Annotated in this window: 51 protein-coding genes, 1 other RNA gene and 1 pseudogene (1 of these 53 running past the window's edge); 25 read left to right on the plus strand and 28 right to left on the minus strand. The window is 60.3% G+C overall.

Features of this window, described 5'->3' with window-relative positions; genetic code table 11:
* Positions 1-149 precede the first annotated feature (149 nt).
* Positions 150-1,610, minus strand: a complete 1,461-nt coding sequence (gene dacB / locus Q7C20_RS09790; RefSeq protein ID WP_375066985.1) for a D-alanyl-D-alanine carboxypeptidase/D-alanyl-D-alanine-endopeptidase — start codon at positions 1,608-1,610, stop codon at positions 150-152.
* A 237-nt stretch (positions 1,611-1,847) separates the two neighbouring features.
* On the opposite strand from dacB, the gene Q7C20_RS09795 reads away from it, so the two are divergent.
* Complete coding sequence (locus Q7C20_RS09795; protein ID WP_348058389.1) at positions 1,848-2,192, plus strand: YggL family protein; 345 nt, start codon at positions 1,848-1,850, stop codon at positions 2,190-2,192.
* A gap of 37 nt (positions 2,193-2,229) precedes the next feature.
* Here the strand turns inward: Q7C20_RS09795 and Q7C20_RS09800 are convergent, their stop codons facing one another.
* Positions 2,230-3,420 (minus strand): benzoate/H(+) symporter BenE family transporter, encoded by a 1,191-nt coding sequence (locus Q7C20_RS09800; RefSeq protein WP_348058391.1) that lies wholly within the window; start codon positions 3,418-3,420, stop codon positions 2,230-2,232.
* Between the two features lie 226 nt (positions 3,421-3,646).
* Between Q7C20_RS09800 and Q7C20_RS09805 the strand changes: the two genes are divergently transcribed.
* On the plus strand, positions 3,647-4,411 hold the full coding sequence (locus Q7C20_RS09805) for a GntR family transcriptional regulator (RefSeq protein WP_348058393.1): 765 nt from the start codon (positions 3,647-3,649) through the stop codon (positions 4,409-4,411).
* 156 nt (positions 4,412-4,567) lie between these two features.
* Here Q7C20_RS09805 and guaD read toward each other — a convergent pair whose 3' ends face one another.
* The 4 genes from guaD to xdhA all read right to left on the minus strand — a co-directional run bounded on the left by guaD (position 4,568) and on the right by xdhA (position 10,734).
* Positions 4,568-5,872, minus strand: a complete 1,305-nt coding sequence (gene guaD, locus Q7C20_RS09810; RefSeq protein ID WP_375066987.1) for a guanine deaminase — start codon at positions 5,870-5,872, stop codon at positions 4,568-4,570.
* A 12-nt stretch (positions 5,873-5,884) separates the two neighbouring features.
* The gene (gene xdhC, locus Q7C20_RS09815; RefSeq protein ID WP_375066988.1) at positions 5,885-6,724 is read right to left on the minus strand and encodes a xanthine dehydrogenase accessory protein XdhC; all 840 of its coding nucleotides are present in this window, start codon (positions 6,722-6,724) and stop codon (positions 5,885-5,887) included.
* Between the two features lie 169 nt (positions 6,725-6,893).
* Positions 6,894-9,293, minus strand: a complete 2,400-nt coding sequence (gene xdhB, locus Q7C20_RS09820; RefSeq protein WP_375066990.1) for a xanthine dehydrogenase molybdopterin binding subunit — start codon at positions 9,291-9,293, stop codon at positions 6,894-6,896.
* Positions 9,286-10,734 carry a xanthine dehydrogenase small subunit gene (xdhA, locus tag Q7C20_RS09825; RefSeq protein ID WP_375066991.1) on the minus strand — a complete coding sequence of 483 codons (1,449 nt, stop codon included), beginning with the start codon at positions 10,732-10,734 and terminating at the stop codon, positions 9,286-9,288. Before xdhA ends, xdhB begins: the two co-directional genes overlap by 8 nt.
* 280 nt (positions 10,735-11,014) lie before the next feature.
* Here xdhA and Q7C20_RS09830 point away from each other — a divergent pair, with 280 nt between their 5' ends.
* The 9 genes from Q7C20_RS09830 (at position 11,015) to Q7C20_RS09870 (ending at position 23,312) form a co-directional block, all read left to right on the plus strand.
* On the plus strand, positions 11,015-11,674 hold the full coding sequence (locus Q7C20_RS09830; RefSeq protein WP_348058400.1) for a GntR family transcriptional regulator: 660 nt from the start codon (positions 11,015-11,017) through the stop codon (positions 11,672-11,674).
* Positions 11,675-11,676: 2 nt separating this feature from the next.
* Positions 11,677-15,165 (plus strand): chromosome segregation protein SMC, encoded by a 3,489-nt coding sequence (gene smc, locus Q7C20_RS09835; RefSeq protein WP_375066992.1) that lies wholly within the window; start codon positions 11,677-11,679, stop codon positions 15,163-15,165.
* A 259-nt stretch (positions 15,166-15,424) separates the two neighbouring features.
* Positions 15,425-16,288, plus strand: coding sequence for a cell division protein ZipA (gene zipA, locus Q7C20_RS09840; protein ID WP_348058403.1), 864 nt, complete (start codon positions 15,425-15,427; stop codon positions 16,286-16,288).
* Positions 16,289-16,374: 86 nt separating this feature from the next.
* Complete coding sequence (gene ligA, locus Q7C20_RS09845; RefSeq protein WP_375066994.1) at positions 16,375-18,723, plus strand: NAD-dependent DNA ligase LigA; 2,349 nt, start codon at positions 16,375-16,377, stop codon at positions 18,721-18,723.
* Positions 18,724-18,839: 116 nt separating this feature from the next.
* Positions 18,840-20,006 carry a putative zinc-binding metallopeptidase gene (locus Q7C20_RS09850; protein ID WP_375066996.1) on the plus strand — a complete coding sequence of 389 codons (1,167 nt, stop codon included), beginning with the start codon at positions 18,840-18,842 and terminating at the stop codon, positions 20,004-20,006.
* A 225-nt stretch (positions 20,007-20,231) separates the two neighbouring features.
* An RNA gene (gene ffs / locus Q7C20_RS09855) (signal recognition particle sRNA small type) lies at positions 20,232-20,328 on the plus strand.
* 201 nt (positions 20,329-20,529) lie between these two features.
* Entirely contained in the window at positions 20,530-21,480 is a 951-nt protein-coding gene (locus Q7C20_RS09860; RefSeq protein WP_375066998.1) for an N-acetylmuramidase family protein, read from the plus strand.
* Positions 21,481-21,667: 187 nt separating this feature from the next.
* Positions 21,668-22,714 carry an N-acetylmuramidase family protein gene (locus Q7C20_RS09865; RefSeq protein ID WP_375067000.1) on the plus strand — a complete coding sequence of 349 codons (1,047 nt, stop codon included), beginning with the start codon at positions 21,668-21,670 and terminating at the stop codon, positions 22,712-22,714.
* 1 nt (position 22,715) lies between these two features.
* Positions 22,716-23,312, plus strand: coding sequence for a hypothetical protein (locus tag Q7C20_RS09870; RefSeq protein WP_375067001.1), 597 nt, complete (start codon positions 22,716-22,718; stop codon positions 23,310-23,312).
* Between the two features lie 56 nt (positions 23,313-23,368).
* On the opposite strand, the gene Q7C20_RS09875 is transcribed toward Q7C20_RS09870, so the two are convergent.
* Both Q7C20_RS09875 and Q7C20_RS09880 read right to left on the minus strand, forming a co-directional pair.
* Positions 23,369-24,277, minus strand: coding sequence for a DUF2167 domain-containing protein (locus tag Q7C20_RS09875; RefSeq protein WP_375067003.1), 909 nt, complete (start codon positions 24,275-24,277; stop codon positions 23,369-23,371).
* A gap of 61 nt (positions 24,278-24,338) precedes the next feature.
* Entirely contained in the window at positions 24,339-25,202 is an 864-nt protein-coding gene (locus tag Q7C20_RS09880) for a LysR family transcriptional regulator (protein ID WP_375067005.1), read from the minus strand.
* 102 nt (positions 25,203-25,304) lie between these two features.
* Here Q7C20_RS09880 and Q7C20_RS09885 point away from each other — a divergent pair, with 102 nt between their 5' ends.
* From Q7C20_RS09885 to recR, 5 genes are all read left to right on the plus strand, one after another.
* Positions 25,305-26,240 carry a DMT family transporter gene (locus Q7C20_RS09885; protein ID WP_375067007.1) on the plus strand — a complete coding sequence of 312 codons (936 nt, stop codon included), beginning with the start codon at positions 25,305-25,307 and terminating at the stop codon, positions 26,238-26,240.
* A gap of 147 nt (positions 26,241-26,387) precedes the next feature.
* Positions 26,388-28,466: a DNA polymerase III subunit gamma/tau gene (dnaX, locus tag Q7C20_RS09890; protein WP_375067009.1), complete on the plus strand. Its 2,079-nt coding sequence runs from the start codon at positions 26,388-26,390 to the stop codon at positions 28,464-28,466.
* Between the two features lie 44 nt (positions 28,467-28,510).
* Positions 28,511-28,849: a YbaB/EbfC family nucleoid-associated protein gene (locus tag Q7C20_RS09895; RefSeq protein WP_078738519.1), complete on the plus strand. Its 339-nt coding sequence runs from the start codon at positions 28,511-28,513 to the stop codon at positions 28,847-28,849.
* 133 nt (positions 28,850-28,982) lie between these two features.
* Positions 28,983-30,017, plus strand: coding sequence for an NADP-dependent oxidoreductase (locus Q7C20_RS09900; protein WP_375067011.1), 1,035 nt, complete (start codon positions 28,983-28,985; stop codon positions 30,015-30,017).
* Between the two features lie 65 nt (positions 30,018-30,082).
* On the plus strand, positions 30,083-30,685 hold the full coding sequence (gene recR, locus Q7C20_RS09905) for a recombination mediator RecR (protein WP_348059925.1): 603 nt from the start codon (positions 30,083-30,085) through the stop codon (positions 30,683-30,685).
* A 161-nt stretch (positions 30,686-30,846) separates the two neighbouring features.
* Here the strand turns inward: recR and Q7C20_RS09910 are convergent, their stop codons facing one another.
* Both Q7C20_RS09910 and fnr read right to left on the minus strand, forming a co-directional pair.
* On the minus strand, positions 30,847-31,395 hold the full coding sequence (locus Q7C20_RS09910; RefSeq protein WP_348059927.1) for an adenine phosphoribosyltransferase: 549 nt from the start codon (positions 31,393-31,395) through the stop codon (positions 30,847-30,849).
* 80 nt (positions 31,396-31,475) lie between these two features.
* A complete protein-coding gene (gene fnr / locus Q7C20_RS09915) occupies positions 31,476-32,210 on the minus strand; it encodes a fumarate/nitrate reduction transcriptional regulator Fnr (protein WP_348059929.1) in 735 nt (244 codons plus the stop codon).
* A gap of 153 nt (positions 32,211-32,363) precedes the next feature.
* On the opposite strand from fnr, the gene Q7C20_RS09920 reads away from it, so the two are divergent.
* Positions 32,364-32,834 carry a hypothetical protein gene (locus tag Q7C20_RS09920; protein WP_375067013.1) on the plus strand — a complete coding sequence of 157 codons (471 nt, stop codon included), beginning with the start codon at positions 32,364-32,366 and terminating at the stop codon, positions 32,832-32,834.
* Positions 32,835-32,841: 7 nt separating this feature from the next.
* On the opposite strand, the gene hemN is transcribed toward Q7C20_RS09920, so the two are convergent.
* The 16 genes from hemN to ccoN (Q7C20_RS10000) all read right to left on the minus strand — a co-directional run bounded on the left by hemN (position 32,842) and on the right by ccoN (Q7C20_RS10000) (position 47,657).
* On the minus strand, positions 32,842-34,224 hold the full coding sequence (gene hemN, locus Q7C20_RS09925; protein ID WP_375067015.1) for an oxygen-independent coproporphyrinogen III oxidase: 1,383 nt from the start codon (positions 34,222-34,224) through the stop codon (positions 32,842-32,844).
* A 120-nt stretch (positions 34,225-34,344) separates the two neighbouring features.
* On the minus strand, positions 34,345-35,028 hold the full coding sequence (locus Q7C20_RS09930; RefSeq protein ID WP_375067017.1) for a sulfite exporter TauE/SafE family protein: 684 nt from the start codon (positions 35,026-35,028) through the stop codon (positions 34,345-34,347).
* Positions 35,021-35,233, minus strand: a complete 213-nt coding sequence (gene ccoS / locus Q7C20_RS09935; RefSeq protein ID WP_375067018.1) for a cbb3-type cytochrome oxidase assembly protein CcoS — start codon at positions 35,231-35,233, stop codon at positions 35,021-35,023. Before ccoS ends, Q7C20_RS09930 begins: the two co-directional genes overlap by 8 nt.
* 22 nt (positions 35,234-35,255) lie before the next feature.
* The gene (locus Q7C20_RS09940; RefSeq protein WP_375067020.1) at positions 35,256-37,700 is read right to left on the minus strand and encodes a heavy metal translocating P-type ATPase; all 2,445 of its coding nucleotides are present in this window, start codon (positions 37,698-37,700) and stop codon (positions 35,256-35,258) included.
* 117 nt (positions 37,701-37,817) lie between these two features.
* Entirely contained in the window at positions 37,818-38,357 is a 540-nt protein-coding gene (locus tag Q7C20_RS09945; RefSeq protein ID WP_348059940.1) for a FixH family protein, read from the minus strand.
* A 32-nt stretch (positions 38,358-38,389) separates the two neighbouring features.
* The gene (gene ccoG, locus Q7C20_RS09950; RefSeq protein ID WP_375067022.1) at positions 38,390-39,793 is read right to left on the minus strand and encodes a cytochrome c oxidase accessory protein CcoG; all 1,404 of its coding nucleotides are present in this window, start codon (positions 39,791-39,793) and stop codon (positions 38,390-38,392) included.
* Between the two features lie 174 nt (positions 39,794-39,967).
* Positions 39,968-40,378, minus strand: a complete 411-nt coding sequence (locus tag Q7C20_RS09955) for a type II toxin-antitoxin system VapC family toxin (protein WP_375067024.1) — start codon at positions 40,376-40,378, stop codon at positions 39,968-39,970.
* A complete protein-coding gene (locus tag Q7C20_RS09960) occupies positions 40,378-40,632 on the minus strand; it encodes a type II toxin-antitoxin system Phd/YefM family antitoxin (protein WP_375067026.1) in 255 nt (84 codons plus the stop codon). The genes Q7C20_RS09955 and Q7C20_RS09960 overlap by 1 nt, the downstream gene beginning before the upstream one ends.
* Before the next feature lie 167 nt (positions 40,633-40,799).
* A complete protein-coding gene (gene ccoP, locus Q7C20_RS09965; RefSeq protein WP_375067028.1) occupies positions 40,800-41,780 on the minus strand; it encodes a cytochrome-c oxidase, cbb3-type subunit III in 981 nt (326 codons plus the stop codon).
* Positions 41,777-41,962: a cbb3-type cytochrome c oxidase subunit 3 gene (locus tag Q7C20_RS09970; protein ID WP_348059946.1), complete on the minus strand. Its 186-nt coding sequence runs from the start codon at positions 41,960-41,962 to the stop codon at positions 41,777-41,779. Before Q7C20_RS09970 ends, ccoP (Q7C20_RS09965) begins: the two co-directional genes overlap by 4 nt.
* A 5-nt stretch (positions 41,963-41,967) precedes the next feature.
* Positions 41,968-42,576: a cytochrome-c oxidase, cbb3-type subunit II gene (gene ccoO, locus Q7C20_RS09975; RefSeq protein WP_348059948.1), complete on the minus strand. Its 609-nt coding sequence runs from the start codon at positions 42,574-42,576 to the stop codon at positions 41,968-41,970.
* Positions 42,576-44,018 carry a cytochrome-c oxidase, cbb3-type subunit I gene (gene ccoN, locus Q7C20_RS09980; RefSeq protein ID WP_375067030.1) on the minus strand — a complete coding sequence of 481 codons (1,443 nt, stop codon included), beginning with the start codon at positions 44,016-44,018 and terminating at the stop codon, positions 42,576-42,578. Before ccoN (Q7C20_RS09980) ends, ccoO (Q7C20_RS09975) begins: the two co-directional genes overlap by 1 nt.
* Before the next feature lie 447 nt (positions 44,019-44,465).
* The gene (gene ccoP / locus Q7C20_RS09985) at positions 44,466-45,413 is read right to left on the minus strand and encodes a cytochrome-c oxidase, cbb3-type subunit III (protein WP_375067032.1); all 948 of its coding nucleotides are present in this window, start codon (positions 45,411-45,413) and stop codon (positions 44,466-44,468) included.
* Complete coding sequence (locus tag Q7C20_RS09990; RefSeq protein WP_375067034.1) at positions 45,410-45,610, minus strand: cbb3-type cytochrome oxidase subunit 3; 201 nt, start codon at positions 45,608-45,610, stop codon at positions 45,410-45,412. The genes ccoP (Q7C20_RS09985) and Q7C20_RS09990 overlap by 4 nt, the downstream gene beginning before the upstream one ends.
* Before the next feature lie 3 nt (positions 45,611-45,613).
* Positions 45,614-46,222 (minus strand): cytochrome-c oxidase, cbb3-type subunit II, encoded by a 609-nt coding sequence (ccoO, locus tag Q7C20_RS09995; RefSeq protein ID WP_348059956.1) that lies wholly within the window; start codon positions 46,220-46,222, stop codon positions 45,614-45,616.
* 10 nt (positions 46,223-46,232) lie between these two features.
* A complete protein-coding gene (ccoN, locus tag Q7C20_RS10000; RefSeq protein ID WP_375067036.1) occupies positions 46,233-47,657 on the minus strand; it encodes a cytochrome-c oxidase, cbb3-type subunit I in 1,425 nt (474 codons plus the stop codon).
* A gap of 79 nt (positions 47,658-47,736) precedes the next feature.
* Here ccoN (Q7C20_RS10000) and Q7C20_RS10005 point away from each other — a divergent pair, with 79 nt between their 5' ends.
* A complete protein-coding gene (locus Q7C20_RS10005; protein ID WP_375067038.1) occupies positions 47,737-48,429 on the plus strand; it encodes an alpha/beta family hydrolase in 693 nt (230 codons plus the stop codon).
* A 107-nt stretch (positions 48,430-48,536) separates the two neighbouring features.
* Here Q7C20_RS10005 and Q7C20_RS10010 read toward each other — a convergent pair whose 3' ends face one another.
* Together Q7C20_RS10010 and Q7C20_RS10015 are read right to left on the minus strand one after the other, a co-directional pair.
* Positions 48,537-50,102, minus strand: a complete 1,566-nt coding sequence (locus Q7C20_RS10010; RefSeq protein ID WP_348058123.1) for a PAS domain-containing methyl-accepting chemotaxis protein — start codon at positions 50,100-50,102, stop codon at positions 48,537-48,539.
* Positions 50,103-50,176: 74 nt separating this feature from the next.
* The gene (locus Q7C20_RS10015; protein WP_375067040.1) at positions 50,177-50,968 is read right to left on the minus strand and encodes a type II CAAX prenyl endopeptidase Rce1 family protein; all 792 of its coding nucleotides are present in this window, start codon (positions 50,966-50,968) and stop codon (positions 50,177-50,179) included.
* Positions 50,969-51,703: 735 nt separating this feature from the next.
* On the opposite strand from Q7C20_RS10015, the gene Q7C20_RS10020 reads away from it, so the two are divergent.
* From Q7C20_RS10020 to Q7C20_RS10050, 7 genes and pseudogenes are all read left to right on the plus strand, one after another.
* The gene (locus Q7C20_RS10020; protein WP_375067177.1) at positions 51,704-52,603 is read left to right on the plus strand and encodes a glycosyltransferase family 2 protein; all 900 of its coding nucleotides are present in this window, start codon (positions 51,704-51,706) and stop codon (positions 52,601-52,603) included.
* 37 nt (positions 52,604-52,640) lie between these two features.
* Positions 52,641-52,922, plus strand: a pseudogene (locus tag Q7C20_RS10025) (GDP-mannose 4,6-dehydratase); the annotation flags it as partial.
* Entirely contained in the window at positions 52,919-53,815 is an 897-nt protein-coding gene (rfbD, locus tag Q7C20_RS10030) for a dTDP-4-dehydrorhamnose reductase (RefSeq protein ID WP_375067041.1), read from the plus strand. The pseudogene Q7C20_RS10025 and the gene rfbD, both read left to right, overlap by 4 nt.
* Before the next feature lie 2 nt (positions 53,816-53,817).
* Positions 53,818-54,702 (plus strand): glucose-1-phosphate thymidylyltransferase RfbA, encoded by an 885-nt coding sequence (gene rfbA / locus Q7C20_RS10035; RefSeq protein WP_348058131.1) that lies wholly within the window; start codon positions 53,818-53,820, stop codon positions 54,700-54,702.
* A 103-nt stretch (positions 54,703-54,805) separates the two neighbouring features.
* Positions 54,806-55,351, plus strand: coding sequence for a dTDP-4-dehydrorhamnose 3,5-epimerase (gene rfbC, locus Q7C20_RS10040; protein WP_375067043.1), 546 nt, complete (start codon positions 54,806-54,808; stop codon positions 55,349-55,351).
* Positions 55,351-56,178: an ABC transporter permease gene (locus tag Q7C20_RS10045; protein WP_375067045.1), complete on the plus strand. Its 828-nt coding sequence runs from the start codon at positions 55,351-55,353 to the stop codon at positions 56,176-56,178. Before rfbC ends, Q7C20_RS10045 begins: the two co-directional genes overlap by 1 nt.
* Positions 56,168-56,279, plus strand: partial view of an ABC transporter ATP-binding protein gene (locus tag Q7C20_RS10050; RefSeq protein ID WP_375067047.1) — the 5' portion only. It continues 1,253 nt past the right edge of the window; 112 of the gene's 1,365 nt are visible here — the first part of the coding sequence; its start codon is at positions 56,168-56,170; the stop codon falls past the right edge of the window. Before Q7C20_RS10045 ends, Q7C20_RS10050 begins: the two co-directional genes overlap by 11 nt.

Here is a 56,279-nt window from a genome sequence, read left to right on the forward strand (position 1 = left end):
GTGCCGAGTGGTGGGGCGGAGCGTTTTTGGTTACTTTTTGCGCTCTTCAAAAAGTGACCCGCTGTAAGAGCGGAACCGATTTCAGCCATTACCGCAGCAACGGATATGTACCCCGACAGCCAGCCATCGCAGACAAACCACACACTCACCTAAAGCACCGGTTCCGCCACCCCCAGCTTCGGCTGGCGATACAGATCCAGCAACACCTGATCCAGCACCGACGAAGCCCCCCACGGCTTCGAATCGTTAAGAATCGCCACCACCACCCAGGTATTGCCATTGTTATCACGACTAAACCCGGCAATCGCTCGAACCGTGTTCAAGGTGCCTGTCTTAACGTGAGCCTCACCGCGCATCGCCGTAGTCTTCAGGCGTTTACGCATGGTGCCGTCAGTCCCGGCAATCGGCAGCGAGCTGATGTACTCAGCGGCATACGGACCCTTCCACGCAGCTTGCAGCATGGCCGCCATCTCACGGGCGCTGACCCGTTCAGCACGCGACAAGCCTGAGCCGTTCTCCATCACCAGGTGTGGCGCGGTGATGCCTTTTTTAGCCAACCATTGACGCACTACACGTTGCGCGGCCTTGGCATCGTCGCCATCGGCGTCGTTGCGAAACTGCGCGCCCAGGCTCAGGAACAGCTGCTGAGCCATGGTGTTGTTACTGAATTTATTGATGTCGCGGATGATTTCCGCCAGGTCCGGCGAAAACGCCCGGGCCAGCACCTTGGCGTTTTTCGGAACCGGCGCCTGGATGTCACGGCCCTGGATGGTGCCACCCAACTCCTGCCAGATCGCGCGCACGGCGCCGGCGGTGTAGGTGGCGTGGTCGAGCAGCGACAGGTAAGTCTGTGAGCTGCAGCCATCGGCCAACTGACCGCTGACGGTCACGGTGACGCTGCCGTCGGCGGCTGTCATGGGGCTGTAGCGCACATCGCCGGTGCATTGCTTGGCGTTGGACACTTTCACCTGATTGTCGATACGGATGCTCGCTATTGGCGGCTCGGCCGACACGATCACCCGGCCGGAATCGTTGCGGGTCACGAAGCGCAGGGCTTTGAGGTTGACCAGCAGCGCATCCGGCTTGACCAGGAACGGCTTGTTCTCGTCGTTGCCGTCGTCATTGAATTCGGGCAATTGCGGTGGGTTGAAGAAGCTGCGGTCCAGCACCAGGTCGCCGGTGACTTGCTTCACGCCGTTGGCGCGCAGGTCGCGCATCAGCAGCCAGAGTTTTTCCATGTTCAGCTTGGGGTCGCCGCCGCCCTTGAGGTACAGGTTGCCGTGCAACACGCCACCGCTGAGCGTGCCGTCGGTGTAGAACTCGGTCTTCCACTGGTGGTTGGGGCCGAGCATTTCCAGGGCTGCGTAGGTGGTGACCAGCTTCATGGTAGAGGCCGGGTTAACCGACACGTCGGCGTTGAACACGGTCGGGGTGCCGGGGCCGGTTAACGGCAGCATCACCAGGGACAGCGAGGTATTGGGTATTTTGGCTTTCTGCAGGGCCTGCTGAACATTGGGCGGCAGGGTGGTATTGATCGGGGCGGCGGTGACGGAAAAGGCCAGTGGCAAAAGAACGCTGGCAAGCAAAAATGGACGCAAAGATTTGATCATAAAGAATAAAACCCTACTGCTGAGAAGGGTGAAAAAGGCGAGGGGTGTGTAAGAAAATCCCTCATTAGTCACGAAAGTGTCGGCATTATGCCCCAAGGTGGATCCAGTTGTAGCTGAACGATAGCTGCTAATGGGCGTTTTTTTTGCCTGCATTGTGCCGCCCGTCCCAGAGAGTCGGGCAATCGTCGCCTTAAACTGCTAAAGTGCCGCCCGTTATTACTTATGAGGATTGTTCCAATGGCGACTAACCGTTCCCAGCGTCTGCGCAAAAAACTGTGCGTTGATGAATTTCAAGAGCTGGGTTTCGAACTGAACCTGGACTTCAAAGAAGGCCTGAGTGAAGAAGCTACCGATGCTTTCCTCGAAGCATTCATCAAAGAAGCCATGGAAGCCAATGAACTGGGCTATGTCGGCGGCGATGACTTCGGTCTGGTTTGCCTGCAGAAGCGTGGCTCGGTCAACGAAGAACAGCGCGCAGCTGTTGAAAGCTGGCTCAAAGGCCGCAGCGAACTGAAAAGCGCTGAAGTCAGCCCACTGCTGGACGTGTGGTATCCGGAAAAGCCGATCAACGCGGCTAAGTGATACTAAAAAAAACGGCGACCTGAGGGTCGCCGTTTTTTTATGCCTTGCGCCAATTCAGAATCAGCAACGTCAACACCCCCGCCACAATCCCCCAAAACGCCGACCCGATGGAAAACAACGTCAAGCCTGACGCAGTGACCATAAAGGTGATCAGCGCCGCTTCCCGTTCCTTCGGCTCATTCATGGCGATGCTCAGGCCATTGATGATTGAGCCAAACAGCGCCAACGCCGCAATCGACAGCACCAGCTCCTTTGGCAGCGCTGCGAACAAGGCCGCCAATGTCGCGCCGAATACTCCGGCAATCCCGTAGAACACCCCGCACCACACCGCAGCGGTGTAGCGCTTGTTGCGGTCTTCATGGGCATGGGGCCCGGTACAGATCGCCGCGCTGATCGCCGCCAGGTTGATGCCGTGGGAGCCAAACGGCGCCAGCACCAGTGAGGCCAGGCCGGTGGTGGTGATCAGCGGCGAGGCCGGCACCGTGTAGCCGTCGCCGCGCAGTACTGCGACGCCGGGCATGTTCTGCGAGGTCATCGCCACCACGAACAGCGGGATGCCGATGCTGATGGTCGCGGCCAGCGAGAAGTGCGGCGTGGTCCAGACCGGCGTCGCGACTTCCAGGTGGAAGCCGCTGAAGTCCAGCAGGCCCATCAGCCCGGAAAGCACGGTGCCGATCACCAGCGCGGCCAACACGGCATAGCGGGGCGACACGCGCTTGATGATCAGGTAGGTGAAAAACATCCCCAATACCAGGCCGATGCGATGCTGCGCAGCGACGAAAATCTCGCTGCCGATCTTGAACAGAATCCCCGCCAGCAATGCGGCTGCCAGTGACGCCGGAATGCGTTTGACCAGTTTTTCAAAGCTGCCGGTCAGGCCGCACAGCGTGACCAGCACCGCGCACGTGATGTAGGCGCCGATGGCCTCGCCGTAACTCACGCCGCCAAGGCTGGTGATGAGCAAGGCCGCGCCGGGTGTCGACCAGGCAATGGTGATCGGCGTGCGATAGCGCAGGGACAAGCCGATGCTGCACACGGCCATGCCGATGGAGATCGCCCAGATCCATGAAGAAATCTGCGCCGTGCTCAAGCCGGCGGCCTGGCCGGCCTGGAACATCAGGACCAGGGAACTGGTGTAGCCGGTCATCATGGCGATAAAGCCGGCGACGACGGCCGACGCAGAAGTGTCGGCCAGTGGGCGCAAAGGCGCTTGAGTGGCGTCGGTCATGGAGAGGTGTTCCTTTTACCTGGGTGTTTGCCGGTGAAGGCGCAGATTCAAGCCTAAACTCAAACGTAACGACTCATTGCAATACAGCCGGGGCCGCAAACAGCCGTACAGTGTGTTGGCGTATGCGGTTGTGTACAATGTGCCCTGTTTTTAGGTGATACTTGCCAGCAACCGTTTGTTGCCGTATTACCGTTAATTCGCCGCCGTTCTCCCGACCCGAGTGCCCATGAACGAACAGTTGCAACCTCTCAAGAAACAACCGCGAGCCGGCAAGGCCGGACGCAGCGGAACCCAGGACGATATCGTCTATGCGCATATCTTCGAGGCAATCCTCGAACAACGCCTGGCACCCGGTACCAAATTGAGTGAAGAGGCACTGGGCGAAATCTTCGGCGTCAGCCGCACCATCATTCGCCGCGCGCTGTCGCGCCTGGCCCATGAAGGCGTGGTGTTGCTGCGGCCCAATCGTGGCGCGGTGGTGGCGAGCCCCAGTGTCGAAGATGCGCGCCAGGTGTTCCTGGCCCGCCGTTTGGTCGAGCGGGCGATCACGGAGTTGGCGGTGCAGCACGCGACAGCCGAACAACTGGCTGAATTGCGTCAGATGGTCAACGACGAGCGTGACAGCTTTTCGCGCGGCGATCGCGGTGCGGGCATCCGCCTCTCCGGCGAGTTCCACCTGAAGCTGGCCGAAGCGGCGAAGAACGCCCCGCTGATCAGCTTCCAGCGCAGCCTGGTGTCGCAGACATCGTTGATCATCGCGCAGTACGAAAGCGGCAACCGCTCGCACTGCTCCTACGATGAACACACGCAGTTGATCGACGCGATCGAGGCACGGGACGCGACGCTGGCGGTGAATTTGATGATGCATCACATGGATCACATCGACAGCAAGCTCAACCTCGATGAGGAAAGCGCGTCGGATGATTTGCATGCGGTGTTTTCGCATTTGTTGCAGACCAAGAAGCCAGGGCGCTCTTCGGTCAAACTCTGATCCCAATCAACAATGTGGGAGCTGGCTTTTGTGGGAGCTGGCTTGCCTGCGATAGCATCCCCTCGGTCTAACTGAAAGACCGAGGTGACTGCATCGCAGGCAAGCCAGCTCCCACAAAAAGCCGCTCCCACATTTGGTTTTGTATGGCGACTGATATTAGCGCTGATGCACCAAATGCCCCGCCGCATACGTCTGCAACACCGTCCGGTCATCCCCCAGCGTCATCAACACAAACAACGTCTCGGCAATGTTGTTCGACTGCTTCAAGCGATAGCTCAACAGCGGCGTGGCGTTGTAATCCAGTACCAAAAAGTCCGCATCCGTACCCGGTTGCAACGTACCAATCTTGTCTTCCAGACGCAGTGCCCGCGCGCCGCCCAGGGTGGCCAGGTACAGCGACTTGAACGGGCTCAAACGCGCACCCTGCAACTGCATCACTTTGTACGCTTCGTTCAAGGTTTGCAGCAGCGAGAAGCTGGTGCCGCCGCCCACATCCGTGCCCAGGCCCACATTCAACTTGTGCTTCTCGGCCATCGGCAGGTTGAACAAACCGCTGCCGAGGAAGAGGTTCGAGGTCGGGCAAAACGCGACCGCCGAACCGGTCTCGGCCAGCCGTGCGCATTCGTCGTCACACAGGTGCACGCCGTGGGCAAACACCGAGCGCTCGCCCAGCAGTTTGTAGTGGTCGTACACGTCCAGGTAGCCTTTGCGTTCCGGGTACAGCTCCTTCACCCACTCGACTTCCTGCTTGTTCTCACTGATGTGAGTCTGCATGTAGAGGTCCGGGTATTCGCCCAGCAGTTGCCCGGCGAGTTCCAGTTGCTGCGGCGTGCTGGTCGGCGCGAAACGCGGCGTGACCGCATAGTGCAGGCGGCCCTTGCCGTGCCAGCGTTCGATCAGCGCCTTGCTTTCCTGGTAGCCGGTTTCGGCGGTGTCGGTGAGGTAGTCCGGCGCGTTGCGGTCCATCATCACTTTGCCGGCGATCATGCGCAGGTCGAGCTTCTCGGCGGCTTCAAAGAACGAATTCACCGACTGCGGGTGCACGCTGCCGAAGACCAGCGCGGTGGTGGTGCCGTTGCGCAGCAGTTCCTTGATGAAAATATCCGCGACTTCTTCGGCATGGGCCTTGTCGGCGAACTGGCTTTCGCAGGGGAAGGTGTAGGTGTTCAGCCAGTCCAGCAACTGTTCGCCATAGGCGCCGACCATGCCGGTTTGCGGCAAGTGGATATGGGTGTCGATCAGGCCGGGAGTGATCAGCGCGTCCTGGTAATGGATGACTTCGATGTCGGCGGGCAGGGTCGGCAGCAAGTCACCGGCATGGCCAACAGCGCTGATCTGGCCGTTCTCGATCACCAGCAGGCCGTCTTCGAAGTATTCGTACGAGGCTTCGATGCCCACTTCAGCGGGGTCGGCGATGCTGTGCAGAATGGCGGCACGGTAGGCTTTGCGAGTCAAAGGCATGGTCGTCTCAATTCAAATGGCTTGGCTGCGGCGCGAAGCCACCAGCAGTTTGGCAATGGGTTCGGCGCTCGCGGTGTGCTGACCGAAATTCGCGTTATAGGTGGCGATGATTTCGCCGGCGATGGAGATAGCAATCTCCACCGGTAATTTGCCCTTCACCTCGGTGAGGCCCATGGGGCAGCGCATGCGTTGCAACTGCGCGGCGTCGAAGCCGCGATCACGCAGGCGGTGTTCGAACTTGACCCGTTTGGTCTTCGAACCGATCAGGCCGAAGTAGGTGAAGTCATCTCGCTTGAGCAGCGCGGCGGTCAGTTCCAGGTCCAGCGCGTGATTGTGGGTCATGACGATGCAGTAACTGCCCACCGGCAGGTCGGCAATTTCGTCGACCGGCTCTTCGCTGACGATTTTACGCACGCCCTGGGGGATGTGCTCCGGGAACTCCTGATCGCGCGAATCAATCCAGCGCACCCGGCACGGCAGGCTGGCCAGCAACGGCACCAGCGCGCGACCAACGTGGCCGGCACCAAACACCGCGATCTGCGCCTGCACCTGGCCCATCGGTTCGAACAGCAGCACTGTCACGCCGCCGCAGCACTGACCCAGGCTGGCGCCGAGGCTGAAGCGCTCCAGATGGGTGTTCTGCTGGCCGCGCACAAGCATGTCCCGGGCGATCTGCATCGCCTTGTATTCCAGGTGCCCGCCGCCGATGGTGTCGAAGGTGTGCGCAGCGCTGATGACCATCTTCGAACCGGCGTTGCGCGGCGTGGAGCCGAGCTCTTCGATGATGGTCACCAGTACGCAGGGTTCGCCGCGGTTTTGCAGGTCGGCGAGGGCGCTGATCCAGTTGTGCATAGTCACCTCAACATTTCTGCTGTCAGTTCGGCCGTCATCGGGAGCAAGCCCCCTCCCACATTAGAATGTATTCACACATCAAAAATTGTGGGAGCTGAACTCCCCACACTTGGTCTGCAAACCCGATCAAATGTGGGAGGGGGCTTGCTCCCGATGGTAGCGGCGCGGTCTAGAGCGACGCCAACGCTGTTTCAGCCTCGACGGCCTTCGCAGTGATCAACTGCCGCATCTGCTCGCACCCCCACAACACCCGCTCCGGCGTTGCCGGCGCATCAATTTTCGGCTGATGGCGATAGTCACCGAGGCTCGCCACGGCATCCTTGATCGCACACCACGACGCAATCCCGAGCATGAACGGCGGCTCGCCCACGGCCTTGGAATGGAACACCGTGTCTTCCGGGTTCTTGCGGTTCTCCACCAGCTTCACGCGCAAATCCAGGGGCATGTCGGCCACGGCCGGGATCTTGTAACTGGCCGGGCCGTTGGTCATCAGCTTGCCCTTGTTGTTCCACACCAGCTCTTCCATGGTCAGCCAGCCCATGCCCTGGATAAAGCCGCCTTCCACCTGGCCAATGTCGATGGCCGGGTTCAGCGAGGCGCCGACGTCGTGAAGAATGTCGGTGCGCAGCATCTTGTATTCGCCGGTCAGGGTGTCGACGATCACTTCGCAACAGGCCGCGCCGAATGCGAAGTAGTAGAACGGCCGACCGCGCGACTGGCTGCGGTCGTAGAAGATTTTTGGAGTCTTATAGAACCCCGTACTCGACAGCGACACCTGGGCGAAATACGCCTGCTGGATCAGCGCTTCAAACGTCAAAATCTGCTCGCGCACGCGCACATGGCCGTTGTGGAATTCCACATCGGCTTCGCTCACGTCGTACTTGCGCGCAGCGAATTCCACCAGCCGTTGCTTGATGATTTCTGCTGCGTTCTGTGCGGCTTTGCCGTTCAGGTCGGCGCCGCTGGACGCAGCGGTCGGCGAGGTGTTGGGCACCTTGTCGGTGTTGGTCGCAGTAATCTGCACGCGGTCGATGTCGACCTGGAAAATCTGCGCCACCACCTGCGCCACCTTGGTGTTCAACCCCTGGCCCATCTCGGTGCCGCCGTGGTTCAGGTGGATGCTGCCGTCGGTGTAAATGTGGATGAGCGCACCGGCCTGGTTAAGGAAGCTGGCGGTAAATGAAATACCGAATTTCACTGGCGTCAGCGCCAGGCCTTTTTTCAGGATCGGGCTGTGGGCGTTGTACAAACGGATCGCTTCGCGGCGCTCGGCGTATTGGCTGCTGGCCTCAAGCTCGGCTGTCATTTCTTCGAGCATGTTGTGCTCGACGGTCTGGTAGTAGTGGGTGACGTTGCGCTCGGTCTTGCCGTAGTAATTGACCTTGCGCACCGCCAGCGGGTCAAGGGCCAGATGCCGGGCGATAGCGTCCATCACCTCCTCGATTGCGACCATGCCCTGCGGGCCGCCGAAGCCGCGATAGGCGGTGTTGGACGCAGTGTTGGTCTTGCAGCGATGGCCGTTCACCGTGGCATCGCCCAGGTAATACGCGTTGTCGGAGTGGAACATCGCGCGGTCGACAATCGAGTTCGACAGGTCCGGCGAGCAGCCGCAGTTGCCCGCCAGTTCCAGGTTGATCCCGTGCAGTCGGCCGGTGTCGTCAAAGCCCACGTCGTATTCGATATAGAAGGGGTGGCGCTTGCCGGTCATCAGCATGTCTTCGACGCGCGGCAGGCGCATCTTGGTCGGCTGGCCTGTGAGGCGCGCAACCACTGCGCACAGGCACGCCGGGCTTGCGGCCTGGGTTTCCTTGCCGCCGAAACCACCGCCCATGCGGCGCATATCGACGACGATTTTGTTCATCGACACGTCCAGCACTTCGGCCACCAGTTTCTGCACTTCGGTGGGGTTCTGCGTGGAGCAATAGACGATCATGCCGCCGTCTTCGGTGGGCATCACTGAGGAGATTTGCGTCTCCAGATAGAAGTGTTCCTGGCCGCCAATGTGCAGCGTGCCCTGGATACGGTTTTTCGCCGAGGCCAATGCGCCCGCCGAATCGCCGCGCTGGTGGGTATGGCTGTCGAGTACGAAGTGTTTATTGCGCAAGGCTTCGACCACGTCGAGCACCGGTTCGAGGTCTTCGTATTCGATCACCGCAGCCATGGCGGCTTTGCGCGCGGTTTCGAGGTCGCGGGCCGCTACTGCCAGCACCACTTGACCGACGAACTGCACGGTGTCGATGGCCAGTAACGGGTCGCCGGGCATCAACGGGCCGATGTCTTTCAGGCCCGGCACGTCTTCGTGGGTGATGGCGATACGCACGCCTTCAAAGGCGTAGCAGGGCGCAGTGTCGATACTGATGATGCGTGCATGGGCACGGTCAGACATGCGCGCATACAGGTGCAACTGGTTCGGGAATTCCAGGCGGTCATCGATGTACTGTGCTTCGCCGGACACATGCTTGGCGGCGCTGTCATGCTTGACGCTGCGGCCGACGCCGGAGGTCAGGTCCTGGGAGAACAGCTCGGCAAGTTCGGCCTGGGTTTTTACATCGGCGTGATGGTTAGACATAAGCGGTCACCCGAGTCTCGATGTGCGGCGTTTGCAGTTCGATGAAGTATTTGCGCAGCAGGTTCTGCGCGCTGAGCAGGCGGTATTCCTTGCTGGCGCGGAAGTCCGAGAGCGGGGTGAAATCTTCGGCCAGGGCGGCGCAGGCTTTTTCCACCGTAGCGGAGTTCCAGGTGGCGCCGACCAGCACGGTTTCGCAGCTTTTCGCGCGTTTTGGCGTGGCGGCCATGCCGCCGAAGGCGACGCGGGCTTGGCTGATCACACCGTTTTCAATCGTCAGGTTGAAGGCGGCGCACACCGCGGAAATATCATCGTCGAGGCGTTTGGACACCTTATAGGCTCGGAACAGCGCGTGGCCCTTGGGCACGATGATCTTCTCGATGAACTCGCTGTCCTGGCGCGCAGTCACGCGGTAGTCGATGAAGTAGTCTTCCAGCGCCAGGGTGCGGCGGGTGTTGCCTTTGCACAGCACAATCTGCGCGCCGAGGGCGATCAGCAGGGGCGGTGAATCGCCGATCGGCGAGGCGTTGCCGATGTTGCCGCCCAGGGTGCCCTGGTTGCGAATTTGCAGCGAGGCGAAGCGGTGCAGCAGTTCGCCGAAGTCCGGGTATTCATGGTGCAGCGCGGTGTAGCAGTCGGAGAGGGCTGTGGCGGCGCCGATTTCCAGGCGGTCGTCGAAGTCTTCGATGCGCTTCATTTCTTCAATGTTGCCGACGTAGATCATCACCGGCAGGGTGCGGTGGAACTGCGTGACTTCCAGCGCCAGGTCGGTGCCGCCAGCCAGTAGACGCGCTTGCGGGTAGGCGTCGTAGAGGTCGGCCAGATCGGCGACGGTCAGCGGCACCAGGCAGCGTTTGTCGCCGCTGTTCAGCTCGCCGGTTTGGGTTGGTGCGATGGCCTTGAGGCGGGCGATGGTTTCGGCCTGGCGGCTGTCAAACTGATCCTGCGGTTTGTTGCAGCAGGCCTGTTCGGCGGCGGCGAGAATCGGGCGATAGCCGGTGCAGCGGCACAGGTTGCCGGCCAGCGCTTCGTGGGCTTTTTGGCTGTCGGGAGCGTCGCTGTTCTTTTGCAGCGCAAACAACGACATCACAAAACCCGGTGTGCAAAAGCCGCATTGCGAGCCGTGGCACTCGACCATGGCTTGTTGCACGCTGTGCAGCTGGCCCTGGTGTTTGAGGTCTTCGACGCTGATCAGTTGTTTGCCGTGCAGGGACGAGACAAAGGTCAGGCAGGAATTGAGGCTGCGATAACGAATCTGTTGCGCACCGTGTGCATCGGTGTGCAATTCGCCGACCACCACGGTACACGCACCGCAATCGCCGCTGGCGCAGCCTTCCTTGGTACCGGATTTGCCCACGTGCTCACGCAAATAGTTGAGCACGGTCAGGTTGGGGTCCAGGGCGTGCTCGCTACGGAGTTCCTGGTTTAGTAAAAACTGGATCACGGAAGGCCTCGCAGACTCATTATTGTTGTTAAGCGCTTTGCGCCGAATCTAGTCATGTCTGACTTTTCGGTCAATTGTTTTCTGACTTAAGGGTCAAGAAAGCGCGATCGCAACACATTTAATTAGGGGCCAGTCTTTTGGAACCGACGTTTTTGCAGGCCTTTACCTGCGATACGTTGCTTATTTCATGCCAAATTCGCCGCCGTGGGCGTAGCGCCATCAGCGGGCCAATGCGCTACACTGCCGCGCTTGTACCGATAGCAGATTTCGAAGGGAAAACATGACGTTCAAGGCGCCGGACAGTCTCGCCGAGCAAATCGCTCACCACCTCGCCGAACGTATCATTCGCGGCGATCTCAAGCCTGGGGAGCGGATCCAGGAACAGAAAGTCACGCTGGCGCTCAATGTCAGCCGTGGTTCCGTGCGCGAAGCCCTGCTGATCCTTGAACGCCGCCACCTGATCGCGATCCTGCCGCGCCGTGGCGCCCACGTCACCGAACTCACCGCACACAAGGTGCAGAGCCTGTGCACGTTGATGGGCGAGCTGTACATCCTGCTCGGTAATGCGGTTGCCGAGGGCTGGCAGACCCAGGCCGACATGGCGCCCTTCGTGCAAATCCAGCAGCGCCTGATCGCCAGTTTCGAACGCCAGGACATTCGCGCCTTCGTCGAAGAAAGCTTCAACGTGATGCGCGCTGCGTACCCGTTCGCCAACAACCCGTATTTGCAGGAAACCGTCGAGAACCTGCAGCCGGCGATGAACCGCGCCTATTACCTGGCGCTGGATCAACGCAAGGCGTCCATGAGCGAGTACCTGGTGCTGTTCGAGCAGTTGCTCGCCGCCGTGCTCGCCCGTGACTTGCCGCAGATTCGCCAGGTGTTGTCGGCCTACGGCGAGCGCAGTTGCTCGCTGGTTATCGCTGCGTTGGCGGACGCCTAAGCGTGCGGCTCAAGTGCATCAAACTGGCGGGGTTCAAGTCCTTCGTCGACCCGACCACGGTGAACTTCCCCAGTAACATGGCGGCGGTGGTCGGGCCCAATGGTTGCGGCAAGTCGAACATTATCGACGCCGTCCGCTGGGTGATGGGCGAGAGCTCGGCCAAAAACCTGCGTGGCGAGTCGATGACCGACGTCATCTTCAACGGCTCCACCAGCCGCAAGCCGGTGAGCCAGGCCAGCATTGAGCTGGTGTTCGACAACTCGGATGGCACCCTCGTCGGCGAATACGCCGCCTACGCGGAAATCTCGATTCGCCGCAAAGTGACCCGCGACAGCCAGAACAGCTACTTCCTCAACGGCACCAAGTGCCGTCGTCGCGACATTACCGACATCTTCCTCGGTACAGGCCTGGGCCCGCGCAGCTACTCGATCATCGAGCAGGGCATGATCTCCAAGCTGATCGAAGCCAAGCCTGAAGACCTGCGTAACTTTATCGAAGAAGCCGCGGGCATCTCCAAGTACAAGGAGCGCCGCCGCGAGACCGAAAACCGCATTCGCCGCACCCATGAAAACCTCGCCCGCCTGACTGACCTGCGCGATGAGCTGGAGCGCCAGTTGGAGCGCCTGCACCGCCAGGCCCAGGCTGCCGAGAAGTATCAGGAATACAAGGGCGAGGAGCGTCAGCTCAAAGCGCAACTGTCGGCCCTGCGCTGGCAGGCGTTGAATGAGCAGGTCGGCCAGCGCGAAGCGATTATCGGCACCCAGGAAATCAGCTTTGAAGCGCTGGTGGCCGAACAGCGCAATGCCGATGCCAGCATCGAGCGCCTGCGCGACGGTCACCATGAGCTGTCTGAACGCTTCAATCTGGTGCAAGGGCGTTTCTACTCGGTGGGCGGCGATATCGCCCGGGTCGAGCAGAGCATCCAGCACGGCCAGCAACGCCTGCGCCAGTTGCAGGATGACCTCAAAGAGGCCGAACGCGCGCGCCTGGAGACTGAATCTCACCTGGGCCACGACCGCACGTTGCTGCTGACCCTCGGTGAAGAGCTGGACATGCTCACGCCCGAGCAAGAAATCACCAGCGCTGCCGCCGAAGAAGCCGCCGCCGCGTTGGAAGAATCCGAAACCACCATGCAGGGCTGGCAGGAGCAGTGGGACACGTTCAACCTGCAATCCGCCGAGCCGCGCCGCCAGGCCGAAGTGCAGCAGTCGCGCATTCAGCAGCTGGAAACCAGCATGGAACGCTTGGCTGAACGCCAACGCCGGATGCAGGAAGAGCGCGCGTTGCTCTCGGCTGACCCGGAAGACGCGGCGATCATGGAACTCAGCGAGCAGCTCGCCGAAAGCGAAATGACGCTGGAAGACCTCGAAGCCAGCGAAGAGCAGCAAGTGGAGCGCCTGGAGCAACTGCGTCAGCAGCTGCAACAGGCGACCCAGGCCCAGCAGCAGGCCCAGGGCGATTTACAGCGGCTCAACGGCCGGCTGGCGTCGCTGGAAGCCTTGCAGCAGGCGGCGTTGGACCCCGGCACTGGCACGGCTGAATGGCTGCGCGACCAACATTTGGCCGAGCGCCCGCGCCTGGCCGAGGGTTTGAAAGTAGAAGCCGGTTGGGAGCTGGCGGTGGAAACCGTGCTCGGCGCCGACCTGCAAGCGGTGCTGGTCGATGATTTTGGCGGCTTTGACCTTGCCGGTTTCACCCAAGGCGATCTGCGTTTGCTCAGCCCCGCCGCCGACGGCACGCGAGTGCCGGGCAGCTTGCTGGACAAGGTCGAGGCGGCGATTGATCTGTCGCCCTGGCTGGGGCAAGTCAAACCGGTGGACTCGCTGGAACACGCCTTGGCCCAGCGTGGCCAACTGGGCGCCGGCGAAAGCCTGATCAGCCGGGACGGCTTTTGGGTCGGTCGGCACTTTTTGCGCGTGCGCCGAGCCAGTGAAGCCGAAAGCGGTGTTCTGGCCCGTGGCCAGGAAATCGTCAGCCTGAGCGCCGAACGTGAAGAGCGCGAAGCCACCCTGGAAAGCCTGGAAACCGAACTGCAAACCCTGCGCGCCACCCAGCGCCAGCAAGAGACTGGCCGCGAACACCTGCGCCGTCTGCTTCAGGACGAAGCGCGCCAGCAAGGCGAACTCAAGGCCCAGCTCTCAGCGAGCAAAGCCAAGGCCGAACAATTGACCCTGCGCCGTACTCGCCTCGACGAAGAAGTCGCCGAGATGGGCGAGCAGCGCGCCCTTGAACACGAACAGATCGGTGAGGCGCGCCTGCAGTTGCAGGAAGCTCTCGACAGCATGGCGCTGGACACCGAGCAGCGTGAACTGCTGCTGGCCCAGCGCGACAGCCTGCGCGAACGTCTGGATCGTGTGCGTCAGGAAGCCCGCCAGCACAAAGACCACGCGCACCAATTGGCGGTGCGCCTCGGCTCCTTGCAGGCCCAGCATAAGTCCACCGCCCAGGCCCTTGAACGCCTGGAGATGCAATCCGAACGCCTCACCGAAAAGCGTGAGCAACTGAGCCTCAACCTGGAGGAGGGCGAAGCGCCTCTGGAAGAGTTGCGGCTCAAACTGGAAGAGTTGCTCGACAAGCGCATGAGCGTCGACGAAGAACTCAAGACCGCGCAAATCGCCCTGGAAGACGCCGACCGCGAACTGCGCGATGCAGAAAAACGCCGGACCCAGGCCGAGCAGCAATCCCAGCTGATTCGCGGCCAACTCGAACAACAGCGGATGGAATGGCAAGCCCTGACCGTGCGCCGCAAGACCCTGCAAGACCAGTTGCTGGAAGACGGCTACGACTTGCACGGCGTGCTTAACACGCTAACCGCACAGGCCAACGAGAAAGACGCCGAAGAAGAACTTGAGCGCATTGCCGCGCGCATTCAACGACTGGGCGCGATCAACCTCGCGGCCATCGATGAGTATCAGCAGCAGTCCGAGCGCAAACGTTACCTGGACGCCCAGAACGCCGACCTGGTGGAAGCCCTGGACACCCTGGAAAACGTGATCCGCAAGATCGACAAGGAAACCCGTAATCGCTTCAAAGATACCTTTGATCAGATTAATAGCGGTTTACAGGCGTTATTCCCGAAAGTTTTCGGTGGTGGCAGCGCTTACTTGGAACTGACGGGCGAAGATCTACTCGATACAGGGGTAACGATCATGGCGCGGCCTCCGGGCAAGAAGAACAGCACCATCCATTTGTTGTCCGGTGGCGAGAAGGCACTCACCGCGTTGGCCCTGGTATTTGCGATCTTCAAATTGAACCCGGCGCCGTTCTGCATGCTTGATGAAGTTGATGCCCCGCTGGATGACGCTAACGTTGGACGCTATGCGCGACTGGTTAAAGAGATGTCCCAGACCGTGCAGTTCATCTACATCACCCACAACAAGATCGCCATGGAAATGGCCGATCAACTGATGGGCGTGACCATGCACGAGCCTGGCTGTTCGCGTTTGGTGGCGGTGGATGTCGAAGAAGCGATGGCGATGGTGGAATCCTGAGGCGGGCGTTGAAAGAGAATTTTCAGCAGGCGGTAAGGTGATGGACCCGGTTGTGAAATATGGCAAATGGACATATTTGTTCAAGGCATTTTGACAGACGGTGTAAAGTTATCTTTGGTCGTGCTAGTTTAATGTCAATTTTGCGTATGCGTGGGCAAAACGTCAGTCAGAACATAGAGTTGGCGCCACGTTTTAAAGCGGTTTGCACGGTGCTAAACCCCTTATTTTTCAGCATTTTTTATTAGAGGCACGGGATTACATGGAAATCGGTCTGCGCGAGTGGCTGATCGTCATCGGCATTATTGTCATTGCCGGTATTCTTTTTGATGGCTGGCGCCGTATGCGCGGCGGCAAAGGCAAGCTTAAATTCCGTCTGGACCGCAACCTGTCCAACTTGCCTGACGACGACGGCAGCGCCGAGCTGCTGGGGCCGCCACGCGTGCTCGACAACCATAAAGAACCCCAACTGGACGAGCATGACTTGCCGTCGATGAGCGCGCCGGTGCGTGAAGCCCGTGAGCCTTCCAAGCGTGGCAAACGTGGCAATGCCGGCGCGGCTGAGCCGCATCAGGGCGACCTTAACCTGGACGTCGATGACGGCCCGAGCTTCAGCAGCCGCGATGACGATTTCCCCGACGAGACGCCAGCCAAAAGCAGCGCCCCGCGCCAATCGGTCAACGATCAGCCGGCCGCTGAAGAAGTCTTGGTGATCAGCGTGATCTGCCGTGACGCCGGCGGTTTCAAAGGCCCGGCGCTGTTGCAGAACATTCTGGAAAGCGGCCTGCGTTTTGGCGAGATGGATATCTTCCACCGTCACGAAAGCATGGCGGGTAACGGCGAAGTGCTGTTCTCCATGGCCAACGCGGTCAAGCCGGGTACCTTTGATCTGGACGATATCGACCTGTTCAGCACCCCGGCGGTGAGCTTCTTCCTCGGCTTGCCTGGCCCGCGTCACCCGAAACAAGCGTTCGACGTGATGGTGGCCGCAGCCCGCAAGCTGTCCCAGGAACTCAACGGCGAGCTCAAGGACGATCAACGCAGCGTCCTGACTGCCCAGACCATCGAACACTACCGTCAGCGCATCGTCGAGTTTGAGCGTCGCGCCCTGACACAAAAACGCTGAGGATTGGTTTCCAGCGTTGTCAGTAGAATAAGCGCACTACCATTTGAGCAGCTTCGGCTGCTCTTTTGCTTTCTGAGAGAACACCCATGACCGCCGCCCACACCCGCATCCTTGAATTGCGCGCTGAACTGGATCAGCACAACTACCGTTATCACGTCCTCGACGAGCCGAGCATTCCGGACGCCGAGTACGACCGGTTGTTTCACGAGCTCAAGGCCCTTGAGGCCGAGCATCCGGACCTGGTGACGCGTGATTCGCCGACGCAGCGGGTGGGCAGTGCGGCGTTGTCGGCATTTACTCAGGTCAGTCATGAGATTCCGATGCTCAGCCTGGGCAACGCCTTTGATGAAACCACGATGCTGGAATTTGACCGCCGGGTAACCGAGGGGCTGGATCTACCGGCGGGTAATCTCTTTGGGAGTGTCGAGTACAGCTGCGAGCCGAAGCTCGATGGCCTGGCGGTCAGCCTGCTGTATCAGGACGGCGAACTGGTACGCGGCGCCACCCGCGGCGACGGCACCACCGGCGAAGACATCAGCGTCAACGTGCGCACCGTGCGCAATATCCCATTGAAGCTGCACGGCAGCGGCTGGCCAGCGACCCTCGAAGTGCGCGGTGAAGTGTTCATGTCCAAGGCCGGCTTCGAGCGGCTGAACGCCTCGCAACTTGAAGTGGGCGGCAAGACCTTCGCCAACCCGCGCAACGCCGCCGCCGGCAGCCTGCGTCAGCTGGACTCAAAAATTACCGCCAGCCGCCCGCTGGAATTCTGCTGCTATGGCGTGACCACTGATATCAGCGACACGCATATCGGCAACCTGCAGCAGTTGAAGAAATGGGGCATGCCCATCAGCCACGAGCTGAAACTGGCCAAGGGGATTCAGGATTGCCTGGACTACTACCGCGATATCGGCGAGCGGCGTAACAGCCTGCCGTATGAGATCGACGGCGTGGTGTTCAAGGTCAACAGTATTGCCTCCCAACGTGAACTGGGCTTCCGTGCCCGCGAACCGCGCTGGGCCATCGCGCATAAATTCCCGGCCATGGAAGAGCTTACAGAGCTGCTCGACGTGGAATTCCAGGTCGGCCGCACCGGCGCCGTGACCCCGGTGGCGCGCTTGAAGCCGGTCAAGGTGGCCGGTGTGACCGTCTCCAACGCTACGCTGCATAACATGGATGAAGTTGCGCGATTGGGCGTGATGATCGGCGATACCGTGATTATCCGCCGCGCCGGTGATGTGATCCCGCAGGTGGTCTCGGTGGTACTCGAGCGCCGCCCGGAAACTGCCCGCGCCGTGCCCATTCCCCAGACCTGCCCGGTGTGTGGCTCCCACGTGGAGCGCACGCAACTGGTCAAGCGCAGCAAGGGCAAGGAAACCGTCAGCGAAGGCGCGGTGTATCGCTGCGTTGGCCGCCTGGCCTGTGGTGCGCAGCTCAAGCAGGCGATTATTCACTTCGTCTCGCGCCGCGCCATGGACATTGACGGCCTGGGCGACAAGACCATCGAGCAACTGGTGGATGAAAAACTTATCGGCTCGCCGGCTGACCTTTTCAAACTTACGTACGAGCAGATCATCGACTTGGAAGGCTTCGCTGATATTTCCAGCAAGAAGTTGATCACCGCCATCGAGAACAGCAAGACGCCGACTCTGGCGCGGTTTATCTACGCCCTGGGCATTCCCGACGTGGGCGAGGAGACGGCCAAGGTGCTGGCGCGCTCGCTGGCGTCCCTTGAGCGGGTGCAGAAGGCCTTGCCGGAAGTGTTGACCTACCTGCCGGACGTAGGCCTGGAAGTGGCGCACGAGATTCACAGCTTCTTTGAAGACAGCCATAACCGGGACGTGATCGGCGCGCTGCTGTCGCCGGACGAATGCGGCCTGCAGTTGCAGGATCAAGGCGACCTCGCTGCCGAGTTCGCTGCCAGCACCACCTTGGGCGGGTTACTCGACAAGCTGCACGTGCCAAGCGTCGGCCCTGGCGCGGCACAGAAACTGGCGGATAAATTCGGCTCCCTGGAAGGCGTGATCAACGCCGACTGGCTGGATATGCGCCAGGCGCTGCCCGAAAAGCAGGCCAAGGCCGTGCGCGATTTCTTTGATAACACCGAGAACGCCACGCACGCCATGGCCATCGAGCAGCAGCTCAAGGACTTCGGCATGCATTGGGACAGTGAGAAGAAAGTCGTCGAAGGTTTGCCGGAAGCAGGCCACACGTGGGTGCTGACCGGCTCGCTGGAGCTGATGAGCCGCGACGTGGCCAAAGACAAGCTCGAAAGCCTCGGCGCCAAGGTGGCGGGCTCGGTCTCGGCGAAAACCCACTGCGTGGTCGCCGGGCCGGGCGCTGGTTCGAAGCTGGCCAAAGCCAGTGAGCTGGGTTTGAAAGTGCTGGACGAAGAAGCCTTCGTCGCTTTCCTCGCCAGGCACAACATCTCCGTCTGACGGGATCCTGTGGCGAGGGAGCTTGCTCCCGTTGGGCTGCGCAGCAGCCCCTCTCAGGAAAGTGAACGATATCCTGCGTGAGATGATCTAGTCTCTGTCAACCAGGAGAGACCGCCATGTTCCGCTACTTCGAGCAACTCAGTTCGCGCATCGCAGCACCGTTCGTAGCCGGGTCGTCTCGCAACAGCAAGGTATGGCAATGCCGCTGCGGGCAACCTCTATTCTTTCGCAACAGCCAGTGCCTGGCTTGCCAGGCGCTGTTGGGCTACCAGCCGCAACAAAGCCGCGTTTCATCCCTTCAGCCGGGCCCCGTCGCCGACACTTGGCTTGCGGACGACAACCTTGACGCCGGTGCCTTTCGCCGCTGCGCCAACCTCGATACCCCGGCCGCGTGTAACTGGCTGATCCCGGCCCACAGCACTGCGCCGCTGTGCGTGGCGTGCAGCCTGAACCGTACCATTCCCGACCTGTCCATCCCGGAAAACCACGATCGCTGGCGCAAGGTCGAAACCGCCAAGCATCGGCTGGTGGCGCAACTGATAAGCCTGGGCCTGCGCGTGGTGCCCAAGAGTGTCGACGAAGACACCGGCCTGGCGTTTGACTTTGTCGGCATCGACCTGGAAGGCAATGCGCCGATGACAGGCCATTCCAACGGGCTGATTACCCTGGATATCAAGGAAGCCGATGACGCTCATCGCGAAAAGGTCCGTGTGCAAATGCGTGAGCCCTATCGCACGTTGCTCGGCCATTTTCGGCATGAGGTTGGCCACTACTACTGGGATCGGCTGATCGCTGATAGCCACTGGCTCGAAGCGTATCGCAGCCTGTTCGGTGACGAACGCGCCAGCTACGCCGATGCCCTCGACCAGCACTACCAAAACGGCCCGCGCCCGGACTGGCAGCAAACCTGCGTCAGCGCCTACGCGACCATGCACCCGTGGGAAGACTGGGCGGAAACCTGGGCCCACTACCTGCACATGATGGACGCCGTCGACACCGCCCTTGGCTTTGGCATGAGCGCCCGCGAGATGGACCTGGACTACCAGCCATTTCCCCTCTCCACGCTCTATGACCCCGCACACCCCGGCGGCACGGCATTCCTGTCGTTCGTCAACGCCTGGATCGAACTGGCCGGCATGCTCAACGAACTGTCGCGCAGCATGGGGCAGCCGGACTTTTACCCCTTTGTGCTGCCGCCGGCGGTGATCGCCAAGTTGCACTTCATCCATCTGGTGATCCAGGAGGAGGGTGGTCGGGCGGATGAGGTCGTACAGGCGCAATAAGTTGCTGTGTGTGGGAGCTGGCTTGCCTGCGATGGCGTCACCGCGATATCACTGATGCACCGAGTCGCTGACATCGCGGGCAAGCCCGGCTCCCACAAGGTGCGAGGCCGTAGGCAAGTGCTTGAACCAGCGGATATTTTTAATCCCGAACCAACGGTTGTAACTTCCGATGAGATCGGTACAATGGCCCCGCTTGCCGAGAGGCAGGCGTCGTTATGGTGACCCCATCGGTCCCCCCGCAACGATTACCCGTGAACCTGGTCAGAGCCGGAAGGCAGCAGCCACAGCGGGAACATTGTGTGCCGGGGTGTGGCTGGTGGGGTTGCCTCCATAACGCTCTTCCTCGCAGTACCCCCTCTGTTTCAACTCAATATTTCTTGCTCAGTTAACTGCCAAGCCTCATTGCGCCGTCGATGACCACTGGACAACTGCATGCCGCCTGCTAGCGTGATTCAGGTAAGCGACCCCGTGCTGGAGTAGTGAAGAAGTGAAGGCACTCATTCCCTGATTAAGGATGATTGCCATGACCAGCCTTCAAGGTTTACCCGTTTCTATCAAAGCTTCAGTCGGCACGCCAGGCAAGGCCGTTAACGACCCTGCCGACGTTCGATCCATTCAACATCTGTTTAATCTGATCAAGTCCACCTCCGATTTGCCCCTGGTGGAGGACGGCAAGTCCGGCCCCAAGTTGGTCCAGCGCATCAGTGCGTATCAAGTTGCTCGCCTGAAGGCGAAAAACCCCGACGGCGTGATTGATGCCAATGGCCAGACCTTCAAGAGCCTGGTCGAGGACGCAGGCAAGGCGACGCCTGCCGTGCAAGTGCCAGTTCAGGCTGAGAAAGACCGGCAGCAATGGCTGACAGAGGTGACGTGCGACGGTGGTGTCACGCTGACCGAGGCAGATTTCAAGAATGCGGCCGCCCAACTGGGTAATGGTATTTCGGTGAACCTCATCAAGGCGTTTGCCACCGTTGAGTCCGGCGGACGTTCCGGCTTCGGGCCAGCCAAGCTCCCGGTGATTGCGTTTGAAGGGCACACCTTCCGCAAGTACACCGGGAACAAGTACGACAAGTCTCACCCCTTGCTGTCGTACCCTTACCTGGTCAAGGCAGGCCCGCAATGGAAGGCCAATAACAGGGACCAGGCCACAGCCTGGCGCACCCTCGCCGACGCATTCAAGCTAGACCCGCAGGCCGCCCTGAAGTCAGCTTCGTACGGCATGTTTCAAATCATGGGTTTTAACTTCGCCGCCTGCGGTTACAAGAACGTCACCGATTTTGTGGTCGCGATGAAACTCAACGCTGGCAATCACCTGAAGGCGTTCGTCGGTTTTTGCAGCAAGACCCCGCCCGTGATCAAAGCGATGAGGAACAAGGATTATGTGGGCATGGCCTCCAATTACAACGGCGACGACTACGGCGACTACGACAAGCGCATTAAAAAAGCCTATGAGGCGCTTGAACAGAAAAAATAGCGGTGTAAGCACTCTCTTGTGTTGATTACGCGGCGCATTGATTGCTTTCTCACCGCTATCAATGCGCCCACTGGACAAGCCAAAACAGACTTGTTAGCTTGCGCGAGCCATTTGTTTCAGAATATGACAAGTGCGCTGCTTTGAGATTGAAGTGCTATCACTTCGCTGACTAACAAGGACGTCTGTCATGAAAAGCCTGCAAGGGTTGCCCCGTCTTATCAGTGCTTCAGTCGGCGCTCCGGGGAAAGCGCGCAACTTGCCTGCCGATGTTCAGTGCATCCAGTATTTATTCAATTTAATCATCCCCAAGATGGGTTTTCCGCTGGCCGAAAACGGCAAGTGCGACGGCCAGTTGGTGCAGTGCATCAGCCAGTATCAGTTCCGCCACCTTAAATATGCCCATCCCGATGGCGTGATCGACCCCACCGGTCGAACCTTCAACAGCCTGATTGAGGAAGCGATGAAGGTGCCGATAAACGCCTTCCCGACGGCACGCATTCCGAGCTTTCTCAATGTGTTCGGCAATAACAACGGCGACGCCGTGCAGGCCACGGTCAACGTTTACCTGGACCGTATGCGCGCGATGGTGGAGGCCGAGCGGCGCAACCGTCAATTGATACTCCAGGCCACATGCGACGGGGGCATGACCCTCACCGACACCGACTTCCAGAACGCCGCAACGCAGTTGGGCAGCGGTATTTCGGTGAATATCGTCAAGGCGTTTGCCACCGTTGAGTCCGGCGGGCGCTCGGGGTTCGGGCCGGAAAAGTTGCCGGTGATTGCGTTTGAGGGTCACCTGTTTCGCAAGTACACCAAGCATATCTACGATCAGGCGCACCCGTTGCTGTCCTATGTCTACGTAATGAAGGCCGGGCCGCAGTGGAGAACCAATAACAAGGATCAGACCAAGGCCTGGGAAACCATGGCCACCGCGTTTGCGCTGGATCAGGAAGCGGCGCTGATGTCGGCGTCCTGGGGCATGTTTCAGATCATGGGTTTCAACTTCACTTCATGCGGTTACAAAACCGTGTTTGAATTTGTCGCGGCATTAAAGATTAATGCTGGCTATCAACTTAAGGCGTTTATCAGTTTTTGCAGCCAAAGCCCGGCATTGATCACGGCCATGAAAGATAAAGATTATGTTGCCATGGCGCGCAACTATAACGGCAAGGATTACGGCGACTATGACAGGCGTATCAAAAATGCCTACGAAGCATTGGAAGGGAAAAAATAAGATGACGCGTATTCTAGCAATGGGTGTGTTGTCGTTGTGCGCTGTGGCGCCGGCATTTGCGGACGAAACCGCCCTGCATTCGGGCAAGTACGAAGGGCTGATGCTGGCCGTGACGCCCCAGCACCAGGTCGAAGGCTATTACGCCGAAACACTGGGCGTGGGCGTAACACGCAGTTGCGCGTTCTACCTGCAAGGCGCGCCCGAAGCGCTCAGCACCTGGCTCGACGAGGTCTACCCCGGCACGGTGGCCGCGTCGTCCGATGGCGTGACCCTGACCGTGGAGCAGGGCCGTCAGCACCCTGGCTGCATGAGCGTGCTGATGCCGGAAATCGCCACGGGCCTGGAGTTGACCCAAACCGCCAGCACGCAGTGGATTGGTCTGGTGACGGTCTCGGCCGACAAGGCCTACCTGCTCAAAGCGCCTGGCGACGATGCGGCAAAACGCCCGTACATCGTCAAGGATGATGTAGTGGGGGTGCTGGCGTTCAAGGATGGCTGGGCCGAGGTTGAATACACCAACGCCAGGGATCATACCTACACCGGCTGGATCAGCAGCGATCAATACAGTCGCCTGTCTGTGCCGCCTGCGCAGCACTGAGCCAATCCTCTACGCCGCAGCGTGCTAGCCACGCTGCGGCGTTTTTGTGTCCAGGTTCAGCCCTTGTTGCGATTAAACAGTTTGCGCACGAATGCGAGCAGCGCCACAACGCCAATCACCAGGAATTTCTTTGCGGCGAGCAGGAAGATGCCGATCTTGGCGAACAGCCCGGCTTTGGCGGCGATGCCGCCTGCAACCAAGGCAGCCAGGCCGTAAGTCGCCGCCTTGTCGGTGCTTGGGTTGAAGTCGGTGTACAGGTTGCCGTCGGTGAAGTTGGTAAAGGCCAGCACCTTGGGCAATTCCTGCTTGATGATCGGCAGGTCGGCCATGGCCGCCACGGCGTTGAGTTCCAGCACGCCTTCACGGCCGAGCACGCGGATGCTGTAGTTGAGGGTCGTCTGCTGGGCGTCATCGGCTTTCAGCTCACGCGCCCAATACATTTTGTGGGTGGCTTCATCGTAATGTGGCGGCTCGGCCCAGCCCAACAGGTGCAGGCCGGAGTAGCCCTGTTTTTGGCGGGCCTTGTTTTCTTCTTCGTCTTCTTCCTGCATTTGCTTGAGCAGTTCGGCGTAGTCGATTTTCGCCGCGTCCTCGTCGGAAATGTGCCCGTCGTTGTTGTAGCTGACGATCACGCCCCAGCCGCGTTCCGCCAGCGGGCTGACGGCTTTTGGCACGATCATGCCCAGGGTCTTGAAGCCCGGCGGGTTGCCCCAGCCGTCGGTTAGCAAGCGCTCGGTGTCGGCCGGGTTGAGGTAATAGAACTCGTCGTTGAGCTTGAGGGTGGCGATATCACCGGGCAGGGTGACTGTGCCGGTCTGCTGTTTGAGTGAGGCGAGGAAATGCTCGGCCGTTTCGGCCGGTGCGCTGGCTTCAACAGGCGCAGGGGCGGGCGTGGCAGCAGCAAAAGCACTGGCAGCAGGCAGGCTCAAGGCGGCCGCCGCCATTAAAACGCGGAAGTAATTCATGGTAGTCCCTTACATTTAGAATCAATTTGGCGAAAGAATAACTGAAAGGGAATGTTACCGGTTAGCCGAACGTTTCCCGCAGCAGCTCGGCAAATGCATCGCGTGCCAAATGGCGCTGGGTGTCCTTGTGCCAAAACAGCAGGTTATCCACGGCCTGTAATTCTTCGAACCGGTACGAAGCCAGCTGATTGGCCTGCGCGTAACGCGCCATAATGCCTTCCGGCGCCAACGCCACGCCAATCCCCGCGCTGACGCAGCCGATGATCGTGCCCCAGCTGGCATAGCTGGCGATGCTCGGCTTGAAATCATGGGGCTTGACCCAGTTTTCCAGCGCCGCGCGGTAGGGGCAGCCGGGTGGCCATACCAGCAGCGTGCGGCCGGCCAAGTCCTCGGCGCTGTTGATCGGCTCACTGGACGCGCTGGCAATCAGCACCAGGCGTTCGCTGTAGACCACGCTGTGTTCGAGCCTGGCGCGCTTTGCGCCAGCCGCTACCAGCGCCACATCCAGACGGTGATGTTGCAAGTCATCGAGTAACCCGGCCCACGCGCCCGTCACCAGTTCAAGGCTGACATCCGGATAACGCCGGTGGTATTCGGCCAGCAGCGGTGGCAGTCGCCCGCTAGCGCTGGATTCCACCGCACCGATGCGCAGGGTGCCACGGGGAATCGCGTTGGCGTCCACTGCGCGTTTGGATTCATCCACCAGCGCGAGGATGCGCTCGCAGTAATCCAGGAAGATCTCACCGGCGGCACTGATCGCCAGCCCACGCCCGGCGCGGATAAACAGTGGCGTGCCCAACTCGCTTTCCAGCTGCTTGATGCGCGTGGTGATGTTGGACGGCACGCAATGCAATTGCAGGGCGGCCTGGGCCACGCTGCCGGTTTGCGCCACGGCTCGCACCATTTTCAGTTGGGCCAGTTCCATTGCTCAGTTCCAGTGATATCTGAAGTCAGAAACGCTTAATTGTCCTGCGCTTTGCCCGGGCCAAGACTGGCGGCACTCCTTCTGCGTATCCGGATGCCGTCGATGAATACCCCGCCCCCCCTGAAGCTTACGCTAGTCGTTGCCAGCGTCATCCTCTGCTGGGCGTATTCGCCCATCGGTGTGCACATGGGCCTGCACAGCTATAGCCCGGGCCAGCTGGCATTGCTGCGATTTTTGATCGCCTCGGTGTTCATGGGCGGCGTGGCGCTGGTGGTGGGCATTGGCAGGCCGCAGTCAAGGGACGTGCCCTGGTTGTTGGTGCTGGGTTTTTTTGGCGTGTTCCTGCACCACACCTGCCTGAATAGCGGGCAGCAGTGGGTCACGGCGGCGGCGTCGAGTGTGTTGGCGCAGTCGGCGCCCCTGTTCAGTGTGTTGATTGCGTTTTTCTGTTTGAAGGAGCGGGTCAGTGTGTGGCGCTGGAGTTGCGTGCTGCTTGGGCTGGCGGGCGTGCTGGTGGTGATTTGGGGCGACCACGGCGTGGGGGATATCGACCCGCGTGGCCTGCTGATTCTGCTGGCGGCGGTGTCGTGGAGCGTGTATTTCGCGATACAAAAGCACTACGCCCACCGTTACAGCCCGCTGACCATGGCGTGCTACATGGTCTGGTCAGGCACCTTGATGCTCTGCGTGAACCTGCCAGGACTGCCGGCCACCGTGGTACGCGCGCCTTTGCCGGAGAACCTGGCGGTGCTGGTGCTGGGGGTTTTCCCGAGCGCCTTGGCGTATGTGGCCTGGGGCTTTGTGTTGAAACACGTGGACGTCAGCCGTGCCTCGGTGGCGATGTACCTGATTCCGCCAGTCGCCATGGTGATGGCCGCCACCTTGCTCGGCGAGCACGTCAGCGTGCAGGTGATGCTCGGCGCAGTGATCGTGCTCGCCAGTGTGGCGGCCATCAGCCTGGAAGGGCGCTGGCGGTCAATCGCTAAGGCTGGGCATGCGCAGGCGCAGACGCAGGCGCAGGTGCCGCGAGGCGGGTAACGGAAATCATCCATAAAGCGCTCAGGTTCAGGCCTTCTGGGCCTCAACTCGATGCGCTTAGTCAGATTAGACGAGCGTGCCGGATGCAATTTCCCCCTTGCTCCGCTAGCATTACCGGCTTCCGCTTCCCAGTTGCGACGGTTTTCGATGAGTTATCAGGTTCTTGCACGTAAATGGCGTCCGCGCTCGTTCCGCGAAATGGTCGGCCAGACCCATGTGCTCAAGGCTCTGATCAATGCCTTGGACAGCCAGCGGCTGCACCACGCCTACCTGTTCACCGGTACGCGGGGGGTGGGCAAGACCACTATTGCGCGCATCATCGCCAAGTGCCTGAACTGTGAAACCGGTATCACGTCCACGCCTTGCGGCACGTGTTCGGTGTGCAAGGAAATCGACGAAGGGCGTTTTGTCGACCTGATCGAGATCGACGCCGCAAGCCGCACCAAGGTCGAAGATACCCGCGAGCTGCTCGACAACGTGCAGTACGCGCCGAGCCGGGGCCGCTTCAAGGTCTACCTGATCGACGAAGTGCACATGCTCTCCAGCCATTCCTTCAACGCCCTGTTGAAAACCCTGGAAGAGCCGCCGCCCTACGTCAAATTTATCTTGGCCACCACCGACCCGCAGAAGCTTCCTGCAACGATTCTGTCGCGGTGCCTGCAGTTCTCCCTGAAAAACATGACCCCCGAGCGTGTGGTCGAGCATTTGACCCACGTGCTGGGCGTCGAGAACGTCCCGTTCGAAGACGACGCGCTGTGGCTGCTTGGCCGCGCCGCCGATGGCTCGATGCGTGACGCCATGAGCCTCACCGACCAGGCCATCGCCTTCGGTGAAGGCAAGGTCATGGCCGCCGACGTGCGCGCCATGCTCGGTACCCTCGACCACGGGCAGGTGTTCGACGTGCTGCACGCGCTGATCGAGGGTGACGCCAGGGCGTTGCTCGAAGCCGTGCGCCACTTGTCGGAGCAAGGCCCGGACTGGAACGGCGTGCTCTCGGAAATTCTCAACGTGCTGCACCGCGTCGCCATCGCCCAGGCCTTGCCTGAGGGCGTCGACAACGGGCATGGCGACCGCGACCGCGTGTTGGCCCTGGCCCAGGCGTTGCCGGCCGAAGACGTGCAGTTTTATTACCAGATGGGCCTGATCGGCCGCCGGGATTTGCCCCTGGCGCCGGACCCGCGCGGCGGCTTTGAAATGGTCCTGCTGCGAATGCTGGCCTTCCGGCCCGCGGACTCGGCAGATGCGCCGAGACAGCCGCTAAAGTCAGTGGGGATCAGCCAGGCCACAGTTGATTCCGCCAAACCAGTGGCTGGCGCGGCAGTTGTCGCGCCAGTAGTGGCTGCGCCTGCCCCGGTTGCTCCGGCGCCTGAGCCTGTGGTGGCCGCGCCCGTGGCCGAGCCGCAAGCGGTCGTCGAGCCAGAGCCAGAGCCAGAGCCAGAGCCAGAGCATGCGCCAGCCCCGGTGGTCGATTTGCCGTGGAATGACCCCGTAGAGGCCGAAGCCGAGTTGCAGCCGTTTGTTGAGCCTGTGCTTGAGACTATCGGCGAGCAGCCCGATTTGACGCCGATGCCCACGCCGACGCCGGACAGTGTGGTGCCCGCCGCGACTGAGTGGGTCGCAGCGCCCGTGCCAGAGCCGACCGTTGCCCAAGTCGACGCCGCCACGCCGGGCATCGATCTGGACGACGAGCCGCCGCTGGACGAAGACTATATCGAGCCGGACATGGATTCGGCCTACAGCTACCTGGACGAATTGGCCAGCGAACACACGGCAGAGCCAGCCCCCGAGCCCGAAGCGGAACCGGCTGCGGCCCCGGCGACCGGCCTGGCCCTGCAATGGCTGGAGTTATTCCCGAAGCTGCCGATTTCCGGCATGACCGGCAGCATCGCCGCCAACTGCACCCTGATCTCCATAGAGGGCGACCACTGGCTGTTGCACCTGGACCCGGCCCACAGCGCCCTGTTCAACGCGACCCAGCAGCGCCGCCTCAACGACGCGCTGAACCAGTACCATGGGCGCACGCTGACCATCGCCATCGAACTGATCAAGCCCGAGCAGGAAACCCCGGCCCAGGCCGCGACCCGCCGGCGCATTCACCGCCAGAAGGACGCCGAGGACTCGATCCACGCCGATCCGCTCATCCAGCAAATGATGCAACAGTTTGGTGCGGTGGTCCGTCACGATACTATTGAACCTGTCGACGCCCCGGTGCCCCAAGCGTCATGACACCGGGCTACTAACTTGATCCACGTACTTTTGAGGTGATTCCCATGATGAAAGGTGGCATGGCCGGCCTGATGAAGCAGGCGCAGCAGATGCAGGAAAAAATGGCCAAGATGCAGGAAGAGCTGGCCAACGCCGAAGTCACCGGTAAAGCCGGTGGCGATATGGTCAGCGTGGTGATGACCGGTCGTCACGACATCAAGCGTGTGAGCATCGACCCAAGCGTACTGCCAGGTGCGAGTGAAGATGACCTGGAAATGCTTGAAGCGTTGTTCGCTGCGGCCGTCAACGACGCCGTGCGCAAGATCGAAGCCAACAGCCAGGACAAAATGTCCGGCGTGACCGCCGGCATGCAACTGCCGCCGGGCATGAAGATGCCGTTCTGATCGTCCAGCCAAGGGCTAGACTCAAATGCCAGGCCATGTGCCTGGCATTTTTGTTTGTGTTGATCCAATCGAACCCTCGCCCGGCAAACGGGGTCTGCACCCTGTACCGATGAATTCGCTAAAGGAGCCTCTGATGCCTCAAGAACCGATTCTGAACCAGCGCATTGTCCTGGTTTCTCGCCCGCAAGGCGCGCCGACCCCGGAGAACTTCCGCCTGGAGCGCGTTAACCTGCCGGAGCTGGCAGACGGCCAAGTGCTGTTGAAAACCCTGTATTTGTCCCTCGACCCCTATATGCGTGGGCGTATGAGCGACGCGCCGTCCTACGCCGCACCGGTGGAAATCGACGAAGTGATGACCGGCGGCGCTGTCAGCCGTATCGAGCAATCGCGTAATCCGAAATTTGAAGTGGGCGACCTGGTAGTCGGTGCCACCGGCTGGCAGAGCCACAGCATTTCCGACGGTCGCAACCTGATCCCGGTACCGAATGGGCTCGCCAGCCCGTCGATGGCCTTGGGCGTATTGGGCATGCCGGGCATGACCGCCTACATGGGCCTGATGGACATTGGCCAGCCCCAGGCCGGGGAAACCCTGGTGGTGGCTGCAGCCTCTGGCGCGGTGGGCTCGGTGGTGGGGCAAGTGGCCAAGCTCAAGAGCTTGCGCGTAGTCGGCATCGCCGGTGGTGCCGACAAGTGCCGCTACGTCGTCGATGAGCTGGGCTTTGATGCCTGTGTTGACCACAAGAGCGATGATTTCGCCAACGAACTGGCCCAGGCGTGCGCCAAAGGCGTGGACATCTATTTTGAAAACGTCGGCGGCAAGGTGTTTGACGCGGTGCTGCCATTGCTCAACGCCAAGGCGCGTATTCCGCTGTGCGGGCTGATCGCCGGTTACAACGCCCACGAAGCGCCCAGCGGCCCGGACCGTTTGCCGGCATTGCAACGCACCTTGTTGACCAAGCGCGTGCGCATCCAGGGTTTCATCGTGTTTGATGACTATGGCGATCGCCAGCCTGAATTCCTCAGCGCCATGGCGCCGTGGGTGCGGGACGGCAAGATCAAGTTCCGCGAAGACGTGGTCGACGGCCTGGAGCAGGCGCCTGAAGCCTTTATCGGTTTGCTGGAGGGGCGCAACTTCGGCAAGTTGGTGGTGCGCGTCGCGCAGGATTGAGCATTTGACGCTAATCCGGGGCGCGGGTATAAACCGCGTCTCGTTGTTTTGTCGGACCTTTGCCCATGAGCTTCAGCCCCCTGATTCGCCAACTGATCGACGCCCTGCGCACCTTGCCGGGCGTGGGCCAGAAAACCGCCCAGCGCATGGCCTTGCAGCTGCTGGAGCGTGATCGCAGCGGTGGTACCCGCTTGGCCCAGGCCCTGAGCCAGGCCATGACCGGTGTGGGCCACTGCCGCCAATGCCGCACCCTCACCGAAGAAGACCTGTGCCCGCAATGCGCCGACGTGCGCCGCGACGACACGCTGCTGTGCGTGGTGGAAGGGCCGATGGATGTGTACGCGGTGGAGCAGACCGGCTACCGAGGGCGCTACTTCGTGCTCAAGGGGCATTTGTCGCCACTGGACGGCCTGGGGCCGGAAGCCATCGGCATTCCGCAATTGGTGACGCGGATTGAAGAGCAGGGCACGTTTATTGAGGTGATCCTGGCGACCAACCCGACGGTGGAAGGCGAGGCGACGGCGCATTACATTGCCCAACTGTTGAGCAACAAAGGCTTGATCACTTCGCGCATCGCCCACGGCGTGCCGCTGGGTGGCGAGCTGGAACTGGTCGATGGCGGGACGCTGGCGCATTCGTTCGCGGGCCGCAAGCCGATCGCCCTCTAAACACACCGCTGACCTTCACTCTGCGGTGATGCCATCGCAGGCAAGCCAGCTCCCACACAAGCCAGCTTCCACATGTTGAATGCATTCACACATTCAACATGTGGGAGCTGGCTTGCCTGCGATAAGGCCGGCCCAGATACCACACGCCTCAGTTCAAACTGTTACCGCTCAGTCAACGCAAACTGCGTCAAACAAAACGTGGGAATCCCCATGTCCTGCAAGCGCTGCGAGCCACCCAGTTCCGGCAAGTCAATAATCGCCGCTGCTTCAAAAATACTCGCGCCCATGCGCCGCACCAGGTTCGCCGCAGCAATCAGGGTGCCACCGGTGGCGATCAGGTCATCAAACATCAGCACCGAATCGCCCTCACACAGGCTGTCGGCATGCACTTCCAGGAAGGCTTCGCCGTACTCGGTCTGGTAACCCTCAGACAGCACGTCAGCCGGCAGCTTGCCTTGCTTGCGGAACAGAATCAGCGGCTTGTTCAACTGGTAGGCGATGATCGAACCGATCAGAAAGCCCCGCGCGTCCATCGCGCCGATATGGGTGAAGTCGGCTTCGACATAGCGCTGGGCAAAGCTGTCGGCCACCAGGCGCAGGGCGCGGGGCGATTGGAACAGCGGCGTGATATCGCGAAAGATCACCCCAGGCTTGGGGAAGTCGATGACAGGGCGGATCAGGGATTTGATGTCGAACGAATCGAAGGTCATCGTCGAAGAGTCCTGGGGTAGAAAGCGGACTCGAAGTATACCTGCGGCCTCGCCGATTGGCTCGGCCGCAAGCGTCTGGATCAGCCGTCGAGGGTGCCGCCAGCCAATGCACACAATTGAATCGGATCGAGGATATGCACCTCTTTGCCTTCGGCGGCAATCAGCGCGTTCTGCTGGAAGCGGGTAAAAACGCGGGACACGGTTTCCACCGCGAGGCCCAAGTAATTGCCGACTTCGTTGCGTGACATGCTCAGGCGGAACTGGTTGGCCGAGAACCCGCGTGCACGGAAACGTGCGGACAAGTTGACCAGAAAGGTGGCAATTCGCTCGTCGGCGGTTTTCTTCGACAGCAACAGCATCATCTGTTGGTCGTCACGAATTTCGCGGCTCATCACACGCATCAGTTGGCGACGCAGTTGTGGCAATTGCAGCGACAATTCGTCCAGGCGTTCGAAGGGGATCTCGCACACCGACGTCGTCTCCAGGGCCTGGGCCGACACCGGGTGAATTTCGGTGTCCATGCCGGACAGCCCGACCAGTTCGCTGGGCAGGTGGAAGCCGGTGATTTGCTCTTCGCCGTTGTCGCTCAGGCTGAATGTCTTCAACGCTCCCGAACGCACTGCATAGACGGAGTCAAACGTGTCGCCCTGGCGAAACAGAAACTCGCCTTTTTTCAGCGGGCGGCCGCGTTTAACTATGTCGTCCAGCGCATCCATGTCTTCCAAATTCAGCGAAAGTGGCAGGCAGAGGGGGGCCAGGCTGCAATCCTTGCAATGAGCCTGACTGTGAGCGCGCAGTTTAACTGGCTCGGACATTTCTTAAATCCTTGTGGGAAAACACACATAAGACGTAAGGGTAACGCACCGGGGGGTATCAGACCAGCATGTACAAAAAACCGCCAACGGTATAAAGCTTTGTGTATCGATGCCGATACACAGGTAAATCTCTAATGAGCTGGAGCTCAGGTCATGTCGGTAACCCCTCTTAATAACCCCGTTATTACCACGAAGGCTGTGCCGGTCTTGAAGATCTCCGATTTGCTTGAGGGCAAAACGGTCTACGACAAACCTGCTGCTCCGCCCACGCCGGGTGAAGGGGTGGTGGTAACGATATCCGGGGCGGGGCTTAAAGCGGCTCAAGGCAGCAGCAACCCCAACAAAGACATCGACGACAGTGGCCTGAAAGACAGCATCAAGCAGTTGCTGAAAATGATCCGCGAGCTCAGGAAACAGCTCGCCGAGAAGATGGCTCAGTTGTCTGCGGCCATGAATGACACCGCCTTGAGCCCGGAAGCCCGCCAAGCCAAGGTCGCGGGTTTGCAGGGTGATATCGCTTCAATCCAGGCCGGGTTGATGACGGCTCAGACGCAACTGGCCAAGTCGCTCAAAGATGAGACGGCTGCGGCGAATGTGGAAGCCGTGAGCCTGCTGGCGAAGTAATTCAGGCTCAGATCACTCGGGAAAAACGTTGCCTGTTCTGGTGCTCCAGGTAGGCATCGAACACCATGCACACCGAACGCACCAGCAAGCGCCCGGCCGGCAGCACGCGAATGCCTTTGGCATCCAGTTCGATCAGGCCGTCTGCGGCCATCGTCTCCAGTTGCGGCCATACGTCGTCGAAATAGCCACGAAAGTCGATGTTGAAAGCCTGCTCGATGCCCCCGAACGCCAAGCTGAAATTACAGATCAACTGCTGAATCACTTCTCGCCGTAATCGATCATCCGTGGTGCACACCAAGCCACGGCTGGTGGCCAGTTGCGCGCCTGCGAGGGCGTTCTGGTAGTGATTGAGGTCGCTGCTGTTCTGGCAGTACAGGTCGCCAATCTGGCTGATCGCCGACACGCCCAGCCCGATCAAATCGCAATGCCCGTGGGTGGTGTAGCCCTGGAAATTACGCTGCAACCGGCCGTCTTCCTGGGCCACGGCCAGTTCGTCATCCGGCAGGGCGAAGTGGTCCATGCCGATGTAGCGGTAACCGGCGCGGGTCAACTGTTCAATGGTGGTTTGCAACATCAGTAACTTCGCCGCCGGGGTGGGGAGGTCATCGCCGTTGATGCGCCGCTGAGGCATGAAACGCTCCGGCAAGTGCGCATAGTTGAACACCGACAGGCGATCGGGTTGCAGCTGGATGACTTCCTCCACCGTGCGCGCAAAATTCAGCGGTGACTGCTTGGGCAGGCCGTAGATCAGGTCGATATTGATCGAGCGAAATTGCAGGGTGCGCGCCGCATCAATCACCGCACGGGTTTCTTCCAGGCTTTGCAGGCGATTCACCGCACGTTGCACGTCGGGGTCTAGGTCCTGCAGGCCAATGCTCACGCGGTTGAAGCCCACTTCACGCAGCAGGCCCATGGTCGCCCAGTCGGCTTCGCGCGGGTCGATCTCGATGCCGTAGTCGCCGGAATCATCGTCGAGCAAATTGAAGTGCTGGCGCAGGCACGTCATCACTTGGCGCAACTCGTCGTGGCTGAGAAAGGTTGGGGTGCCGCCGCCGAAGTACAATTGCTCCACTGGCTGTTTGGGGTCGAGGTGGCAGGCCACCAACTGAATCTCTTGCTCCAGGCGTTGCAAATAAGCCTGGGCGCGGCCACGGTCCTTGGTGATGACCTTGTTGCAGGCGCAGTAGTAACAAATGTTGGCGCAAAACGGCACATGCACGTACAGCGACAACGGCCGCACGGCCTTGCGACTTTCGCGCAGGGCGTGAAGCAGGTCGAAGCTGCCGACCTGGCTGTCGAATTGGACGGCGGTGGGGTAGGACGTATAGCGCGGCCCCGCCAGGTCGTAGCGGTGAATCAGATCAGTGTCCCAACGAATGGCGTCGAGCATGCGGGCGTTCCCCGGATTGGCTAGTGGGCCGAGTCTAGGGGCGAGCCGCACCTGGCATGTTGATTTGCATCAACGGGGAGCGGCGCCATGCCACACTGTCAGGCCCTGAAAGGGCTGGATTCAATGGCCCATCAGCCAGTGCTGGTGCGGACCTGGCAACGTCCAAAGGCCAAACAGCATCACCAACACGCCACCGGCCATGCGCACGCTGCGTTTGCGCAGTAAGGCCGTCACGCGTTCAGCCGCCAAACCGGTTGCCAGCAGCACCGGCCAGGTTCCCAAGCCAAACGCCAGCATCAACAACCCGCTGTCCAGTGCATTGCCCTGGCTCGCCGCCCACAGCAGGGTGCTGTAGACCAACCCGCACGGCAACCAGCCCCATAGCGCGCCCAGCAGCAATGCGCGCGGCAAGCTGGACACCGGCAGCAAACGGTTGGCGACGGGCTGTATGTAACGCCACAGGCCGCGCCCGAGGCTTTCAATACGCGTGAGGCCGCTCCACCAACCCGCCAGGTACAGGCCCATGCAAATCAACAGCACGCCGGCGAGCACGCGCATGAACATCGCCGCCGGGCTGTTGGCCACCGCCCAGCCCGCCAGGCCAATCAACACCCCGGCGGCGGCGTAGCTGAGGATGCGCCCCAGGTTGTACGCCAGCAGCAGGCGAAACCTGCGGCTGCGTTGCTCCTTGGGAATCGCCAGGGTCAACGCGCCCATCAGCCCGCCGCACATGCCCAGGCAGTGCCCGCCGCCGAGCAGGCCGAGGATCAATGCGGAGATAAGCAGTGGCGCCAGTTCAAGCATGGGGCGGGTCTTTGGGCGATTGCTCGGGGCCGTTGGCTTCGTCGACGGCGGCCAAGTGGTTCGGGTCCTGGTCGTCGAACAGCACGCTGTGGGCCGGGCCGTCGAGGTCGTCGTACTGGCCGCTGTCCACCGCCCAGAAGAAGATGTAGATGGCCACGCCAACCAATAACAGCGCCGCCGGAATCATCACGTAGAGAGCTGGCATCTGTACTCCATGCCCGCGCGGCTCAGGCCGGCAGCGGGCGGGTTACCAAAGGGGCGCTGGCGGCCTGCGCACTTGGCAGGCGAGTCAGGCGCAGGGCGTTGAGCACCACGGTCAACGAACTGAGGGACATGCCGATCGCCGCCCATATCGGCGTGATCCAACCCAGGGCAGCAAAGGGCAGCATAAGGCCATTGTACAGCCCGGCCCACAGCAGGTTTTCGATGATGACCCGCCGCGTGCGTCGCGCCAGGGTAAATGCGTGCACCAGGGCCTCCAGGCGGTTGGACAATAACACCGCGTCGGCGCTGGTTTTCGCCAGGTCGGTGGCCGAACCCATGGCCACGCTGATGTCGGCGGCGGCGAGTACGGGCACATCGTTGACACCGTCGCCAAGCATCAGCACCTTGCGGCCTTCCTTGTGCAAACGTTGCAACACCTGCAGCTTGTCGTCGGGGCGCAGGCCACCGTGGGCTTCGTCGATACCCAATTCGGCAGCTACGCTGGCGACCATCGGCGAGGTGTCGCCCGACAGCAGCAACGTGCGCCAGCCGCGCGCCTTGCACGCCGCCAGCAAAGCCTTGGCATCGCTGCGCAGGCGGTCGTCCAGTACGAACCAGGCGAGGGCACCGTCACGGTCGCCGAGCAGCAGCCATTGCCCGGCTTCGTCGGGTGACGTGGGAATCGCGCAGCCGCTCAGCGCGCAGACGTAGTCAGGTCTGCCGATGCGCAGCAGGCGCTCACCCACGCGGCCTTCCAGGCCCAGACCGGGTGAGCTGAGGACCTCATCAGCGGCCAAAGGCGCGCGCCCGAACGCGCGAGCTATCGGGTGCTCGGAGCGGTTTTCGAGGGCGGCGGCAAGGCCAAGGCAGTCATCGCTGTTCAGTGCGCCCAGCGCGCGGATCGCTCTAAGCGCCAGTCGGCCTTCAGTCAGGGTGCCGGTTTTGTCGAAGATCACCGTGTCGATCTGGTTCAGACCTTCCAGCACATGGCCGCGTGTGAGCAGCAGCCCGAGTTTATGCAGGGAACCGGTGGCGGCGGTGAGGGCGGTCGGCGTGGCCAGGGACAGCGCGCACGGGCAGGTCGCCACCAGCATGGCCAGGACGATCCAGAACGCCCGCGATGAATCCAGCTCCCACCACACCAGGCCGATCACCGCCGCCGCGATAAGTGAACACAACAGGAAACCCTGCGCCGCGCGGTCGGCGATCTGAGCCAGGCGTGGTTTCTCGGCCTGGGCGCGCTCCAGCAGGCGCACGATGGCAGACAGTCGCGTGTCATGGCCCAAGGCGCGGATCTCAACCGTGAGCGCGCCTTCCACGTTGAGCGTGCCCGCCGTGACGCTGTCACCGATGTGCCGAGGTTGCGGCAGGTATTCACCGGTGAGCAGCGATTCGTCGATGCTCGATTGGCCGTCAAGGACCACGCCATCCGCCGGCAGCACTGCGCCGGGGTGCACCAGCACGCGATCACCCAGCGCCAGTTCGCTCAGCAGGATCCGTTCGCTGTGCCCGTCACCTTTGAGGCGCAGGCACGAGGCGGGCAGTAAGTTGACCAACTGCGCGGTGGCCGCCGCCGTGCGCTCACGGGCGCGGCGCTCCAGGTAGCGACCGGCCAGCAGGAACAGCGCGAACATGCCGACGGCGTCGAAATACAGCTCGCCGGTGCCGGTGATTGCGGTCCAGATGCCTGCCAGATAGGCGCTGCCAATCGCCAGCGACACGGAAACATCCATGGTCAGGTGACGCGTGCGCAGGTCGCGCAGGGCGCCTTTGAAAAACGGCGCACAGCTGTAGAACACAATCGGTGTTGTCAGAAACATCGCGACCCAGCGCAGGATCACGTGCAGTTCCGGGCTCAGGTCGATATTGAATTCCGGCCAGGTGGCCATGGTTGCCATCATCGCCTGAAACCACAGCAAACCGGCCACGCCCAATTGGCGCAGGGCCAGGCGGTTTTCACTGGCCAGTTGCTCGGCGGCGCGATCGGCCTGGTAAGGGTGGGCGGCATAGCCGATATGGCGCAGCTCGCCGAGCAGTTGGCTCAATGGCAATTGCCCGTCGGCCCACTGCACGTGCAGGCGATGGTTGGACAGGTTCAACCGCGCCTCGGCCACGGCAGGCAGCGCGCGCAGGTGTTTTTCGATCAGCCAGCCACAGGCGGCGCAGCTGATGCCTTCCATCAAGAGGGTGGTTTCGGCGAATTCACCGTCGTGACGTACGAAGGGTTTTTGCACGTCGGCGCGGTCGTACAGTGCCAGTTCGTCGACCAACTGCACGGGCAACGTTTCGGGGTTGGCCGAGGCTTCGCTGCGATGTTGGTAATAGGTTTCCAGGCCGCCGGCCACTATCGCTTCGGCCACCGCCTGGCAACCCGGGCAGCAGAGTTCGCGGCGTTCGCCGAGGATGACTGCCGTGAAGCGACTGCCGGATGGGACGGGCAGGGCGCAGTGGTAGCAGGGGATGGTCATGGGTTGGAATCTATAGTGGCTGGGAGGGCCTCATCGCGGGCAAGCCCGGCTCCCACAGGGAATGCATTGCAAACATGTGGGAGCGGGCTGGCCCGCGATGCGCGCAGAGCAGGCTGTTTACTTTTTCAGGTCTTCGGCGCCCTGCAGCGGTTCATCACCCAGCAGCAAGTCCTTGTCATGGCTGACCTGTTCCTCTTCGAACAGGCGCCAGGTCCGGTCGCCTTCCACGCCAAGCAACTCCACGAAGCGCCGGCCTTCGACCTTGTCGGTGACCTGGCCGATGTAGCGGCCCGGTTCGCTGTCGCTGCGGGCCAGGTTGATCTTGCGATCCTTCTCCGGCTGGGTCGGCGAAATCAGATTGAGCTCCAGGGTGGTCGGGTTGCTGTTGCCGGTCAGATTAACTTCGACTTCACCGGTCAGCTCATCCAGGTGCACCCTGGCGCGCAGTTGCAGGGTCTGGGCCAGCAACTCGCGGTCAAGGGAGCGGTTGATGCCTTTGCCGGCCTCGTAGTAGTTGTCGTTGACCAGGTTGTCGGGGTTGTTCACCGCGATGGTCACCATGGACAAGGTCAAGGTCACCGAGCAGGCCAGAATCCCGATAATGATCCAGGGCCAAAGGTGCTTGTACCAAGGGCTTGCGGCAGTTGCTGGGTGCATTGTTCAGCTCTCTTGTTAACGGAGTTTTCTGTTTAACGAACCTGGGGGCCGATAAATCGGCTCTTGGCTTCAATGTGGACACTGGCGTCATCGGCGTCCTTGAGGATGAAGGTGACCTCGTTGGTACTCGACGGCAATTGCTCCGGCGCGCTGGACAGTTCCACCGGCATGCTGAAAATTTCCCCGGCGGCCACTTTGATTTCGCGGCGGCCCTGCAGCTTGAGGTCCGGCAGGCCGGCGGCATCGAGCACGTAGGTGTGGTCGCGCTGGTCTTTGTTCATGATCTTCAGGCTGTAGACGTTTTCGATGCGGCCTTCGGCGTTTTCACGGTAGAGCACGCGGTCTTTGCTGACGTCGAAACCCACCAGTGAGCGCATGAAAAATGCGCCGGCCAGCAAGCCCATCATCGCCAGTAACACCAGCGCGTAGCCGATCAGGCGCGGGCGCAATTTATGGGTTTTTTGCCCGGACAAGTTGTGTTCGGTGGTGTAGCTGATCAGGCCGCGTGGGTACTCCATCTTGTCCATGATGGTGTCGCAGGCGTCGATGCACGCCGCGCAGCCAATGCACTCGATTTGCAGGCCGTCGCGGATGTCGATACCGGTCGGGCATACCTGCACGCACATCGTGCAATCGATGCAATCGCCCAGGCCCTGGGCCTTGTAGTCGACACCTTTTTTACGCGGGCCACGCACTTCGCCGCGGCGTGGGTCATAGGAGACGATCAAGGTGTCTTTGTCGAACATCACGCTCTGAAAGCGCGCGTAAGGGCACATGTAGATGCACACCTGTTCGCGTAGCCAGCCGGCATTGCCGTAGGTGGCGAGGGTGAAAAAGCCAACCCAGAAATAGGACCAGCCATCCGCCTGGCCGGTGAAGAAGTCGAACACCAGCTCGCGGATCGGCGAGAAGTAGCCGACGAAAGTCAGGCCGGTGACGAAGCCGATCAACAGCCACAGCGTGTGCTTGCTGATTTTGCGCAGGAATTTGTTGGCGCCCATTGGCGCCTTGTCGAGCTTGATGCGTTGGTTGCGGTCGCCTTCAGTGACTTTTTCGCACCACATGAAGATCCACGTCCACACGCTTTGCGGGCAGGTGTAACCGCACCACACGCGACCGGCGTACACCGTGATGAAGAACAGGCCGAAGGCCGCAACAATAAGAATGCCCGAGAGCAGAATGAAATCCTGGGGCCAGAAGGTCGCGCCGAAAATGAAGAACTTGCGCTCCGGCAGGTTCCACCAGACGGCTTGGTGGCCACCCCAATTCAGCCACACGGTGCCGAAGTAGAGCAGGAACAAACCGGCGCCGCCGAGCATGCGCAAGTTGCGGAACAGGCCGGTGAAGGCGCGGGTGTAGATTTTCTCTCGCGAGGCGTAGAGGTCGACGGTTTTGGCAGGCGGGGTAACGTCGTGTACCGGTATTTGGTCGCTCATCATTGCATCCCACGGCGGTGGAGATTTGCCTCGACCAGTACGTGCCAGTCGGGGTCAAATTAGGGGTATTGCAGTGTTCTAATGATACGCCCCCGAGGGTGGTGAGCGGGGGCGACCTACGTGATCTGGATCAATGGACTTGGCAAGTATGGACGGTTTTCGCGGGTAGGCCGGTCATTCGTCCCAGGGATTGATTAACGCGACACCGCTGGATTTGAAGTCGTTGACGTTCCGCGTGACGACGGTGAGCCCATGAACCAACGCGGTGGCGGCAATCAATGCGTCACTTTCGTTGGCCTGGTCGGGCACGTGCAGGTGGGCGCAGCGCAGCGCCACGGCGGCATCAACCGGCAGTATTCGAGCATCGAACGCCGGCATCACGTGGCGCTTGAGCCAGGTTCGCAATAATTTCCCCTGCGCCGGGTCTCGGCGCTCCATGCGCAGCACGCAGGTTTCCAATTCCTTCACCGTAATCGCCGATATAAACAGGCGCGCTGCGATGACGCTTTTGGCCCAGGCAATGACGTTCTTGTTTGCGTGGGGTTTACGAAGTTCCGAGATGACGTTGGTGTCGAGCAGATACATCAAGAGAGGTCCACGGGTCGATGAGTGATCACGGCGCGTTCGGTGTCGAAGTCGATGTCGGCCGTTTCCGGCATCACCAACAGGTCAACAATGTCGGCATTGAGGCCAGTCAGTTTTTGGTAGTCCTCAATGCTTAGCAGTACATGGGCAGGCTTGCCGCGATCGGTGATAAAAACCGGCCCCTGGCGGGCGGCTTTTTTGGCACCACTTGTGTCTTGATTGAATTCGCGGCTGGAAATAGTGGTGATGGTCATGGGGAGCGCCCCTTCGTCGGACTGAATGTAGTTACGTTACTACTTGGCGTGAGCGGGGGGCAAGCTCAAGGCTATAAGCGGTCATTTGCCCGCCTGTTTAAACATCACACCAAGACAAAAAAAGCCCCGTCAGCTTTAGCCGCGCGGGGCCTTTTAGTGTGTGCGGGTTACTCCTGTTGCTCAGCCTGCTTGTCCCCATGGGAAAGGCTGTACACATACGCCGCGAGCAAGTGCACTTTGTCGTTGCCCTGCAATTGCTCCTGCGCAGGCATCTGGCCCTGGCGGCCGTAACGGATGGTCTGTTGCAGTTGCGCAAAGCTTGAGCCGTAGATGAAGGCGCCGGGATGGGTCAGGTCGGGCGCGCCCATTGCCGGGGTGCCTTTACCGGCCGGGCCGTGGCAGGCCACGCAGTTGGCGGCGAAGAGTTTCGCGCCGTTGGCCACGTCAGCCTTGGCGCCTTCCGGCAGTTTGCGTCCGTCGAGGTTGGTCACCACAAAGGCCGACACGTCAGCCACGCCTTGCTCGCCAATCACTTCGGCCCAGGCCGGCATCACCGCGTGGCGGCCTTTCATGATGGTTTCCTTGATGGTGGCGGGCTCGCCGCCCCAGCGCCAATCGGCGTCGGTCAGGTTGGGAAAGCCGTAGGCGCCCTTGGCGTCGGAACCGTGGCACACCGAGCAGTTGGAGGCGAACAGGCGACCGCCCATCTTCAGGGCTTGCGGGTCTTTGGCGACGTCTTCAATCGGCATCGAGGCGAACTTGGCGAAGATCGGCCCGAACCTGGCGTCCGACCGGGCCATTTCCTTTTCCCATTCGTGCACGCCGGTCCAGCCGGTCTTGCCGTTGGCAAACTGGGTTTGCTTGTCGTTGTCGAGGTAGTTGTAGCCCGGCAGCAAGCCTTTCCAGTTGCCCAGGCCTGGATACAGCGCGAGGTAGCCGAGGGCAAAGATGATGGTGCCGACGAACAGCATGAACCACCATTTTGGCAGCGGGTTGTCGTACTCCTCGATGCCATCGAACGAGTGGCCGACGGTCTCGTCCGTTTGCTCGCTGCGTTGCCCCCGGCGGGTCGACAACAGCAGCCAGGTCAGGGCGAAAATGGTACCCAGACTGAGGACTGTGACGTACAGACTCCAGAACGTAGTCATTCTTTATTACTCCTAGAAGCTCTCTCGACGTGCTTGATGGCTTCGGGATCATCCGCGAAGGGCAGCATGGTTGCGTCGTCAAACTCCGACTTGCGGCGGGGGCTGAATACCCACAACGCCAGGCCGATAAAGGCCACCATCACCACAACGGTGCCCAGGCCTCGAATCATCCCGATATCCATGAAGATCACCGTTTGCTTTTGATGAGGGTGCCCAGGCCCTGCAGGTAGGCCACCAATGCGTCCATTTCGGTCTTGCCTTTCACGGCAGCGGCGGCGCCGGCGATGTCTTCATCGGTGTAGGGCACGCCCAGGGTGCGCAGGACTTCGAGTTTCTTCGCGGTGTCCTTGCCGTCGAGCTTGTTTTCCACGAGGAACGGGTACGCCGGCATTTTCGACTCGGGCACCACGTTGCGCGGGTTGTACAAGTGTGCACGGTGCCAGTCATCGGAGTAGCGCGCGCCGACGCGAGCCAGGTCTGGCCCGGTGCGCTTGGAACCCCACAGGAACGGGTGGTCCCACACGCTTTCGCCCGCTACCGAGTAGTGGCCGTAACGTTCGGTTTCGGCGCGGAACGGGCGGATCATCTGCGAGTGGCAACCCACGCAGCCGTTGGCGATGTAAACGTCACGGCCCTCAACTTCAAGGGCGGTGCGCGGCTTCATGCCCTCGACCGGCTTGTTGGTCACGTCCTGGAAAAACAGCGGAACGATTTGGGTCAGGCCGCCGATGCTCACGGCGATGACCATGAAGAAGGCCAGCAGGCCGATATTCTTCTCGACTACTTCGTGCTTCATCAGTGGGCTCCCACGACGGCGATCTTGGCGGCGGCTTCGGCTTCTTCAGGGTCGCAGGCACGCACGGTGCGCCAGACGTTGTAGGCCATGAGGAACATGCCGCTGGCAAAGAACGCACCGCCCAGCGCACGGACGATATAGCCCGGATGGCTGGCTTGCAGCGCTTCGACGAAGGAGTAGGTGAGGGTGCCGTCATCGTTGATCGCACGCCACATCAAGCCCTGGGTGATGCCGTTGACCCACATCGAGGCGATGTAGAGCACCGTGCCGATGGTGGCCAGCCAGAAGTGCGCGTTGATCAGGCCGACGCTGTGCATCTGCGCCCGGCCGAACAGTTTCGGGATCATGTGGTAGAGAGCGCCGATGGAAATCATCGCCACCCAGCCCAGCGCCCCGGCGTGTACGTGGCCGATGGTCCAGTCGGTGTAGTGGGACAGCGAGTTGACGGTCTTGATCGCCATCATCGGGCCTTCGAAGGTCGACATGCCGTAGAACGCCAGCGACACCACGAGGAAACGCAGGATCGGGTCGGTGCGCAACTTATGCCAGGCGCCCGAGAGGGTCATCATGCCGTTGATCATGCCGCCCCAGCTGGGCGCCAGCAGGATGATCGACATGGCCATGCCCAGCGACTGTGCCCAGTCCGGCAAGGCGGTGTAGTGCAGGTGGTGCGGGCCAGCCCAGATGTACAGGGTGATCAGCGCCCAGAAGTGCACGATGGACAGGCGATAGGAATAGATCGGACGTTCGGCCTGTTTCGGCACGAAGTAATACATCATCCCCAGAAAGCCGGTGGTGAGAAAGAAGCCCACGGCGTTGTGGCCGTACCACCACTGGATCATCGCGTCCGTCGCCCCGGCGTAGGCCGAGTAGGACTTGAACCAGCTCACGGGCAACGAAGCGTGGTTGACGATGTGCAGCATCGCTGTCACCAGGATGAAGGCACCGTAGAACCAGTTACCCACGTAAATGTGCTTGGTCTTGCGCTTGACGATGGTGCCGAAGAACACCAAGGCGTAAGTCACCCACACAATGGCCAGCAAAATGGCGATCGGCCATTCCAGCTCGGCGTATTCCTTGGTGGTGGTGTAGCCCAGGGGCAGGGTGATGATGGCGCCGAGAATCACGGCTTGCCAGCCCCAGAAGGTGAAGGCGGCGAGGCCATCGGAGATCAGTCGCGTCTGGCAGGTTCGCTGCACGACATAGTAGGAAGTGGCAAACAATGCACATCCGCCGAAGGCGAAAATCACCAGGTTGGTGTGCAGCGGGCGCAGGCGACCGAAGGTCGTCCATGGCAAACCGAAATTCAATTCCGGCCAAACCAGTTGCGAGGCGATGAACACCCCGAGCCCCATGCCAAGGATCCCCCAGACCACCGTCATGATGGCGAACTGGCGGACTACCTTATAGTTATAAGCAGTCGGACTGATTGCTGTGCTCATTCTAAGGTTCCACGGTTTAGGTTTTTTTATTGTTGAAATCGGCCGCAAGTATGTAGAAACCGAGGGGCCATTGCAACGCAATGCCTGACCTGTATCAATGCGTTCCACGCCAGATTCTGCGCCTTTTCCCTGTTTGGTATAAGGACAAAATCCAAAATTGAAAGCTGATCGACTGGACAGAAATTTTTCCGGTCGCAACGACGGGTGTCGCGCACGCCAAAACCGGTCCACTGTGCAGGGAAGCGTAGACCCGAATGGCAGGAGGGGAAAGTTGGTGTTTGGAAGGTTGCGACATAGGGTCGCGAGTCACCGGTGAACCTGTGGCGAGGGAGCTTGCTCCCGCTGGAGAGCGCAGCGCTCCCAAGATTGTGGGGCTGCTGTGCAGCCCAGCGGGAGCAAGCTCCCTCGCCACAGTGGCCGCCCCCGATCGGGAGCGGCTGTCAAAGGCTATTCCGGCTGGCTTTCTGGCGTTGCGCCATTAGCGTTGTGTGACAGGCTGTACACGTAAGCGGCCAGCAAGTGCACTTTGTCATTGCCTTGCAGCACTTCCTGCGCCGGCATTTGGCCTTGGCGGCCATGGCGGATGGTTTGCTGCAACTGCGCCAGGCTGGTGCCGTAGATGAAACCGGCGGGCTGCGTCAGGTTCGGCGCGCCCATGGCTTCGACGCCGTGGCCCTGAGGGCCGTGGCAGGCCACGCACGTGGTGTTGAACACGGCTTGGCCGGCGGCGAGATCCGCCGTGCTGTCCGCCGGCAATGGCAACTTGGCCAGGTCATGACGCACATAGGCGGCGACGTTTTTCACTCCGTCGTCCCCCAACACTTCACCCCAGGCCGGCATCGCCGCGTGACGACCGTTCAGGATGGTGGTTTTGATCGCCTCGGCTGAACCGCCCCAGCGCCAGAGGTTGTCCGCAAGATTCGGGAAGCCATATGCGCCCTTGGCGTCCGAGCCGTGGCACACCGCGCAGTTGGAGGCGAACAGGCGACCGCCCATTTTCAGCGCCTGCGGGTCCTTGGCCACTTCTTCTACCGGCATGGCCGCAAACTTGGCAAAGATCGGCCCGAACCTGGTGTCGGCCCTGGCCATCTCCTTGTCCCACTCCTTGGCCGACGTCCAGCCGTCTTCATAGCCCGGCAATATGCCTTTCCAGTTGCCCAGGCCCGGGTAGAGGATCAGGTAGCCGACGGCAAACACCAAGGTGCCGGCGAACAGCATGAACCACCACTGGGGCAGCGGGTTGTCGTACTCCTCGATACCATCAAAGGCGTGGCCCATGGTCTGGTCGACGCTGCCCTTGGTCTCGCCCTTGCGGGTGCCGATCAACAGCCAGGTCAGGCCGATCAGGCTGCCGAGGGTCAGTACGCAGATCCATGCACTCCAAAAGGCTGTCATAGCGGGGTGCTCCTTGTTTCAGGCGCTTCTTGCGTGTCGGATGGGAGAGGTTCATCGGCGAACGGCAGCAGGCGCGCCTGCTCGAAATCCGCCGTGCGCCGGTGGTTGAACACCCACAGCGACAGGCCGATAAAGGCAATGGCGACGACCAGCGTGCCAAGCCCGCGGATGGTGCCTGCATCGAATTCAAATCCCATGGCTCACCTCTTGCTCTTGATGGCAGTGCCGAGCACTTGCAGGTACGAAACCAGCGCGTCCATCTCGGTCTTGCCCTTGAGGCTGGCGACGGCGCCACTGATGTCGTCGTCGGTGTAGGGCACGCCGAGGGTGCGCATCACCTTCAACTTGGTCTCGGTGCTGCTGCTGTCGACCTGCGCCGTGACCAGCCACGGGTAGGCCGGCATTTTCGACTCCGGCACCACGTTGCGCGGGTTGTACAGGTGCGCGCGGTGCCAGTCGTCCGAGTAGCGCGCGCCCACGCGGGCCAGGTCCGGCCCGGTGCGCTTGGAACCCCACAGGAACGGGTGGTCCCACACGCTTTCGCCCGCTACCGAGTAGTGGCCGTAACGTTCGGTCTCGGCGCGGAACGGGCGGATCATCTGCGAATGGCATTGCACACAGCCTTCGCGGATGTAGATGTCGCGGCCTTCCAGTTGCAGCGCGGTGTAAGGCTTCATGCCTTCCACCGGCTTGTTGGTCACGTCCTGAAAGAACAGCGGGACGATCTGGGTCAGGCCGCCGATGCTCACGGCGAGCACCATCAGCAGCATCAGCAGGCCGACGTTTTTTTCAATCGTTTCGTGTTTCATCACAGACTCCTCAAGCCAGCTGCACAGTGGTGGCGGCTTCGGCAGGCTGCGCCGAACGCACGGTGCGCCAGGTGTTGTAAGCCATCAGCAACATGCCGCTGAGGAACACTGCACCGCCCACCAGCCGCACGATGAAGCCCGGATGGCTGGCCACCAGGGTTTCGACGAAGGAGTAGGTCAAGGTGCCGTCCTCGTTGACCGCACGCCACATCAGGCCCTGGGCGATGCCGTTGACCCACATCGAGGCGATATAGAGCACGGTGCCGATGGTGGCGAGCCAGAAATGCGCGTTGATCAGGCCGAGGCTGTACATCTGCTCGCGACCGAAGACTTTGGGGATCATGTGGTACAGCGCGCCGATGGAGATCATCGCGACCCAACCCAGCGCCCCGGCGTGTACGTGGCCGATGGTCCAGTCGGTGTAGTGGGAGAGGGCGTTGACGGTCTTGATCGCCATCATCGGGCCTTCGAAGGTCGACATGCCGTAGAACGCCAGGGAGACCACGAGGAAGCGCAGGATCGGGTCGCTGCGCAATTTATGCCACGCGCCCGAGAGGGTCATCATGCCGTTGATCATGCCGCCCCAGCTTGGGGCCAGCAGCACCAGCGACATCACCATGCCCAGTGATTGCGCCCAGTCCGGCAGCGCGGTGTAGTGCAAGTGGTGCGGGCCGGCCCAGATGTACAGGGTGATCAGCGCCCAGAAGTGCACGATCGACAAGCGATAGGAATACACCGGACGCTCGGCCTGTTTCGGCACGAAGTAATACATCATGCCAAGGAAGCCTGCGGTGAGGAAAAACCCTACCGCGTTATGCCCGTACCACCACTGCACCATGGCATCTGTCGCACCGCCGTAGGCCGAGTAGGACTTGGTCCAGCTCACCGGCAGGGACGCGTGGTTGACGATGTGCAGAATGGCCACGGTGATGATGAACGCACCGAAGAACCAGTTACCGACGTAGATGTGTTTGGTTTTGCGCTTCATCACCGTGCCGAAAAACACCACGCCATAGGCGACCCAGACCACGGCGATCAAAATGGCGATCGGCCATTCCAGCTCGGCGTATTCCTTGGAGGTGGTGTAGCCCAGCGGCAAGCTGATGGCCGCCAGCACAATCACCAGTTGCCAGCCCCAGAAGCAGAACGCGGCGATTTTCGGCGCGAACAGTTGGGTTTGGCAGGTGCGTTGCACCGAGTAGAACGAGCTGGCGAACAGCGCGCAGCCACCGAAGGCAAAGATAACTGCGTTGGTGTGCAACGGGCGCAGGCGACCGAAGCTGGTCCAGGGCAAATCGAAGTTGAGTGCAGGCCATACCAATTGGGCCGCGAGAAAAACCCCGAGGCCCATGCCGACGATGCCCCACACCACCGTCATAATGGCGAATTGGCGGACCACCTTGTAGTTATAGGCGGTACTTAAAGTAGTGTTCATGGTTCCCCATCCACGGTTCAACCCAAGCAAATGCGGCACTTGGGCTGGAGTTATAGGCAGACTAAAAAGCGAGGCAAGCATGGGCAAAGAGCACAAGGCCAGTATTGACGGGGATCAATGGGCGCAGTGTGCGCGCGAGCGCGGCTGGTTGTGGGATGCCGCGTCGCCGGTTGCAGGGCGTACACCTGTGACGTTGATTCTGGCCCACGGTGCGGGAGCGCCGATGGACTCGGCGTTCATGACCGATATGACTGCACGCCTTGCCGGGCATGGCGTTAACGTGTTGCGCTTCGAGTTTCCCTACATGGCTCAGCGCCGTGTGGACGGCGGTAAACGCCCGCCGAATCCGGCGCCCAAGCTGTTGGAAGCGTGGCGTGCGGTGTATGCCGAGGTGCGACGTCATGTCGCTGGGAAGCTGGCGATTGGCGGCAAGTCCATGGGCGGGCGCATGGCGAGTTTATTGGCGGATGAATTGGGCGCAGATGGGCTGGTGTGTCTGGGCTATCCGTTTTATGCGGTGGGCAAACCGGAAAAGCCACGGGTGGAGCATTTGGCTGAGCTGAAGACGCCGACGTTGATTGTGCAAGGCGAGCGCGATGCACTGGGGAATCGGGCGGCGGTGGAAGGCTATGTGTTGTCGCCGAGCATCGAGGTGATGTGGCTGGTGGCGGGGGATCATGATTTGAAGCCGTTGAAGGCGTCGGGGTTTAGTCATGAGCAGCATGTGCAGGCTGCGGCGGTGCAGGTGGCTGGGTTTCTCGGGGCGGCTTGAGTGAAACCTGTGGCGAGGGAGCTTGCTCACGCTGGGCTGCGCAGCGGCCCCAAAATCTTGGGAGCGCTTCGCACTCCAGCGGGAGCAAGCTCCCTCGCCACAGCGGTCTAGCGGTTAAAACGCTCTACCAGCGAGTACTGAGTATTCGCGGTATGGGTCAGCTCTTCACTCAACTGCGCCGAGTTCAAGGCCTGTTCCGAAGTCTGATCCGCCAGCAGCGCGATGGTGCTGATGTTGCGGCTGATCTCTTCGGCTACAGCGCTTTGCTCTTCAGTGGCCGCAGCAATCTGCGTGGTCATGTCAGTGATATTCGCCACGGCCTCGCTGATGCCCACCAGCGCCTTGTCTGCCTCCATCACCCGAGCCACACCTTCTTCGGCCTGGCGGTGCCCGGCGTCCATGGTTTGTACGGCAGCCGCCGCAGTGTGTTGCAGCTTGGCGATCAGGGTGTGGATCTGCCCGGTGGACTCAGCCGTGCGCTGCGCCAGTTGGCGCACTTCATCCGCTACCACCGCAAACCCGCGACCCATCTCACCGGCACGCGCCGCTTCAATCGCTGCGTTCAACGCCAGCAGGTTGGTCTGGTCGGCAATGCCTTTGATCACATCCACCACGCCGCCGATTTCATCGCTGTCCTTGGCCAACTGCGTGACGGTCACGCCCGTTTCGCCCACGGCCACCGACAGACGCTGGATGGCGTCGCGGGTTTCCCCGGCAATATCACGACCGCGCCCGGTCAGGCGATTGGCTTCCTGGGTGGCATCGGCGGTGCGCTGCACATGGCTGGCGACTTCCTGAGTGGTCGCCGCCATCTGGTTAACGGCGGTGGCCACTTGCTCAGTTTCGACGCGTTGGCGTTCCAGGCCGCTGGAGCTGTTGTGCGCCAGGGTGTTGGACTGCGCCGCTTGGGAATTGAGGTGCTCAGCGGTGTCCTGCAAGCGGGTAAGGCAGGTCTTCAGACGCGCTTCCTGGCTGAGGATCGACATCTCCAGCCGCGCCTGTGCGCCACGGCTGTCGGTGTACATCTGCGCGATCAACGGGTCGGAGGTGGTCTGCTCGGCCAGGCGCAACAGGCGCTTGAGGCCGCGCTGCTGCCAGCTCAGGCCCAGCAGGCCCAGTGGCACGGACAGTGCCGCCGCCAGGGCAAAGCCCCAGTGGGAATTGAGCGAGGCGCCGATCATGAAGCTCAGCTGGCTGACCAGGATAAACGGCAGCCAGTCCTGCAGCACCGGCAGCCACTTGTCGCGCTGGGGAACGGCCGACTTGCCCTTGTTGATGCGTTGATAGAGCGCTTCGGCCCGGCGAATCTGCTCGGCGGTGGGCTTGATGCGCACCGATTCGTAGCCGATCACCTGGCTGCCATCGAAGACCGGCGTCACATAGGCGTTAACCCAGTAGTGATCGCCGGTCTTGCAGCGGTTCTTCACAATGCCCATCCATGGCAAGCCTTGTTTGAGCGTGGTCCACATGTGCGCGAATACGGCCGCCGGGACGTCCGGGTGACGCACCAGATTGTGCGGGGCACGAATCAGCTCGTCACGGGTGAACCCACTGATTTCGACGAAGGCGTCGTTGCAGTAGGTGATGACCCCTTTGGCATCTGTGGTGGAGATCAACCGTTGCTGAGCGGGGAAGGTACGTTCGCGCTGGGTAACGGGTTGGTTATTACGCATAGTTGTTCAATCCGCAAGGCTTTGAAGGGGTATCGGCCGGGATTGAGGTTTATTTAACTTAAATTTTGCAACAATCAGCCGGCCAGCATCGGGTAGGTAAACAGCCCGAAGTGAAGCAGATTCAGGCCAAAATGCGTGGCAATCGCTGCGCCCAAGCCGCCGAAACGATAGGCCAGGCCATAACCGACGCCCGCAATGCTCGCCAGCAACACCCAATGCCAGCCTGCGTCCAGGTGCATCAGGCCGAATAGCAGCGAGGCCAATAACAGCGCAACGTTTTCGCCATAGGGCAGGTGTTTGAAGCGCCGGCTCAGGCCGCCCTGCACGTAGCCTCGGAACAACGCCTCCTCCACCAGGGTCACCAGCAACAGGTTGTTCAGCACCCACAGCCACGCTTGTTCCGGCCATTTCGGTGCCCAACTGATGATGCCCAGCAGTGCTGCGCCACCCAACGCGGCCACCGCCGTCAGGGCCAGAGCCAGGGCGGTGACATAAAGTGTCAGGCGCAGCGAGCGGCGCGCCACGATCCATGGGCAGGCCAGCAGCAGCCAGAAGCCAATCAGTGGCTTGTCCTGATTCAGGTACAGCGAGAAGGGCACTGCATCCGGCGTCAAACGCTGGGGGGGTATAACGCGCCCGTTATAGAAGCCTGGCAGCCAGTGCATCGCCAGCCCCAGAGCGAGGACGATAAACAGACCGTGGCCGAGGTAACGCGCCCACGGGGTGCGTTGCTGGCGAACCGCGTAGCCGGCGATCAGCAACAGCGCAATAGACACCACTGCCAGCACGCCCAGTTGACCGTAGGTCAGGGCCAGCACATAGCCGATGGAGAGAAGCACCAGGTACATCCAGGGCAGAGCGATCATTGTGAGATCCTTGTAAAAAACTCGGCGGCAGTATAACGACCGGTCTGCTGTCCCGGCATTAAAATTCCTCCACGCAGAACGCGCGAGTGAAGCGATTGCCAGGTGTGTTTATGGCTGGTTATAGCCCCCGTGTCTTTATCCCCTCACTCAAGATCAGCCCATGCCAGCTTCCCCTCGCATAGCGGTAATCGATTCAGCGTTCAACGCTGCGGTCGTGCCGTGCGGGAATCAGCAGCCTGCGCAGATCAGTCATTACCCCCCACCTGTCAGTAGCGCGCCGGTATACGCAGTCGTATCACCGCCGGGTGTTTGTGTTCCGCAAACGCTGAGTGTTGGCTCACTTTCTCAGGAGTAAGGGGGACTTCGTCGGCTACGGCTGCGAAGTCCGCTTTTACCGGCTAGGCTTGCCGAGGCTGACGAAATAAGCGGGCGCAGCACTTTTCCAAGTGGGGCGTATTGAGTTTTTTCGAAATGCCGAATTGACAGACGGTAGGGCACGGCGCAACTTGGCTATGTAGAGCGGTCGGGGGCTAATTGAAGCGCTTAGAGGTTTGTTTTGTCAGATTGTACCGACAGAACATTGCTGCAATAATCGCCGCCGTCAAAAGGCATATTTCCTGTTTTCTTACGGGATAATTAGTGCGTTCGCAAAGGGATATTGTGACTATTATCGCATTGCGCAGGCCTTCCTATGTCCATTCGAATAATGTTTGCTTAGCGAATATTGCAGTTTTGATGTGCACATATAATGGCGAGGCGTTCCTTGCTGAGCAGCTCAACTCCGTTGAGCAGCAGAGCCATCAACATTGGAACCTGATCGTTTCTGACGACGGCTCTCGGGATGCCACGCCTGCGATTCTGCAAGCCTATGCCGACCGCTGGGGCAATGATCGACTCAAGGTCGTTAGTGGCCCGGGAACAGGGTTTGTAGCCAATTTTCTTTCGTTAACTTGTCGCACTGATATCAGCGCCGATTATTTCGCCTGGTGTGATCAGGACGATATCTGGAACCACGACAAGTTACAGGTGGCCACGCACTGGCTGCAGACGATACCTGCGCATATTCCCGCTCTCTACTGTGGTCGCACTGAGTTAATCAGCGACATAGGCGCAACGCTTGGCTTTTCACCTCTTTTCTCTCTACCGCCCCATTTCTCCAATGCGCTTGTTCAGAGTATTGCGGGGGGTAATACAATGGTCTTCAACAGTGCCGCTCGTGATTTAATCGTCGAGGCTGGCTCAAAGATTGAAGTGCCCTCTCACGATTGGTGGATCTATCAGCTTGTTACAGGGGCTGGAGGCGTTGTGCATTATGATGCCGAACCGAAAATGCTGTATCGCCAGCACGATGAAAACCTGATCGGCAGCAACTCCAGTTGGGCGGCACGCCTAGTTCGGCTGAAGATGATTTTTCAGGGGCGATTTTACGAATGGAACAATCAGAACATCTGTGCGCTCGAAGCGATGGAGCACTGTCTTCGCGAAGAGCATCGTGCAACGCTTAAATGCTTTAAAAACGCGCGAAGTCAAACGTTATTCAGGCGAGTGTCAGGCTTCCAGTCGGCCGGTTTGTACCGGCAGACGGTACTGGGAAACCTTGGGCTAATCCTTGCAATATTATTGAAAAAGATTTGACTCAATGACTGTTCCGGGAGCCGGCGGTGATTTCTCTGACACACTGGCAGGCAAAGCGCTGTCGGCTTACGGCGATGGTCAGCAAATCCGTGACTGGCTGTACGTAAAAGACTATCGCAGTGCGATTCGCCGTGTGCTGGAGGCAGACACTGAGGATGATGTCTATAATGCGGGAGGCTGGAAACCATTGGAGACCTTTGAAACCGGGATCCGCGAGACCGTTTAATGGTACTTGGACAATGAGGTGTGGGTGAGCGATATCCAATCCTGTTTGTGCGGTGAATGGTTCGATAAGAACTATTCCGAGCGCGCGGTATGAAAATTCTTCTGCTTGGAAAAAATGGCCAAGTCGGATGGGAATTACAACGCAGCCTGGCCTCTCTGGGCCAAGTCCTTGCGCTTGACTCCAAAAGCCAGGACTACTGCGGCGACTTGAGCGACCTGCAAGGGTTGGCAGCAACCGTGCAACGCTTCACGCCTGACGTAATCGTCAATGCGGCGGCCTACACGGCTGTCGACAAAGCCGAAAGCGAGCCGGCCCAGGCATTGCGTGTCAACGCCGAAGCTCCGGCTGTGCTGGCGGCAGAGGCCCTCAAGCTGAATGCCTTGCTGGTGCACTACTCCACCGATTATGTATTTGCCGGAAATGGCGATACACCTTGGCAGGAAAGCGATCCGGTTGGACCGCTGAGCGTCTATGGGTCGACCAAGCTACAAGGCGAGCAGGCTATTCAGGCCAGCGGCTGCGCGTACTTGATCTTCCGTACAAGCTGGGTCTATGCGGCGCGCGGCAATAACTTCGCCAAGACCATGCTGCGCCTGGCCTCGGAACGTGACAGCCTTAACGTGATTGACGATCAGTTCGGCACCCCCACCGGGGCAGACCTGCTGGCCGATGTCACCGCACACGCCATCCGCGCGGTGCACTTGAACCCCGGGCTCGAAGGGATCTACCATCTCGCGTCAGCCGGCGAAACAACGTGGCACCGCTATGCCCGTTTTGTGCTTGAACACGCGCAAGCGGCAGGGGTGCAACTCAAGGTTACTCCCGGTTCTGTCGGCGCAATTGCAACAGTGGCCTATCCTACACCCGCCAAGCGTCCCGGTAATTCCCGGCTCAATATTCAAAAACTGCAGAATGCCTTCTCATTGCACTTGCCTGAATGGCAAGACGGTGTGACACGGATGCTCACAGAAATTCTAGAGAAATGAACATGCTTAAACGTAAAGGAATCATTTTGGCCGGTGGTTCGGGCACGCGCCTGCACCCTGCAACCCTGGCAATTTCCAAACAGTTACTGCCGGTTTACGACAAACCGATGATCTACTACCCGCTGACCACGCTGATGCTGGCGGGTATTCGCGACATCCTGATCATTTCCACTCCCCAAGACACTCCGCGCTTCGAGCAACTGTTGGGTGATGGCAGCAAGTGGGGTTTGAACATTTCCTACGCCGTACAGGCTTCTCCGGATGGCCTTGCCCAGGCATTCATCATTGGTGAAGACTTTATCGGTAACGATTTGTCTGCACTGGTACTGGGTGACAACATCTACCACGGCCATCATTTCTACGATCTTCTCAATAGCGCGATGCTTCGGCACGACGGCGCCAGCGTGTTCGCGTATCACGTGAATGATCCAGAGCGTTATGGCGTTGTGGAGTTTGACGAGCAGGGCAAGGCAATCAGCCTGGAAGAGAAGCCGCTGAAACCCAAGTCGAGCTACGCGGTAACCGGTCTTTATTTCTATGACCGGGACGTGGTTGAAATTGCCAAAAGCATCAAGCCGTCTGCGCGTGGTGAACTCGAGATCACCGATCTCAACCGCATCTATATGGAGCGCGGCAAGCTGTCGGTAGAGATCATGGGCCGAGGCTATGCGTGGCTGGACACAGGCACCCACGATTCGCTGCTTGAGGCGAGTCTTTTCATCTCCACGCTTGAGCGTCGTCAGGGGCTAAAAGTGGCCTGCCCTGAAGAAATCGCGTTTCGCCAGAAGTGGATTGATGCCGAGCAGTTGGAAAAGCTCGCTGGGCCGCTTTCCAAGAATGGCTACGGCCAATATCTGATGCGTTTGCTGCACGAGAAGATTTTCTGACAGGGCTGAGTTTCGCGTGGTGATGGGTACTGCCGCCTTGAACAAATTTGATCTGTAGCGCCGTCAAGGCGGCACCTGAAAACTCTTTGGAGATATTGTAAAGATGAGAGCAACCCCCCTCGTCATCCCGGACGTTCTTCTTTTTGAACCCAAAGTATTCGTAGACGAGCGCGGATTTTTCTACGAAAGCTTCAACCAAAAAGTGTTCGAAGACACCGTCGGAAAATCTGTGCATTTTGTGCAGGACAATCACTCCAGATCCGTCAAGGGTGTACTACGTGGCCTGCATTACCAGATCAAGCAGTCCCAGGGCAAACTGGTACGGGTTACCCACGGAGAAATCTTTGACGTCGTGGTGGACTTGCGCAAAAGCTCGGCAACATTCGGCAAATGGGTGGGGGTTCACCTCAGCGCAAGCAATCGAGCGCAGCTGTGGATTCCAAAAGGCTTTGCGCATGGTTTCGTCGTGCTGTCGGAAAGTGCCGAGGTGCTTTACAAGACCACTGATTACTGGGCGCCCGAGCATGAGCGCAGCCTTGCGTGGGATGACCCTGACGTGGCGATAGAATGGCCGATTTCCGAGGCGCCGACGCTGTCTGCCAAAGATGCGAATGCTGCAAGTCTGGTTGAAACCGAGACGTTCGACTAGTGGATCCCCACAGCAGGCCTTCAGCAGGTCCCATCGGTCTTGTTGTCGGTCTGTGGAAATACCGATCATTGATTTCGCAAATGACCAAACGTGAGGTCATCGGGCGTTATCGTGGATCAGTGATGGGCCTGACATGGTCTTTCTTCAATCCGGTCCTGATGCTCGCGGTTTACACCTTCGTGTTTTCGGAGATATTCAAATCCAGGTGGGCCGGTGTTGAAACGGGCAAGGGCGGGTTCGCGATCCTGCTGTTTGTCGGCATGATTGTTCACGGGCTATTTGCCGAGTGTGCCAACCGCGCACCGACGTTGGTGATGGCCAACAGTAACTACGTCAAGAAAGTAGTATTTCCTCTCGAGATCCTTCCGGTGATTACGCTGGGTTCGGCACTGTTCCACAGTTGTATCAGCCTGGTCGTATTGTTGGCCGCGCAGTTCCTCATACAGGGGGAGCTTTACTGGACGGCACTTCTGTTCCCACTGATTCTCGTGCCATTGATTCTGGCGACGTTGGGGGTCAGCTGGTTCCTGGCGTCGCTGGGTGTGTACTTGCGTGACGTTGGGCATGTGATCACTGTGCTGACGACGGTGTTGCTGTTTCTGTCTCCCGTGCTGTATCCGGTAGCCGCATTGCCGGACGTCTACAAACCCTGGTTAAAGCTCAACCCGCTGACCTACATCATTGAAGAAAGTAGAAGCGTCCTGCTGTTTGGCCATGTGCCGAATTGGGGGAACCTCGCGATCGCTGTCGTCATTGGTGCTGTCATTGCGTGCGTGGGTTACTGGTTCTTCCAAAAAACACGTAAAGGGTTCGCTGATGTCATCTGATCAAACAGTCATCAGCGTCCGGAATGTCTCCAAATGTTTTTACACCTACGACAAGCCCAGAGACCGTCTCAAGCAAGCTATCGTGCCGCGCTTCCAGCGTT

Origin of the sequence: Pseudomonas sp. AMR01 (genome assembly GCF_041946035.1) — a bacterium.
GTDB lineage: Bacteria > Pseudomonadota > Gammaproteobacteria > Pseudomonadales > Pseudomonadaceae > Aquipseudomonas > Aquipseudomonas antarctica_B.

What these genes read in the sequence shown, in the direction of transcription:
- Q7C20_RS09870 (WP_375067001.1), top strand. Translation starts at nt 22,716, where the DNA reads ATGACGCGTATTCTAGCAATGGGTGTGTTGTCGTTGTGCGCTGTGGCG.
- Q7C20_RS09900 (WP_375067011.1), top strand. Translation starts at nt 28,983, where the DNA reads ATGCCTCAAGAACCGATTCTGAACCAGCGCATTGTCCTGGTTTCTCGC.
- xdhB (WP_375066990.1), bottom strand. Translation starts at nt 9,293, where the DNA reads ATGTCTAACCATCACGCCGATGTAAAAACCCAGGCCGAACTTGCCGAG.
- rfbA (WP_348058131.1), top strand. Translation starts at nt 53,818, where the DNA reads ATGCTTAAACGTAAAGGAATCATTTTGGCCGGTGGTTCGGGCACGCGC.
- guaD (WP_375066987.1), bottom strand. Translation starts at nt 5,872, where the DNA reads ATGCCTTTGACTCGCAAAGCCTACCGTGCCGCCATTCTGCACAGCATC.
- rfbD (WP_375067041.1), top strand. Translation starts at nt 52,919, where the DNA reads ATGAAAATTCTTCTGCTTGGAAAAAATGGCCAAGTCGGATGGGAATTA.
- fnr (WP_348059929.1), bottom strand. Translation starts at nt 32,210, where the DNA reads ATGTCCGAGCCAGTTAAACTGCGCGCTCACAGTCAGGCTCATTGCAAG.
- Q7C20_RS09945 (WP_348059940.1), bottom strand. Translation starts at nt 38,357, where the DNA reads ATGCACCCAGCAACTGCCGCAAGCCCTTGGTACAAGCACCTTTGGCCC.
- ccoO (WP_348059948.1), bottom strand. Translation starts at nt 42,576, where the DNA reads ATGAAGCACGAAGTAGTCGAGAAGAATATCGGCCTGCTGGCCTTCTTC.
- zipA (WP_348058403.1), top strand. Translation starts at nt 15,425, where the DNA reads ATGGAAATCGGTCTGCGCGAGTGGCTGATCGTCATCGGCATTATTGTC.
- rfbC (WP_375067043.1), top strand. Translation starts at nt 54,806, where the DNA reads ATGAGAGCAACCCCCCTCGTCATCCCGGACGTTCTTCTTTTTGAACCC.
- ccoN (WP_375067030.1), bottom strand. Translation starts at nt 44,018, where the DNA reads ATGAGCACAGCAATCAGTCCGACTGCTTATAACTATAAGGTAGTCCGC.
- Q7C20_RS10010 (WP_348058123.1), bottom strand. Translation starts at nt 50,102, where the DNA reads ATGCGTAATAACCAACCCGTTACCCAGCGCGAACGTACCTTCCCCGCT.
- dnaX (WP_375067009.1), top strand. Translation starts at nt 26,388, where the DNA reads ATGAGTTATCAGGTTCTTGCACGTAAATGGCGTCCGCGCTCGTTCCGC.
- ligA (WP_375066994.1), top strand. Translation starts at nt 16,375, where the DNA reads ATGACCGCCGCCCACACCCGCATCCTTGAATTGCGCGCTGAACTGGAT.
- Q7C20_RS09865 (WP_375067000.1), top strand. Translation starts at nt 21,668, where the DNA reads ATGAAAAGCCTGCAAGGGTTGCCCCGTCTTATCAGTGCTTCAGTCGGC.
- Q7C20_RS09910 (WP_348059927.1), bottom strand. Translation starts at nt 31,395, where the DNA reads ATGACCTTCGATTCGTTCGACATCAAATCCCTGATCCGCCCTGTCATC.
- Q7C20_RS09795 (WP_348058389.1), top strand. Translation starts at nt 1,848, where the DNA reads ATGGCGACTAACCGTTCCCAGCGTCTGCGCAAAAAACTGTGCGTTGAT.
- Q7C20_RS09830 (WP_348058400.1), top strand. Translation starts at nt 11,015, where the DNA reads ATGACGTTCAAGGCGCCGGACAGTCTCGCCGAGCAAATCGCTCACCAC.
- recR (WP_348059925.1), top strand. Translation starts at nt 30,083, where the DNA reads ATGAGCTTCAGCCCCCTGATTCGCCAACTGATCGACGCCCTGCGCACC.
- Q7C20_RS09920 (WP_375067013.1), top strand. Translation starts at nt 32,364, where the DNA reads ATGTCGGTAACCCCTCTTAATAACCCCGTTATTACCACGAAGGCTGTG.
- Q7C20_RS09970 (WP_348059946.1), bottom strand. Translation starts at nt 41,962, where the DNA reads ATGGATATCGGGATGATTCGAGGCCTGGGCACCGTTGTGGTGATGGTG.
- Q7C20_RS09955 (WP_375067024.1), bottom strand. Translation starts at nt 40,378, where the DNA reads ATGTATCTGCTCGACACCAACGTCATCTCGGAACTTCGTAAACCCCAC.
- Q7C20_RS09805 (WP_348058393.1), top strand. Translation starts at nt 3,647, where the DNA reads ATGAACGAACAGTTGCAACCTCTCAAGAAACAACCGCGAGCCGGCAAG.
- ccoG (WP_375067022.1), bottom strand. Translation starts at nt 39,793, where the DNA reads ATGAGCGACCAAATACCGGTACACGACGTTACCCCGCCTGCCAAAACC.
- hemN (WP_375067015.1), bottom strand. Translation starts at nt 34,224, where the DNA reads ATGCTCGACGCCATTCGTTGGGACACTGATCTGATTCACCGCTACGAC.
- ccoO (WP_348059956.1), bottom strand. Translation starts at nt 46,222, where the DNA reads ATGAAACACGAAACGATTGAAAAAAACGTCGGCCTGCTGATGCTGCTG.
- Q7C20_RS09930 (WP_375067017.1), bottom strand. Translation starts at nt 35,028, where the DNA reads ATGCTTGAACTGGCGCCACTGCTTATCTCCGCATTGATCCTCGGCCTG.
- Q7C20_RS09940 (WP_375067020.1), bottom strand. Translation starts at nt 37,700, where the DNA reads ATGACCATCCCCTGCTACCACTGCGCCCTGCCCGTCCCATCCGGCAGT.
- ccoS (WP_375067018.1), bottom strand. Translation starts at nt 35,233, where the DNA reads ATGCCAGCTCTCTACGTGATGATTCCGGCGGCGCTGTTATTGGTTGGC.
- Q7C20_RS09875 (WP_375067003.1), bottom strand. Translation starts at nt 24,277, where the DNA reads ATGAATTACTTCCGCGTTTTAATGGCGGCGGCCGCCTTGAGCCTGCCT.
- Q7C20_RS09880 (WP_375067005.1), bottom strand. Translation starts at nt 25,202, where the DNA reads ATGGAACTGGCCCAACTGAAAATGGTGCGAGCCGTGGCGCAAACCGGC.
- Q7C20_RS09860 (WP_375066998.1), top strand. Translation starts at nt 20,530, where the DNA reads ATGACCAGCCTTCAAGGTTTACCCGTTTCTATCAAAGCTTCAGTCGGC.
- Q7C20_RS09885 (WP_375067007.1), top strand. Translation starts at nt 25,305, where the DNA reads ATGAATACCCCGCCCCCCCTGAAGCTTACGCTAGTCGTTGCCAGCGTC.
- Q7C20_RS09895 (WP_078738519.1), top strand. Translation starts at nt 28,511, where the DNA reads ATGATGAAAGGTGGCATGGCCGGCCTGATGAAGCAGGCGCAGCAGATG.
- Q7C20_RS10015 (WP_375067040.1), bottom strand. Translation starts at nt 50,968, where the DNA reads ATGATCGCTCTGCCCTGGATGTACCTGGTGCTTCTCTCCATCGGCTAT.
- Q7C20_RS10020 (WP_375067177.1), top strand. Translation starts at nt 51,704, where the DNA reads ATGTGCACATATAATGGCGAGGCGTTCCTTGCTGAGCAGCTCAACTCC.
- Q7C20_RS10005 (WP_375067038.1), top strand. Translation starts at nt 47,737, where the DNA reads ATGGGCAAAGAGCACAAGGCCAGTATTGACGGGGATCAATGGGCGCAG.
- dacB (WP_375066985.1), bottom strand. Translation starts at nt 1,610, where the DNA reads ATGATCAAATCTTTGCGTCCATTTTTGCTTGCCAGCGTTCTTTTGCCA.
- Q7C20_RS09800 (WP_348058391.1), bottom strand. Translation starts at nt 3,420, where the DNA reads ATGACCGACGCCACTCAAGCGCCTTTGCGCCCACTGGCCGACACTTCT.
- Q7C20_RS09850 (WP_375066996.1), top strand. Translation starts at nt 18,840, where the DNA reads ATGTTCCGCTACTTCGAGCAACTCAGTTCGCGCATCGCAGCACCGTTC.
- ccoN (WP_375067036.1), bottom strand. Translation starts at nt 47,657, where the DNA reads ATGAACACTACTTTAAGTACCGCCTATAACTACAAGGTGGTCCGCCAA.
- ccoP (WP_375067032.1), bottom strand. Translation starts at nt 45,413, where the DNA reads ATGACAGCCTTTTGGAGTGCATGGATCTGCGTACTGACCCTCGGCAGC.
- Q7C20_RS09990 (WP_375067034.1), bottom strand. Translation starts at nt 45,610, where the DNA reads ATGGGATTTGAATTCGATGCAGGCACCATCCGCGGGCTTGGCACGCTG.
- xdhC (WP_375066988.1), bottom strand. Translation starts at nt 6,724, where the DNA reads ATGCACAACTGGATCAGCGCCCTCGCCGACCTGCAAAACCGCGGCGAA.
- Q7C20_RS09960 (WP_375067026.1), bottom strand. Translation starts at nt 40,632, where the DNA reads ATGACCATCACCACTATTTCCAGCCGCGAATTCAATCAAGACACAAGT.
- ccoP (WP_375067028.1), bottom strand. Translation starts at nt 41,780, where the DNA reads ATGACTACGTTCTGGAGTCTGTACGTCACAGTCCTCAGTCTGGGTACC.